Origin of the sequence: Pleomorphomonas sp. JP5 (assembly GCF_023721815.1) — a bacterium.
In the GTDB taxonomy this organism is placed as follows: domain Bacteria; phylum Pseudomonadota; class Alphaproteobacteria; order Rhizobiales; family Pleomorphomonadaceae; genus Pleomorphomonas.
This window is the reverse complement of record NZ_JAMDLI010000007.1, coordinates 828,522-885,235: the sequence shown is the minus strand read 5'-3', so window position 1 is coordinate 885,235 and position 56,714 is coordinate 828,522. Positions and strand designations below refer to the sequence as shown.

Here is a 56,714-nt window from a genome sequence, read left to right as displayed (position 1 = left end):
ATGCACGACTTCGAAGAAAAAGGAACTGTTCCAGATCAAATTCAAACGCAAATGACCGTAAAAAATCACTAAACGCCAGCGACGGCCTCTCGGCGCGTCGCGAGCCAGGCCGAAAGGCGAGCCAGCGCGATGGTGATGTCTTGCGGATCGCCGGCAAAGCAGAGACGCATGAATCGCTCTCCCCCACGACCGAACGCGGTGCCGGGCGCGATGCCCACACCCGCCTCGCGCACCATGTCGAGGCAGAGCCGGCGCGTATCGCTCTCGCCCTCGAGCGAGAAGAACAGGTAGAAGGCTCCCTCGGGCGGCGACACCGCCACCCCGTCCGCCGCGGCGAGCGCGGCGAGGACGGCCGCCCTGTTGTCGCGCGCCCGGGCAATCTGGAAAGCCAGGAAGTCCTCGCCATTGTCGAGAGCCTCGACGGCGGCGCGCTGCATGAAGACCGCCGTGCCCGAACTCGTGTATTGCACGAGGTTCTGGACGGTGGCGTTGAGGGCGGCCGGCACTTCGATCCAGCCGATCCGCCAGCCGGTCATTGCCCAGTTCTTCGAGAAAGTGTTGACGAAGATAAGCCGGTCTTCCGGCTGGGCCAGAGTGTGAAAGGAGGGGGCAACCCCCATTCCATCCAGGTAGCAGAAGCGACCGTAAACTTCGTCGGCAACAATCCAGATCCCGTGGTGTCGGGCGACGGCCAAAATGGACGCAAGCCGATCGCGGCTGGCGACCCAGCCAGTAGGGTTGCCGGGCGAGTTGATGAAGATGGCGCGCGTCTGCGGCGTAATGGCCGCCTTGAGGTCATCAGGGTCGAGATCCCAGCCCGTCGGACCGAAGCGCATCGGCACTTCACGCACTGTGGCACCGCACAGCGCGGCGGCCGCCGGAGCGTTCGGCCAGGCCGGCGTCGGCACGATCACCTCGTCACCGGCACCGGCGACCAGCGACGCCGCGATCTGGATGGCATGCATGCCGGACGCCGTGACGACGAATCGATCGATGTCGGCCGGCCGGCCGCCGAACGGCCCATAGATCCGATCGTGATACCGACAAAGCGCTTCCCTCAGCTCCGGCAAGCCGGCCTGATGGGTATAGAAGGTCTCTCCGGCCAGCAGCGAGTGAACCGCTGCGTCACGAATGTTGGCCGGGGTTGGCAGGCTGCCCTCGCCAACCCAGAGCTTTGCCGTTCCCGGCCGCCGCAATCCCTCGAGATGAACCTCGACGATACCGCTCGGTGGCGCGTTTCGGGCCGTCGGTCGGATGTCGTCGAGAAAGCTTGCGGCAACGTCGGATATCATTGATATGCCTTGCTCGGATGGCCGGCGGGAATCGCCACCACCCGGGAATATCAGGCCCGCAAAAACGAATCAAAAGGCAAGATACGGAAAAAGCTGCCACGAGCCGCCTGGCCATGGCAGCGTTTCCATCATTCCTTCTTCAGCAGGTCGCGAATTTCGGCGAGCAGGGCGACATCGGCCGGCACTTCCGGCGGCGCTTCCACCACCGGTTCGGAGGCGGTCCTCATGCGATTCATCACCTTCACCACCAGGAACAGAACAAAGGCGATGATCAGGAAGTTGATGGCCAAGGTTACGAAGTTGCCATAGGCAATCGTCGCGCCGGCCTTGCGGGCAGCTTCAAGATCATTTGCCACCGGTGCTCCGGAAAGCTGGACATACAGGTTGGTAAAATCGATGCCGCCTGTGATGAGCCCGATGACTGGCATCAGCAAGTCCGCAACGATCGAGTTGACCAAACCACCGAAGGCGCCGCCGATAATCACACCGATGGCGAGGTCGACCATGTTGCCACGCAACGCGAATTCCTTGAATTCCTTGAGCATGTCCCATTCTCCCCGATGACGCTGAGGGTCAGTGTGATCATGCAGCAGTGCGTGACGGGCGGCCATTCCCCGGAGCGCCATCCAGTGGATTTGCAGTTACAAAGCTGTGGATTTCGCCTCGAAAACGAGGAACCGCTAGATCGGGGCCTCTTCCCGCTCGCGCAGCCGTTCGACGAGATCGAAGAAATGGCGGAACATGCGATCTCCAAGGTTCAAGAACTCCTGGAATCGCCGTTCCTCCTCCGCGTCGAGAAGCGGCGCCCGCGCATGTTTCGCCTCAAGGGCCTCGATCCGCTTTTCGAGCTTCTCGTTCTCCGCCTCGAGTTCGACGATGCGCTCCTCGTAGGCCTTCCGGTCTTCGGCAATCAGCTCGCAGGACCACGCGCCACCGCGCGACGCACAAAGGGCGACATCGCCGGTGCGGCGATCGATCTTGAGATAGTCGCCGACGGCGGGCTGCAGACTATAGCCTTCCTCGGAGGGTGGATTCTGAGCCAGGGCGGCCAAAGGCATGCCTATGGCACTGAACGCAACAAGAGCTGCCAGGATCGCGCGCATGGTGGGACTCCCGGTTGGTCGTTCGCCCCACAGAATACCCCATCGCGCCCTCTCGGGCTGCATTTATTCTCTGCCTCGAGGACACAAGAGCAGGCTTGGCGATCTCAACTACGCCGCGCGCCCGCTTCCTTTTCCTTCAGCAGACCGCTCACCACCGACGTCGTACGGCGCAGCTCCATCAATGCCTGCTCGATTTCCTTTTTTTGCTTTTCGAGGATGGCGATCCGATCGTTGAAGCGGTCAAGCGCGACCTTGAGCTGGGCGACCTGACCGTCGCGCAAGTCGTAGAGGTCGAGCATGCCCTTGATCTCGGTCAGCGAAAAGCCGACACGCTTTCCCATCAACACCAGCTTGAGACGAGCCCGATCACGGCGGGAGTAGAGCCGGTTGAGCCCCTCGCGACGCGGATTGATCAGCCCCTTGTCCTCGTAGAAGCGCAGGGTGCGAAGGGTGACGTCAAACTCGCGGGCCAAATCTCCGATCGAAAACAACGATCCACGGGGATGAAGTCCATCGTCATCCTCGAGCTTGTCGGCAATGACGGCGCCGATCTGCGCTTCGGCGGCCGGCTCGTCGCTTTCGCTCACCGCTATTCCCTCCATACCGATCCGCGACGGAACGGCTTCGCTACCCATCGGTCAAACTGCGCACAAGCTTCCCTTTACGTCAAGGTAGAGGTGGAAATGACTTCCCCATCGTCAGTTTTCGGAGCGTTTTGGTAAGGTTCCGTTCAGAGCGCTTAAAAAGCAGCAAAGAACGACCGTGCGGTTAACCGGGTGTTTACCCTGTTTTTGCAAATTGCCCAATGAATGCATCCTGGCGGCGATCCGTCCCGGCGGCTCGTGCCGCGAGAACGGCGTTGCGAACGGGGAGAACAATCATGGCGTCGCGGGCTACGTCTCGTTTGAACAGCGGAATGGGCGGAGCGAGCCAGTACGATCGGGAGCCGAGCGACTTCGGCTACGGATCGGAACGCGACCGACAGGACGGTGATCCTGTAGATCGTATCCTGACATCGCTAGACCGGCTCGGGGAGCGCATTCGCACGCTCTCCCCAGTCGACGACCGGCGTGCATCGAGACCGATGCCTCGCGCCTCCGAACCCGACGACCTGCAACGGGCCATCGAGCAGATCTCGCGTAAGCGTGACGCCTTCGATCCCGCCCGCGTCAGCCGCCGCGAGGGTGCAGATGTCGCCGAACTCGGCGCCCGGGTCCGCGCCCTCAGCCAGGAAATGAACGCCGAGCGGCGGCGGAAGCCCGCTTTGAACGATGGTCTCGCCACCGAAGTGGCCGACCTTCGAGCCGAGGTCGAAAGGCTGATCGAAACGAATTCGGGAAGATCCCTGGAGGGCGCTTTCGATACGCTGGTAGCGCGTCTCGACGACATTCGCACATCTGTGGACAATCCTCGCCTTGTCGGCGATCTCGTGCAGCGTCTTGCCGAGATTCGTCGATTGATCGCCACGCTGCCGTCAGGCGATCAGGTCGGCGTCATCACATCGCGCCTCGACCGCCTCGCCGAACGCCTCGACCAGGGCCTTGGAGATCAGCGCGTGCTCGGCGATTTCGGCCGCAGCCTGTCCGATCTCGCCGCCGCAGTGGCCCAGCTCGACAAACGTGAAGTGATCGCCGCCATCGAGCGCCGCCTGGACGATGTCGCCGGCAGCATCCGCGCCATCGAGCGTGACGTCGGAGACTTTTCGCTCTGGAAGGACGGCCTCGACCGGCAGAACGCCACGCTGTCGCAGGTTGCCCAGCGCTCCGAGCAGTTGCCTCGCTTCGCACATGAGTTGGAGCGGCAGTCGGCGTCCATCGAGCGCATTGCCCGCTCGACCGAGGGGCTACCGCGCCTTGCCGAGGAGATCGACGGCCTGCGCCTGTCCCTTGACCGCGCTGGCGTAGCGCTCGATGCCGACGCCATCCGGGCGCTTGACGAGAGGTTCGCCGAACTCGGTCGATCACTGGAAGCGCAGCTCCGGCCCGCAAGCAGTGGCCTGCCGGACGACCTTTCGGCGGCCTTGTCTCGCATCGAAGCCAAACTCTCAGCCCCGGTGCCGACAGGACGCATTTCGGAGATTGAGGACAGAATCGCCGTCCTGACACGGTCGATGGCCGATATCGACTTCGCGACCAGCAAGGACGTATCCGCGCTCGAGAGAGCGGTGGAGCACCTCAGGGACGACGTGCTGGCCGCGGCCGGGCGCCCCGATGCCGGCCTTGCTTCCGATGTGCGGACGCTGGTCGAGCGACTTGATCGGCTGGATGCTCCGGCGATCGGCGCCGATGCCTTCGAGCGGCTGGAAAACCGCATAGCCGACATTGCGAGCCGGCTCGAAACCCGGCCGAACGAAATCTCCGCCCTGGCCGAAGCGCTTGAGCGGCTTGACGCCACCATGTCGAGCTCGCTGTCGGTGGAGGCCATCGCCGATCGCGTCGCCGCGGCCGCCGGCCGGAACGGTGAAGACGGCCCGGTTCGCCTTGCCAACGTCGAGGCCGGCATCAACCGGCTGGGCGAAGACCTGAGAGCCGACGCCGAACGCGACCGTGGCTTGCTGCTTGCCATCGGACAGACGGTGGAGCGACTGGCACTTCGGGAAGTCGGCGAGGATGGAGCTCGGACCGAAGCCTCCGAGACGAACTCGTCGCACGGCAAGAAGGACAACTGGGAAGAGATAGAGCAGGCGCTCACCCGGCGGGTGCCGCCGGTCGCGGAGAGTGAAGAGAGCGAAGACCTGCCGCGCATTTTCGGTCGCAAGCCGTCGCCCGCGCCACGCGTCGAGCCTCAGTTGGGCAAGCCCCCGTTGGCGGACGGCGACGAGCCGGTACTGCCGCCCGGCTTCGACGTCAACAAGCCGCTCGAGCCCGGGTCGGGCAAGCCACGTTTGCCAAAGTCGGCTCCAGCGGCCGAACGACCGGCCGTTTCCGATGCGACACGCGCGCCGACCAAGGCGGACTTCATCGCCGCTGCGCGGCGGGCCGCCCAAGCGGCCGGCAGCGGTGCGCAGGAGGACGCCGGCAAGCAAGATGCTCCTGCGAGCGGGAAATCGCGCTTCGCCCTGCCAAAGGTTGGCTTCAACCTGCGCAAGATGGCGATGGCCGCCGCCGCGATTCTGATCGTGCTCGGCCTTGCCAAGATCGCCACCGACACGCTGAACCGCTTCTCGACGTCCGACGCGGCACCGGCGGCGGTTCCCGCCGCACCGGAGCCGACGGCGTCCACCTCGACGGCTCCGGAAGCGCTTGCCCCGGCTCCGGTCGTTCAGTCGCCTGCTCCCGAACCGCAAGCGACAGAACCGTCGTCCGAGACCGCACCGGCAATCATGCCTCCCGCCAGCTCCGAAATGGCGCCGCCGCAGGCAACGACACCGCCCGTCGGCTTCTCGCAAATGCCGTCGACGCTGCCGACCGATGGGTTTGTCCCGACCTCCGAGTCCCCGCAGGCTTCGGCGGAGACGTCGACGGCTCCGGTCGCCACGCCACCTCCCAGCTTGCCGGAGGCCATGGGGTCGAAGGCACTGCGCGACGCCGCCGCCAGTGGCGATCCACAGGCCGCCTTCGAGGTCGCCTCCCGCTTCGCTGATGGTCGCGGTGTGCCGCAGGATCTGTCCGCTGCCATCGACTGGTATCGCCGTTCGGCCGAGGCAGGTCTTGCGCCGGCTCAATACCGGCTCGGCAGCATGTACGAGAAGGGCGTCGGCACGGCGCGCGACGCCAAGACGGCCGCCGAATGGTACACGAAGGCAGCCGCTCTCGGGAACGCCAAGGCCATGCACAACCTCGCGGTGATCAACGCGGAAGGTGGCCTCGGCAAGCCCGATTATGCGCAAGCCGCCAAGTGGTTCCAGGATGCCGCCGAGCATGGCATTCGCGACAGCCAGTTCAACCTCGGCATTCTCTATGCCCGTGGGCTCGGCGTGCCACGTGACCTTGCTACCTCCTACAAGTGGTTCGCCCTGGCGGCCACCGGCGGCGACGCCGACAGTGCCAAGAAGCGCGACGACATCGCCCAGGTGCTTTCCAAGGACGACCTTGCCCGCGCCCGCCTCGCCGTCGAAACATGGGTCCCCAAGCCTCTCGACCCCAAGGCTGAGGATGTGCCACCGACCGATCCGGCCTGGGCTGCACCAGCCGAACACACCGCGTCGGTGGACACGTCGAGGACAATTGCCCGGACTCAGGCCATCCTTGCGAGCCTCGGCTTCGATGCCGGCCCCGCCGACGGCAAGATGGGCCGCAAGACGCGCGACGCCATCGCCGCCTTCCAGACGTCGAAAGGGATGCCCGCTACCGGCGAGATCGACAGGGCGCTGATCGAGGCGCTCGGCATGCCGACCATCTAGCCAAGATTGGCGACGGACTTCAGCCCCCGGGAAATGCTTCGGCATCCCGGGGGGTTTCTTTTTACCACATCGAAGCGTTTTTTCGCCGGAAAGACGTGGCACAAGCGGTTCCGTTGCACTTTCGCAAGGGGTTAGGAGCTAATACTGGCCGCCAACCGCCTTTGAACGGATGACGGGCCGTGGATCTTTACCTGCCGATCGCCGAAATGCCGATGAACCTTTTCCTGTTACTGGGGATGGGCGCGGCGGTCGGGTTCCTGTCCGGCATGTTCGGCGTGGGGGGCGGCTTCCTGCTGACCCCGCTCCTTATCTTCTCCGGCATCTCTCCAGCCGTCGCCGTCGCGTCGGTGTCGTCGCAGATCGTCGCCAACTCGACCTCGGGCGTTCTCGCCTACTTGCGCAAGAAGACGGTCGACCTGAAGCTCGGCCTCTTCCTCACGCTTTCCGGCATCATCGGATCGGCGATCGGCGTCTGGGTCTACGGAGCCCTGCGCGGCATCGGCCAGCTCGACGTGGTCATCGCTCTCTCCTATGTCGCCTTCCTCGGCACCATCGGCATGCTGATGGTCGTGGAGGCCGTTCGGGCCATTCTCGCCAAGCAACGCGGTACGCCTCTGCCGGTTCGCCGCCCCGGCCAGCACAGCTGGATCGCCGGTCTGCCGCTGCGCGTTCGTTTCCATCGGTCGCGCCTCTACATCTCGGCGCTGCCGGTCATTGCACTGGGAGCGTCCATCGGCTTTCTGGGTGCGCTGCTAGGTATCGGCGGCGGCTTCATCATGGTGCCCGCGCTCATCTATCTTTTGAAGGTGCCCACCACCATCGTCATCGGCACGACGCTGTTGCAGACGCTCGGCACCATGGCTTTCACGACCTTCATGCAATCGGCCACGAACCAGACCGTGGACGTCATCCTCGGTCTGGCCCTGATGGTCGGCGGCGTTGTCGGCGCTCAGTTCGGCGCCCGGGTCGGTCAGTCGCTGCGTGGCGAGACGCTGCGTCTGCTGCTCGGCCTTCTCGTGCTGTCGGTAGGGCTCAGATTTGCCGTCGACCTGGTGGCGAGACCGGATGAGCTCTATTCGATCAGTCGGCTGGGAGGGGGCTGAGATGACCGTCCGCGCCCTTCTCGTCGCCATTGTATTCTCCGTCATCCCGTTGCGCCTGCACGCCGAGACGCTGGTGACGGCGCTCTCCACCGAACGCGTTTCCATCGAGTCCAACTTCACCGGCTCGGGTGTCGTCATCTTCGGCACCGTGGAACGCGACCGGCAGACCGTTGCCCGTGCCGAGCCCTACGAAATCGTCGTGACGCTGACCGGCCCGCTTCGCTCCATGGTCGCCCGCCGCAAGGAGAGGGTGGCCGGCATCTGGATCAATCGCGCATCCAGCGAGTTGCCACGCGTGCCGTCCTTTCTGGCCATCGCCACCACCGCGCCAATGGTCGACGTGGCCGGCAACCGCGTGCGTGCCGGCCAGGGTCTGGGCTTCGACATGCTGCCGACGCGCGGCCTGCCGGACGCGCTGCCGCCTATCCGGACCGAATACGATGCCGCCTTCCTGCGGCTGATGCAGAAGCAAGGCCTGTTCAAGCTCAACGAAGGCAGCGTCGAGTTCCTGTCGTCACAGCTGTTCCGCGCGCCGATCGAGCTGCCGGCCAACGTGCCGATCGGCTGGTATACGGCTACCGTCTACCTGTTCTCGGGTGGAGTGCTGCTTGCCAAGACGACGCAGGATTTCTCGATCCTGAAGGGCGGCTTCGAACAGACGATCACGAACCTTGCCCACCGGGAGCCTGCTCTCTACGGTCTAGCCACCGTGATCGTCGCCTGCCTTACCGGATGGCTGGCGGGCGTGGCCTTCAGAAAAGACTGAGCGCCGTCAGTCGGGAAGAAACTCGGCCGAGCGCACCGGATAGACGCGGCCATCCGACAGCATCCAGGCAATGAGACGCGACCGTTCGAACAACCCCTTGAATGCCGCATCCATGACGTTGAGTCCGCCCGTGTAGGCGCCGAAGGCGGGCAACAGGCAGCGGCTGCCATCGCAGACGAAGGCCCTGCGGCGAACCGAACGGGTTCGGCCTACCTTGGCCGCCGGGTGCAAGTGACCGGCCACCTCGCCCAACGCCCGACCGGGACGCGGTTCATGCCGGAAGACGAGGGGTCCGATGACGATCTCGGCGACCGGCCGTCCGCCGAGCCCGGCGGGAGGCGACGGATCGTGGTTGCCTGCCACCCATGTCCAGTCGACCGATCCGACCAACGCCGAAAGCGCCTCAAGATCGGCGGGGGCGAGACGCGCCTCGGCATCGCCGTCGTGGAAGCTGTCGCCAAGCGCGATGACCCTCTCCGGACGAAGTCGACCGATGACTTCCGCCAACGCGCGCAGTGTCGCTCGCGTATCATAGGGCGGCACGAAGCGGCCACGCACGCCATGCGACGAGCCCTTTTCGAAGTGCAGATCGGCGACGACCAGCAACCGCTCTTCCGGCCAGTGGAGCACGCCCGAAGCATCGAAGCGCACAGCGGCGCCGTTGAGGTTCACCAGTCCGCCGGCAGTCAGCACGTCGTCGTCTCCCTGTTTCTCCCTCAGCGCCGTCACGCCATGGCCTCCCGAATGATCTCGTCGGCCGCCTGACGCAAGACGTCCTCGTCGGCCTCGCCGGCAACCCGCTCGCCGCCGATCTCCAGCATGATCGGCACGGCGAGAGGCGAAATGCGGTCGAGCCGCTTATGGACGATGCGGCCATTGATTCGGGAGAGCATATCGGAGAGGCGGCCGAGGTCCAGAAGGCCTGACGATGCGTCGGCCCAGGCAGCCTCCAGCAGAACATGGTCGGGCTGATGCTCGCGAAGCACGTCGTAGATCAGGTCGGTGGACACCGTCACCTGTCGTCCGGTCTTCTGGGCGCCGATGGCGTTTTTCTCGACGAGGCCGGCGATCATGGCGCAGGACTTGAACATGCGCTTCAGAAGATAGCTCTCGGCCATCCAGGCTTCCAGATCGTCGCCCAGCATATCCGGCTCAAGAAGACGCGACAGTGTCGGCTCGCCACGGACGAACGCAGCGCCGACATCGGCCGCGCACCAGACGCCGATCACATAATCGGTGGCGATGAAGCCGAGCGGCTTCTGGCCGAAACGTTCGAGCCGGCGGGTCAGCAGCATTCCGAGTGTCTGGTGGGCGAGCCGCCCTTCGAACGGATAGAGCGCCAGGAAATAACGTCCGCGATGAGGAAAAGTCTCGACCAGGAGCTCGTCTGGCCTGGGAAGGAGGGAATGATCCCGCTGCAGCTCAAGCCAGTCTCGCACCGGCGTCGGCAGCTTGTGCCAGGACGAAGGGTCGGACAGCATTTTCCGGACACTGGCTGCGAGAAAGGTGGAAAGCGGGAACTTGCCCCCGGCATAGACGGGAATGCGAGGGTCGCTCGACCGCGCCCGAGAGACGATCACCTCGGTCTCGCGCATTCCCTCGAAGCGAAGCACTTCGCCGGCAAACAAAAAGGTATCACCGACTTTCATCTGCTCGCAGAAGTATTCTTCCACCTCTCCGAGCAGCCGGCCGCCCATCACCGGTCCACGCCCGCGCGCCTTGCCGCCGAGCCTCACCTTCAGCATCGGGCTCTCTATGATGGTGCCGACATTGAGGCGATAGGCCTGGGCGAAGCGTGGGTGAGTGAGACGCCATGTGCCATCGGCGGTCAGCTTGATCTTGGCGTAGCGCTCGTAGGCGCGCAGGGCGTAGCCACCGGTGGCGACGAGATCGACCACTCGATCGAACCGCTCGCGATCAAGATGACGATAGGAGTAGGCGGAAGCGACCTCGGCATAGAAATCATCGGCGCGAAACGGGCCGGCCACAGCCCGGCCAAGCACATGCTGGGCGAGTACGTCGAGCGCACCATCGCGGATCGGCGGCGTATCCTGAGCGCCGATATAGTTGGCGTCGAGCGCCGCCTGGCATTCCAGCACCTCGAAGCGATTGGCCGGCACGAGAAGCGCCGTCGACGGCTCGTCCATGCGATGGTTGGCGCGACCGACGCGCTGGGCGAGGCGGCTGGCTCCCTTCGGAGCTCCAATGTGGATCACGAGGTCCACATCGCCCCAGTCGATGCCGAGATCGAGCGTCGAGGTGGCGACGACCGCCCGAAGCCGGCCGTCGGCCATCGCCGCCTCCACCTTGCGCCGCTGGCCAACGTCGAGCGAACCGTGATGGAGGGCGATGGGCAGGTTGGCGTCATTGAGCCGCCAAAGCTCGGAAAAGACCATCTCCGCCTGGCTGCGCGTGTTGACGAAGATCAGCGTCATGCGCCGACGATCGATTTCCGCCAGCAGCCCCTCATAGGCATAGCGGGCCGAGTGCCCAGCCCAGGGGATCGACTCGTCCGCCTCGAAAATGCGGATATCCGGTTGGGCGCCGCCGGCGACGGTGACGACCTCTGAGAGAGAGAGCGGCTCACCGGATGTCTGAGGTACCAGCCAGGCCCGCAGCTCGTCCGGTTCGGCAACCGTTGCCGACAGGCCGACGGTGCGTATGCCCGGCGCTATGGCCCTGAGCCGGGAGAGACCGAGCGCCAGAAGGTCGCCACGCTTGCTGGTGACCAACGCATGCAACTCGTCGAGAACGACCGTCTTGAGGTCCTCGAAGAAGGTTTCGGCATCGCGCGCAGCGAGCAGCAACGCCAGTTGCTCGGGCGTGGTAAGCAGGATGTCGGGCGGGATCAGTTTTTGACGCTGGCGACGCGAAGCGGATGTGTCGCCTGTGCGCGTTTCGATGGCGATGTCGAGCCCGATTCCCCCGACGGGCGTCTCAAGGTTGCGCTCGATATCGACGGCCAGCGCCTTGAGCGGTGATATGTAGAGCGTGTGAACGCCTCGCCGCCGCGTACCTGGCTTCCACTTCGGCCGTGCGGCGAGATCGACAAGCGACGGTAGAAAGCCGGCCAGCGTCTTGCCGGCGCCGGTCGGCGCGATCAGAAGCACCGAGCGGCCGGCAAGGCCGTGCTCGAGCAGTGCAAGCTGATGGGCACGCGGGCTCCAGCCACGCGATGCAAACCAGGCCTCGAACTTGGGCGGCAGAAGATTCGTCTCGTTCACAGCGGGAGTAAGCCCGATTCACGCGAACAAGTGAAGAACATTCGTGCCCGGAACTCATCGTCGCCAACGGAACGCCCCCCCTCCGGACGGCTCGGAGCGACGTCAAACGGCAGCTGTCAGCACCACCAGCCCCTCGATCGGCGCACCGCGGTCGTAACGGAGGGTCGCACGTCGGAGATCGAGGACGGCGAGCCCGGCCTCCGCCGAGACAGACCGGATATAGGCTTCGCTGTGCGCATAGCGCAGGCTGTCGCGCAGGACGAGGTCATCGCCAGTCGACTCCTCGACCGAGAAGGCGAACAGGCAGCCAGAGGCGAGGTGAGCGGAGATTTCACCGAAGAGATCGCCGAGCGCCCCGACGTAGACAAGCACATCGGCGGCGGTCACGAGGTCGAAGCTGCCTTCGCACCGACGAAGGTAAGCCACCACGTCGGCGACTGCCAGCGCTTGATAACGGCGTTCGGCGTCTGCGCGGGCGATCATTTCCGGCGACAGGTCGCAGCCCGTGAAATGATCGACGCGCCCCATCAGCGCCTCGGCCATCAGCCCGGTGCCGCAGCCGAGATCTAGTCCCCGCGAAAAACGCCCGCCGGGTCGAGCTTTGTCGATCAGGTCTGCGATCAGCCAGGGCGCCCGATAGCCCAGGTCCTCCACCAGAGCCGTTTCGAAGCGATCGGCGTAATCGTCGAAGAGACCGCGAACGTAGGCGGCAGGCGGAGCGTCGGGAACCTCTGCAAAGCCCAGGGCGGCAAGCCTCAGCGACGCGCCGAACAGCCCATCATGGTCGCGTTTTGCCGCCTCGCGAAGAAGCGGTTCGGCCTCATCCCGGCGGCCATTGGCGGCCAGGGCATCTGCCGCGCCAATCAGGGCTGGCAACCAACCAGGCGAGCGTTCGAGAGTTTGCAGAAACAGATCGGCTGCCGCCGCGGCATCGTCGGCCTCGAGGTAGGCTCGGGCATACTCGTAGCGGCGGTCGGCGAGAAGGTCCCCGGAAGAGGATACATGCAAGATGGCGGCACTCGGCGGAAATGGCGCCGGGTCATCTCGCTAAAGCGAACCGCCGTCAAGATGGAATCCACCGAGGACTTCGCGATTTACGCCAGCTTGCGATAGCGAACGCGGGCCGAGTGCTCGATGGCGGCAACGGCCAGCTTGTCGAGGGCGAAACGGTCCTCCAGCATCTGGAGGAAAACCAGCTCCTCCTGCTTGACGTCGACATCGGACGCGGCGACCTCGACGGCGAGCGCGTAGGCCGTCTCGTAGAGGCGCTCGGGCAGCGACATGGCCACCCGGTCGAGGATGTGGTCGATGCCGTTCACCGACTTCAGGTTGGCCGAGCAGGCGTCGGCGATTTCGCCGACCGAACCGTCGAACCCCTGGAACACCGGCAGGAAGCCGATCAACCGCTCGAACTGATTGAGCTCGCGTTCGGTCATGTTGCGGTCGGCGATGGCGGTGGTGACCATCACCCAGATCAGCGCCTCCTGGGCGGACAACGGCTTGTGCATGGATTCCTCGACCAAGAGTCAAACGAGCCCCTATTTGGGACGCCACCTGAAAAAGCGCAAGCATCCTCTCGGCGGAATCGACCTAAAACTTGCCCTCGTCCTTGACGTTTCAGGGCCTCCTCCCTACTGTCCCGCGCGCCCGGAAACTCCGGGTTTTCTCGAATAGAGGCAACCGATGGCAACCGTTTCTTCAACCCTGCTCTCCGATCCCGCGCTTCTCGCTGCGGCCGGCCGTTCCAAGGCCTGGCCCTTCGAGGAAGCCAAGAAGATCGTGGCGCGGATCGAGAAACGGAAAGATAGCTCGAAGCCGGTGATCTTCGAGACCGGGTATGGGCCATCGGGCCTGCCGCATATCGGCACCTTCGGCGAGGTGGCGCGCACCACCATGGTTCGTCATGCCTTCCGCGTCCTGACCGGCGACAGCGTGCCGACGCGCCTGCTCTGCTTCTCGGACGACATGGACGGCATGCGCAAGGTGCCGGACAACGTCCCGAACCCCGAGCTGCTCAGGGCCAATCTCGGCAAGGCGCTGACCAACGTGCCGAACCCGTTCGACAACGGCTACCCGAGCTTCGGCCACAACAACAATGCCAAGCTCCGGCAGTTTCTCGACGCCTTCGGCTTCGACTACGAGTTCATGTCGGCCACCGAGGAGTACAAGAAGGGCACCTTCGACGACATGCTGCTGCGCATGCTGGCGAAGTACGACTCGGTGATGGAGATCATGCTGCCCGTTCTTCGCGAAGAACGGCGCAAGACCTATTCGCCGTTCCTGCCGGTGCATCCGAAGACAGAAGTCGTCATGCAAGTGCCGGTCGAGGAACGCAACCTCGAGAAGGGCACCATCGTCTGGACCGATCCGGCGACCGGCGAGCGCTTCGAGACCCTGGTGACGGGGGGGCACGCCAAGTGCCAGTGGAAGCCGGACTGGGCGCTCCGCTGGGCGGCGCTCGGCGTCGACTACGAAATGAGCGGCAAGGACCACATCGACAACGTCAAGACGTCGTCGCGGATCTGCAAGGTGCTGGGCGGCATGCCGCCGGAAGGCTTCAACTTCGAGCTGTTCCTCGATGAGAACGGCGAGAAGATCTCCAAGTCGAAAGGCAACGGTCTCACCATCGACGAGTGGCTGACCTACGCTTCGCCCGACAGCCTGGCGCTCTACATGTTCCAGAAGCCGAAGACGGCCAAGCGGCTGTTCTTCGACGTGATCCCGCGCGCCGTCGACGAGTATTTCGCTTTCCTCGAGAAATACCCGGCGATGGACGCCGACCAAAAGCTGACCAACCCGGTCTGGCACATCCATTCCGGGGAGCCGCCGGTGACGCCGGTGCCGGTCAGCTTCTCGATGCTGCTCAACCTCGTGTCGGCCAGCCATGCCCACGACAAGGCCGCTCTCTGGGCCTACATCGGCCGGCATTCGCCGGGGGTGACGCCGGAGACGCATCCGAAGCTCGACGAGCTCTGCGGCTATGCGCTGGCTTACTACCAGGACCGGGTGAAGCCGTTTGTCACCTTCCGCGCACCGGATGACGAAGAGAGGCAAGCGCTTGCCAAGCTTCGCGAGGCGCTCGACGCGCTGCCGGTCACGACAGCCGGGGAAGCGATCCAGGACGTGGTGCTTTCGGTGGGGCGGTCGTTCCCGCGCTTCCAGGATCCGTCCAAAAAGAGCCCGGACGGCGGACCGGGCGTCAGCCTGGAATGGTTCGCGACGCTCTATCAGGTGCTGCTCGGCCAGGAGAAGGGCCCGCGCTTTGGCTCCTTCGTCGAACTCTACGGCCTGAAGGAGACCGTGGCGATGATCGACGCAGCTCTTGCGGGCACCCTCGGGCGGACCTGAGGACCGAAACAGAACAGGATCGAGGGCCGGCGTTCGCGCCGGCCTTTCTCACTCGTCCGATGGCGACAAGCTGCCGTCGCCGTAGCGGCCGAGCTTTTCACGCTTCGCCTTGGCCGCATAGGGGGCCAGCAGAGGGTCGGTGGGGTCGACCGGCTCGGCCCAGCCCCGGCTCACCATGAACAGCGAGAGATTACGGCTGCCGGCCCAGCAATCCGCAGCGCTCTCACCATCTTCACCCTGGGGAACGATGCCGACGCAGCCGACCGATCGGGGCCCGATCAGCCGGGCGAGATCGGCACGAGCCCGCGCGCCGCAGCTCCAGCGGCCGGCCGCCCCATCGCAGGTCTCGGAAAAGGCAAGGCCGGTGATGCCGGCCAGATGGACGACCAGCGCCTGCCGCTCGCGCACGGCTCGGAAGCGAGCGGTGTCGAGCACGGTGATACGGGAGAACAGCGCTTCGAAACTCTCCGGAGGCAAAGGCGCCGACGGCAGGTCGGGAGCTCGCGCATCGGACGCCGAGCCCAGGGCAACCTCGACAGGCGGCGGCGCCTTGGCGGCAAGCGGCTGCCTCAGGACAGGCGGCGATGGCAGACGGCCGAAATCGAGTATGGTCGGCCGGACTTTCGCCAGATCCTCCCGCTCGGCATCCGCCGACAGCCAGAGCAGCGCTGCGGCGGTCAGCGCAGAGCCGGCCACCAAAGGCGCCATGCAACCCATGAGAAAGCCGTGCCGTTTCTGTCGAGCCATCGCCTGAGACGTTTCCTTTGCCGGAGCGTGTGCCGCGGAAAATGCTGGATTCTCGCTATACGAGCAAGCTGTCGCCGAGCTTGGCTGTTCTGCATCGGCATCAGAGGCCTATAGTCGCCTTTACTCTCGCGTACATCGGAATGGATTCCCATGCGCAAAGCGATTCTCGTTCTGATGCTTCTCTTTCCCGTGGCGGCCCAGGCATTGCCGCTTTATCCGTCGATGCCTCAAAGCGAGCGCTACGTGGCCCTTGATTCGTTCTGGACCGAATGGAAGCGACTCTACCTGCGCGAGGGCTGCGGCGGCGCCTATGTCGCGACCTCCGGTGACGGCAAGACGACCTGGGGCGGAAGCGCCTCCAACACGCTGACGGTATCCGAAGCGCACGGATACGGCATGCTGGCGCTGGTTCAGATGGAGGACCGCGATCCGGACGCGCATCGACTCTTCGACCTGATGCAAGATTTCTTTCTGGCGCACCCCGCAGTTTCCGATCCCGGTCTCATGGCATGGAATCAGACGCGCGATTGCCGCGATGCGCCGGACGGCGGTAACCGTTCTGCATCGGATGGCGACCTCGACATAGCGCTGGCGCTCCTGAAGGCCGATCAGCGCTGGGGGGAATATGGCGCGCTAGCCGCCTCCGTCCGGACGGCCGTACTTGTTCGCGAAGTTACCCCCGACGGCATGATCATGCTCGGCGACTGGGCACGGAGCGATGAAGACGGCACCTATGCCGGCTCTTCACGATCCTCGGACTTCATGCCGGCGAGTTTCGCCGCTTTCGCAGCCGTTGGGGATCGGGATGCCAAACGGTGGAGTGAGCTTCGCGATCGGGGCTATCTCGTCTGGGGGAGACTTTCCCGGCAATACGCCCGAAAGACAGGCCTTGTTCCCGATTTTCTGACCGGTCTGCCGGACGAACCACATCCCGTTCCGACCAACTTCCTCGAGGGTCGTTTCGACGGCGCTTTCTCCTGGAACGCTCTGCGCTTTCCCTGGCGGCTGGCCCTCGACTTCCTAATGACAGGCGACGAGCGCGCGGCCTCCCATCTGGTCACGATCAATCGATGGATCCAAACGGTGAGCGGTGGCGATCCTATGCGGATCGCTACGACCTATCGCCTTGACGGACGGGTTCCTCCGGACCAGGACAGGGGATCGGCGGCTTTCATCGCCATGTTCGCGGCCGGCGCCATGGCGGGAAGCAACAACGCTTCCGCAGACCAGGCATGGCTCGATGCCCTGTGGGCCGCGTTGCTGGCAAGGCCCGCGGCCAAGGAGGACTATTACGGCAACACCTTGAAACTGCTGGCAATGATTGCGCTTTGCGGAGAGACACCGCCCCCCTGACGCTGCCGTCGGTTCCATGCGGGGCGTTTCCTGCCAAGGAGACTGCACCCGTCATTCCGGTCCTTTGCACCGCTCTCGTCAAATTGCTCTTGCCAGACACGGCCGCATGCCTTTACTCCGGCCCGTGCTCATAGCCCGTCGGCTCGGCCAAGAAGCCCTCCCTTAACCGGTGAACTTCATTCCGTCCGAGTGAACTGGCAACGCCGATTGAACCTACGAAAAAGCCACGGCCTTTCGGAGCCCCGCCCATGGATCGTCTCGTCTACAAGATCGCCCCGCGCGCACTTTGGGAAGCAGCCGAGGCAACCGGCGTGTTCGCCGGAGCCTCCGTAGACTTCGAGGACGGCTTCATCCATCTGTCATCGGCCGCGCAGGTGAAGGAGACGGCACGACTCTACTTTGCCGGCCAGAACGATCTCCTGCTCGTCGGCGTCGAGACGAGCACTCTTGGTGAAGCGCTGAAGTGGGAAGCCTCGCGCGGCGGCGACCTCTTCCCTCATCTCTATGCGCCTCTTGAGTTCTCGGCGGTGGAATTTGTCGTCCCCCTTCCGCTCGGACCTGACGGCGCCCATCAGTTTCCCGACCTGGAGACCGGCCGATGAACCTTTCCGAACTGATCGGCTCGTTCAGTGCTTCCATGCTCCGGCGTTGCGATCCGGAAGTCGCCCACACGCTTGCCATCTCCGCCATGCGTCTCAACCTGGCCCCCGGCTTGCCGAAGGTGGTGGACGACCGCCTGGCCACCAGTTTCTTCGACATGAGGCTCGATCATCCGATCGGGCTGGCCGCCGGCTTCGACAAGAACGCCGAGATCGCCGATGCGCTGTTGAACCAGGGCTTCTCCCACGTCGAGGTCGGCACCCTGACGCCGCGGCCGCAGCCGGGCAATCCGAAGCCGCGCATCTTTCGTCTGCCCGAGGCGAACGCGGTGATCAACCGCTGCGGTTTCAACGGCAAAGGGCACGCCCATGCCCTGAAGCGGCTGGAACGGCGAGGTGGGCGGCCCGGCGTCATCGGCGTCAATGTTGGCGCCAACAAGGACAGCACCGATCGCGCCGCCGACTATGTGGCGGGGATCAAGGCATTCGCCGGACTTGCCTCCTACTTTACCGTCAACATCTCGTCGCCCAATACGCCCGGCCTGCGCGATCTGCAGGCAAGCGCCGCCCTGTCGGATCTCGTCGCCCAGATCATCGAGGCGCGCGATGAAACAACTGCCGCCGTCGGCCGGAAAACGCCCGTGCTGGTCAAGATCGCGCCCGATCTCGACGAGGCAGCGCTCGACGATATCGCCGCCGTCATCGGGGCACGCGGTGCCGATGGTCTCGTCATCTCGAACACGACGCTGTCGCGAAGCGGCGTGTTCGGGCCGACGGCGACCGAGCCGGGCGGCCTGTCCGGCAAGCCGCTGTTCGAGCGTTCGACGATCGTACTGGCCAAGATGCGCGAACGTGTCGGCCGGGCGATGCCGATCATCGGCGTCGGCGGCGTGATGACCGGCGAGGACGCCTACCTGAAGATCGCCGCCGGCGCCAACCTGGTGCAGGTCTACACCGCGTTCATCTATGGCGGCGGCAACGCCATCAACGCCATCACCACGGACCTGCTCGGCCGCATCGAACGAAGCGGCATCGGCTCGGCGCGCGCACTGTCGGGCTCGGACAGCCGGGCCTGGGCCTGCCGTCCGATCCCGATCTGAGTTCCGGCAGTGTTCAGCACACCGCCGTTGACTCACAAGACGGTGCCGATGGTGGCTGGCGTTTGAGGTAAGCAGGCACAAACGACCACTTTCGTTACCTCGTCGACGCGGGCCTCGCGCTGGATAGTCGACGAGGAAAGGTGGCTCATGGCGATTTCGGCGGCGACTTGCTCGACCGCTCGGGCGCGAGGCTCCACCTCCCTGACCAGCATGTCGGCAAACCCCTAGGACAACGTCGACCCGGGCAGTGCTGAACTGACGGTGACGCCGGTGTCGGCCATCCGCCGCGTCGAGATCGCCGGCATTGCATGCAATCCTGGCCAGCTCCGATCCTGTCACAGGACACGCCGTGTCAGGTCGTCATTGCTTCAAAGGCATCATGCACCAAACCCTAGCCACTCGATAGATCCGCAGACAAGCGGCGAACGTCATCAAACGTCCGCTCTGTGGTCTGAAAGCTGCGGCAAGATCGATGAAGGGCTTCCTCCCCTGCGGCCATTCGCGTGGCTTCCGAACGCTTGGCTTCCTATTGACACCCTCCACCAAGCGGGCGTAACACATATGTGTTTTTTGAAGCACATATGTGCGGAGGGAGGAGCCAAGATGATCACGAGAAGATCCGTCCTCGTTGGTGGAGCGGGCATGCTGGCCTTAGGGTCGATGGGACGGGCGGCTTTCGGCGCCGAATCCGGCAAGAAGTATGAAATCGTCATGTGCGCCAAGCAGGAGGGCATCTCCTGGTTCGACGACATGCGGAAAGGCGTCGAACAGTTTGCCGCCGACTTCGGGGCCAACGCCTACCAGATCGCTCCGGAAAGCGGTGATCCGGCCAAGCAGGCGCAGATGGTCGAAAGCCTGATCGCCAAGCACGTCGACGCCATCCTGGTGGTGCCCAACGATCCTCAGTCGATCAAGCCCATCCTCGAAAAGGCGCGCAAGGCCGGTATCATCGTCATCAGCCACGAGGCCCAGAGCCTGGCCGGCGTCTCCAACTACGACGTTGAAGCCTTCAAGAACGAAGACTTCGGGGCACTGATGTTCGAGAACCTGGCCAAGGCCATGGGTGGCGAAGGCAAATATGCCGGTATCGTCGGCGCGCTGACGATGGAAACGCATATGCAATGGTTCAAGGCCGGCCTCGAATACGCCAAGAAGAACTATCCCAAGCTCGAGTTCGTCCTGTCCGAGCCGCTTGAAGACAACAACGACGAAAAGACGGCGCTCGACAAGGTGAACGAGACGCTCAAGAAGTACCCGGACCTCAAGGGCTTCTTCGGCTGCTCGGTCTCCGGCTCGTCGATGGCCGCCCTTGCCGTCGAGAAGCTGCGCCGCAAGGATATCAAGGTCGTGGGCCTCGGTCTCCCGAGCATCAATGGCGTTTATCTCGAAGAGGGCTATCAGGCCGAAGCCCAGTGCTGGCGCCCCGCCGACGCCGGCTATGCCGCTGCCTATGTTGCGTACAAGGCGCTGAAGGGCGAGCCGATCGAAGCCGGCATCGACCTCAAGCGGCCCGGCTACGAGAAGGTGACCATCGAGAACGGGGTCGTCTACGGCAATGCGACACTGGTGCTGACCAAGGACAACTACGGGGACTATGGCTTCTAGCCACCGGACCCTGGTTCAGCGCATCAAGATCGGTCAACTGGGCTACTTCTTCATACTATAAACAATGAGCCAGTGACGTCGCCACAGTGACAGTCGCGTCTCGCCCCGATGAGGGGCGAGACCTGTCATGCAGGCCAAGCCAAAACGGACTGACGGGAGGCAGATTGCGACGCCCTCCCTGAACCGGCCTTTGGCGAGTTTGCAAGTTGCAGACCTACGATGTGCTCGACCCGACGCCGGATGTCCGGGTCGGTGAGGTTTCTTGTGAGGCCCGATCATGCGGACGTCCGAAAACATCGGCACCCATGTCGCGCCTGCCGGCGTGCGGCCGGCCATCGGATTCGTTGGAGAAAACCACATAATGGAACTGCTGCGTCTTGAGGGACTGAGCAAGCGCTATATCGGCACCCAGGCTCTCGATGCCGTGGATATGACCATCGAGGCCGGACAGGTCCTCTGTCTCGCCGGTGCCAACGGATCGGGCAAGTCGACGCTGATTAAGTGCGTCGCCGGTGGGGAGACCCCCGACAGCGGCAAAATCATTTGGCAGGGGCAGGCCTATGACAGCTTGACGCCGTCCCAGTCCATGGCGCTCGGCATCGAGATCATCTACCAGGACCTGTCAATTTTCCCCGACCTGACCGTTGCGGAGAACATTGCTTTCCATGTGGTGCAATCCCGACATCGCAGCTGGGTCGACTTGCGCGAGGTGGACAGGATTGCGACAAAAGCATTGCACGAACTCGGCGCCGACTTGCCGTTGCACGCAAGGTTGGGTGATCTGCCGATCGGCGCGCGACAGACGGCTGCCATCGCTCGCGCCTTGACGCAGGACTGCCGACTTCTGGTCATGGACGAGCCGACCACTGCCCTGCCGAGCCGGGACGTCGCCCAGTTGCTGAGCATGGTTCACCGACTCAAGAGCAAGGGCATGGCGATCGTCTTCATCAGCCACAAACTCGACGAGCTGTTCGAAATCGCCGATCGCTTCTATGTGCTGCGAGATGGGCGGAAAGTCGGCGACTATGCCCCCGCCGAGCTGACCACCACGCGGCTCAGCTATCTGATGACCGGTGTCGAGTTCAAAGGCGAGAAGACGCAGCAGGAGTTCGAGCAGATCGCCACTCCCCTGCTGGTCGTCGAAGACCTACGCCGTCGCGACCAGTATCACGACGTCTCGTTCTCGCTGCGGCCCGGGGAGATCATCGGCTTCGCCGGTCTGACCGGATCGGGGCGCACCGAACTCGCCCTCACCCTCTTTGGCCTCAACCCGGCCGATGCCGGCAAGATCACCCTCGCCGGACGACCGCACAGCCCCCGTTCTCCTCGCGAGGCGATCACCAACGGCATCGCCCTGGTATCGGAGGACCGGCACGGTCAGGGGCTGTTCGCTCGCAAGGCCATCATGACGAACATCGCATCCTCGGTGTTCGAGCGCAGTGCAGGGCGGTTCGGCTTGCTTTCGCAGGCAAGCGAGCGAACCATCGGCGACACCTGGATCGACAAGGTTCGGGTGAAGACCCCATCGGGTGAGGAGCCTGTTCAGAGTCTGTCGGGGGGAAACCAGCAGAAGGTGGTGCTGGCCAAGTGGCTCGCCACCGATCCCAAGATCCTGATCCTCGACAACCCGACCGTCGGTATCGATGTCGGCTCCAAGATGGAAATCCACGACATCGTCCGCCAACTGGCTCGCCAAGGGCGCGGCGTCATCATGATTTCCGACGACCTCGAGGAGCTGGTGATGAGTTGCAACAGGGTTTTCCTGATGCAGACCGGCACGCTGGCCGCCGAGTTCCACGGCGAGACGCTCACCGTCGAGAACCTGTCCAGCGGGCTTCGTCAGACGAGCTAGAGCAACTTCGGCAAGGCAGGACCGATTTGCCGAGAGTGCTCCAGGCGATGCGCCGGACGGCAGGGTTCCTTGGGCAGTCGATGTCCATACGCAAAAAAGCCAAGAGAACAACCAAGGTGTGAACATGAAGCCGCAGGATACCGGTAAGAAAGTCGAGGCAGGCGGGGCGACACAGACCAGGCTGCTGGCCCGGCTCCTGGGCCGAGGTGTCGGCAGTCAGGGTGGCTTGTCGCTCCTGGCCTTCCTCATCGTCGTCTATGTCGTCATGGTCGCCTTGCGTTCTCCCGACTTCTTGTCGCTGGCTTCCCTGTTCGACCTGATCCGCAGCGGCGCGGCCTGGACGGTGGTCGCGCTCGGCGTGCTGGTGGTAATGGTGTCCGGCGGTATCGACGTATCGTTCCTGGCCAACGCCATCCTTTCGGCCTACGTCGCCACCGTGATCACCAAATGGACGGGCCTCGACAGTTTGGCCTTCGCTCTGATTGTGGCGATGACGATCGGGGCGTTGGTCGGCGCCATCAACGGCCTGATCATCTCCCTGTTTTCCCTGCCGACGCTGATTACCACTCTGGCCATGCAGGGCGTCATCCAGGGCGTCCTGATGGTCTTCCTTGGTGCCGGCCCCATCACCGCCGGCCACATGCCGAAATCCTTGCGCTACTTCGGCACCGACGTTCTCTTCGAGTTTCCGGACGGGCCAGGATTCGTCGGGCTGTCGGTGTTCGTCGTGCCGCTGGTGTTCGCCGTCGTCGCGACCTGGTACCTGCTCAATAGGACGGCCATAGGCCGCGCCACTTATGCGATCGGCTCCAACCGGCTCGCCGCGATACGCTGCGGCGTCAACCTTCTCAAAATCAACCTCGTCATTTACGCCTATGCCGGGGCACTTGCCGGGCTGATGGGCGTGATGATGGTCTCGGACATCCGTCTGGTCGATCCAGTGACTCTTGTCGGCAACGAGCTGCTCGTCCTCGCCGCCGTGGTGATCGGAGGCGCCAAGCTCAGTGGCGGCGCCGGTTCGGTCTCCGGCGTGTTGCTGGGCATGACCCTCGTTACCCTTCTGAACAACACGTTGGTCACCATTGGCCTTTCCGCATCGTGGAACAAGTTCTTCATCGGCTGCGCGCTGGTGCTCATCGCATCCATCTCGCACTACCGGGCAAAGATGCGCAATCTTCGCCAACTCAACTTCGATAACATTTAAAGGGAGCGCCGCGATGAATGACGGATACAACAAGTCATCGACCCACGGCGTCAGCTGGCGCTGGCTTCTTCCAGCCCGACTGGACGAGGAGGGTCTCGGCCAGAGCGTCCTCTACGCGATGATCGCCGGCGTGCTCGCTCTCATCTTCCTCAGTCTTGGAACCGCTTTTTTCAACCCGACCAACCTGGTTTCGGTTCTTCAGCAGACGCCGGAGTTTGCGCTGTTGTCGTTGGCCATGGGGTTGTCGATGGTGTCGGGCGGCATCGATCTGTCGATCATCGCCGTCGCCAATCTAGCCGGCATTTTCGCTGCCCGCCTGATGACCTCGGAGGCAGTACTGGCCGCCCTCGGGCAGGACGTCGCGATCGGGCTTGCCTGTCTGGTAGCGCTCGCCGTCGGCGTCTGCGCCGGTCTGTTGAACGGCATCGTTATCGTCCGCTTCGGTATTCCGCCGCTGCTCACGACCCTCGGCTCGATGATGGTGTTTGCCGGCCTTGGCACCGGTCTGACCGGCGGCGCCGGCATCACCGGCATGCCCGCCGCCTATGTCGATGCCGTGTCATCCAACGTCTTCGGCCTCATTCCAGCTTCGTTCTGCCTAGTGCTCGTCATCTTCGTCGGCGTGTCCTTCTTCGTGAACAACTCCGTCTTCGGAAAGAGCCTTTTCCTCTATGGCGAGAACAAGGTGGCAGCCCTGTTCGGGGGGCTCAGGCTAGAGAGCACTATCCTGATTTCCTACACCATATGCGGCGCCCTGGCCTCGCTGGCGGGATTGGTCATGCTGGCGCGCTTCAACTCCATGAAGGTGGGCTTCGGCGACTCCTTTCAGTTGGAAGCCATTCTGGTGGCGGTGCTCGCCGGCATGGATCCGGACGGCGGTCGCGGTCGATTGCTGAACATACTGCCGACGGTCCTACTGCTGCAGTGCGTCGAGAATGCCTTCACCATCGCCAGCCTGTCGCCCTTCGCCAAGAAAATGATCTGGGGAGCGCTGCTCCTGGCATTCATGGCCCTGAACTTCTTCTTCCGCCGCATGGTCGTCCGCCATCTGACGGCACTGGCCGTCAAGCGCCAGAAAGCCCCCCTCGGCGCGGAAGGCTCCCCTCTCGGTGGATGACTCCCGGCTCGGAACTTCAAGCCTCCAATCATGCGTCCAACTGCGGAACTCACAAATGACGACTCTCTATCGTGACGCAATTACCGATCTCGAACGGGTTTTCGAGCGACTGGATGACGAAGACGTGGAGCGCGCGATCCGCAAGATCGCCGCGGCGGAGCGGATAGCTCTCTATGGTGTTGGACGCGAGGGCCTGCAGATCAAAGGGTTCTGCATGCGCCTCTACCATCTGGGGTGTCGCGCCTCCATGGTCGGCGACGTGACCACCCCCCCCATCGGGAAGGGCGATCTCCTGATCGTCTCGGCCGGGCCGGGGTTCTTCTCCACAGTGGAAGCCCTGATGGGGGTCGCCAAAGCGGCCGGCGCCGAGACCCTGCTCATCACCGCCCAGCCGGACGGTCGATGCGCCAAGGCAGCCGATCTCGTGCTGACGCTTCCCGCCCAGACCATGGCCAACGATCGTGGCGCCACCGCCTCCGTACTGCCGATGGGCTCGCTCTATGAAGGCGCTCAGTTCGTCCTGTTCGAAGTGATGATCCTCAAGCTGCGCGCGCTTCTCGACGTATCGCCAGAGGCGATGCGTGCCAACCACACCAATCTGGAGTAAGCTGGCGATACTGGGCCTGTCGTCGGCCGTGAGTGCCTCATGGTGTCGGCAGACCGGCCCGGAAGATCTCGTTCCTCACCTCGTAGAGGCGCAGATACACGTCGTAGTCGGCCTCGAGCTGCGCGACGCGGTCGGCATCCCTCTCCACCAGTCTGGTTTTTGTCGACATTCTGGCGGCGGCGGCACGCAAGGTCGGATAATGACCGGCCGCCACCGCAGCCATCATGGCCGTTCCGGCCAGTACCGGTTCGGGCGCTTCGCAAAGATGTAGCGCCCCCTCGAAACAGTCCGCGTACAGCCGAACCAGCAGCGGGTTGTGCCGATGGCCGCCCGACAAATGCACCTTGTCGATCGCATATCCGTGGGCGTTCAGGTGCTCGATGACCTGCCGCATCTGCAGCGCCAGCCCGCGGGCAGTTGCGTAGTAGCTCTCCAAAAATGATCGATAGTCGAGCTCCTGACCGAGGCCGGTCATGATCGTTCGCACCCGGCTGTCGTTGAGCGGCGCGCGGTTGCCCAGCCAGTCGGGAACCAGATGCTTTTGCGCCGCGAACGATCGCCCCTCCTCGGCGAGGAGAGCCAGAACGTCGGCGGCGGCCCGGCGGTGGTTGTCGGCGGTCGGTTCGCCGGGGCTTGCCGGATGCTGCTTCAGCACAGCGTCAAGCGCTCCGCCGGAAAAGCTTTGTCCGCCTTCGTGCATCCAGTAGCCGGGGAAAACGGCGTCGCGAAATGGTCCCCAGACGCCGTCAATGAAGCGCGAGTCGGTCGAGAACGCCATGAAGTTCGTCGAGGTTCCCCCGGTCATCAGGAGCGTCCGACCGACGACGGCATCGAGATCCGCTCCGACATTGCCGAGCACGCCGGCTTCGGCATCGATCGCACCCGTTCCCACAACGACCCCCTCGGGCAGGCCGAGCTGACGGGAGGCCTCTTTCGAAACGCCCCCCAGAGCGCTGGCGAGCCCGCGCGCGATATCCGCGGGGGAACCCAGGCCGGCGCGCCCGCCCAATCCCAGGGTGTCGAGCAGATCGGCGCACCACGTGTCATCTTGTGACGGCACGAAGGGCCACTTGCAGACGAGCGCCGACTTCGACCGGGCGTCGACCGCCGTGGCCCGTCTGGCAAGCTCGTCGCACACATCGCGAAACTGGACGTGATCGTCCAGATCACCGGATCGGTGACGCTCGTACCAGACAATCTTCGGCAAGTGGATTTCCGGCGAGATCGTTCCACCGAAGTACTGAAGATAGGGATGGCCCGTGGCATTGATCTCGGCCGCTTCCCGTTGCGCCCGATGATCCATCCAACCGAAGACGTCCCCTTGTCCCTCGGCGATCGGCTTGCCATCGTTGTCGACGTAAAGAGACGATGTCGCATCGAAGGCAAGGCCTGTGACGGTCAGGTCATGGGCGCGAGCCTGCGCGCCGCAGTGGGCCACCGTACAACAGACTGCAGCCCAGATTTCCTCCATCTGGTAGGTTGCCATGGCGTTGCTGTGCTGGCCGAGCGAGATGTCGCGTCGGGCGTGCTCCACAAGTGTTCCGGCGAGATCGAAAAGCCCGGCCCGGACCTGATGCGACCCGACATCAACGGCGATCACTCCATATGCCATGGTTTCCCTCAGACTGAACGCAACAACAGGTCCGCGCAGCGCTCATCCGTCACCAAGTGCTTCACATAACCGGCGCGCAACACGGCTCGTATGATCGGCATCTTGTGAACGCCACCGGACGCGAGAATGGATTGATGGACGCCCCTCAGATCTTCAAGGTCCAGCGCCATGAGCCTTTCGTTGAGGGGATGATTCACCGGCTTTCCGTTCTCGTCGATGAACAGGCCGAGCAAATCACCAACCGCGCCCGCCTCCAGGAGGGAAGAGAGGTGTTCTGAGACCACCCGCGTGCCCACAAGCTGGGAGCGCAAGGACATGTCGCCGCAGGATACGAAGGCGATGTCCATGTGCTGCTTGATGCGGGTCAAGACATCGGCGATGCCATAGTGACTTGCGAGCAGAAGCCGACTGTCGGCGGTCGGCAAGTAGATGGGAACGGCCAGATAGAAGCACTCCGCTCCGAGGACCTTGGCGAACGCGGTGGCCAACTCGAACGTCGTTGTGCCAAGTCCCTGGGTCATGCCGCCCATCAAGGTCGCCACCCAGCCATTGGTTTGATTGCGAGGGGATACACGCGGCAAGGCGGAAGCGAGCGTCCGCCCCCAGCCGACGCCAAGCGTGGATCCGTCTTCCAGAAGCGAATCCAGAAGTTCGCCGGCGGTCTCGCCAATCACCCGTTGCTGCTCGCGGTCATCCTCCAAATGGGGCACGACGCGGGCCGACTGCAGTCCAAATTGGCTTTCAAGCTTGCTCTCGAGCTCTATACAGCCGACGAGAGGCAGCTTGATCTCCGTCCGAACCGAGCCCTCTGCACGGAGTTGACCGACGATGCGGTTGACGCGTGTGCGCGTGATCTCGAATTTGCGCGCGATTTCCTGTTGCGTCAGCCCCCCGACAAAATAATACCAGGCGACGCGTGCCCGCATGGCGTCGGTTTCCTGGATATCGCGATCACCATCCCCCGGCCCTTCGTTGATACGCCCCACGATCAACCTCGTTCACTTGAGCTCTGCGCAAGTGTCAGTGATCCAGCAAGGGAGCGGCTGTTTCAAGCCCGAAAAGATGGCCGTCGCAAATAGCCGGGCAAACCGGGAGGGGGTCAGAAGCTGTGGACGTGCTGCCCTAGCTCCCGATACCCATAGAACCGCAAGGCACCGGCAACGCCGGCCTTGCCATCAAGGCCGAGGTACGGGGCAAAGCCGGTGTCCGGCTTCGCCCGATGTCAGTTGCCAGCGGCCCGGCGCAGCGCGTCGAGATTGTCGGCGATGCTGGCGCCTGCCTTGAAGACGGCGCTGCCGGAGACGATCACGTCCGGACCGAAGCTGGCAGCGATGCCAATGGTCGCCTCGGTAATGCCGCCGTCGATGGCGATCAGCGGATCGGCGCCGGCTTCCTTGGCAAGCCACCTCAGCCGTTCGACCTTGCGGCCGAGCGCCGCGTCGGGGGCGCCACCGCTCCAGCCAGGATCGACGGCAAGCAACGTCACCATGTCGATCTCGTGCAGAACCGATTCGAGAATGTCCACCGGCGTTGCCGGATTGAGCGCCACGGCGCGCAACACGCGCCGCCCCGGTCGGCCGGATACATCGACGTCCAGCATGGCAAGAGCCCGATGCAGATGCGAGAGCCCCTCGGGGTGGACATGCACGATGTCGGCCCCGCCCTTCAGCACCGCCGGGATGATCGCGATCGGATCGGCCACCATGAGGTGAACGTCCTTCAGCATCTTCGTGCGCGAAGCCGCGACAAGCGGCGGGCCCGCAGTGAAGCCGGGGCAGAAGACGCCATCCATGACGTCGAAGTGCAGGAGGGCGTTGTCCGCCGCCTCCAGTTCGGCAATGGCCATGCCATAGGCCATGGCGTCGGCAGCCAGAAGGCCGACGCTGAGGGAGGGCGCGGCGCGGCGCAGGAAGGCCTTCAGCGCGTCGCGCGTCGCAAGATCATCCGGAGTGGGAAACATCGGGACCTCGTCAGTCGCGCGGCATGACGCCGACATACACCTTGTGGCTGCGAGGGCCGGTCATGATGTCCTCGAGCTCGGCCTTCACCTTCAGATAGTGCGGCGTCGTCTTGTGGAACTTCACGGCCGCCTCGTCGACGAAGGCCTCGTAAATGGTGAAGCGGGTGGGCTCCGCCGGATCCTGCAAGACATCGAAGCGACGGCAGCCGGGCTCGGCAATGGTGCCTTCGCGGTTGGCGCCGAAGACGCGCAGGAAATCGTCGATGCGGTCGGGCTTGACGTTGATCTCGACGAGCGTGACGTGCATGGCGTGGCCTCCATATTGATTGCAAGAAAAGGATGGCCGGCCGCCGGTGGATGGCGGCCGGCTCTCCGGAATCCCGCGCGGCCTCATGGGGGGATGGCCGACGGGGGAGGAGCGGACGGCAGACGGGAGGGACCGCCGTCTCGCGAAGCGATGATCCGATTGATCAGAAGTCGAAGTTGTCGATGTTGTCCTTGGTGAACACCTGACGCTCCGGCAGCAGGATGATGCCGTTGTCGTCGGCTTCGTAGCTGTAGCCCTGGACGCTGTTCGGGCTGACTTCGACAGTGCCAATCTCGGGAATGTCGAGCTTGTCGCCAACCTTCATGGCGCCGTTCTTGATGAGGTGATCGGCGACGTAGATGGAGATGGCGCCCTGCTTGGTGACATCCCAGAGGCCGAAGGCCTTGACGGTGTCACGCTTGACATAGGGGCGCATCACGTTCGGCGTCGAGAAGCCGACGATGGTCACCTGACCGGCGCGACCGACGTTCTCGGCGGCCTGGGCGGCGGCCGGAAGCGCGTTGGCGTCGGGGGCGATGATGATGTCGACGTCCTTGTAGGCCTTCAGGATGCTCTCACCCGTCTGCAGCGACTTCTGGGCATCGTTGTAGCCATACTGGGTGGTGACGACTTCCCAACCTGGCTTGTCCTTGGCGATGAGCGCCTTGGCCTGCTCGACCCACTGGTTCTGGTCGGTCACCGTCGGGCTCGAATAGAAGAAGGCAACCTTGGCCTTGTCGGCCGGGTGCTGTTCGGAAGCCATGTCCACCAGAAGCTTGCCGAGCTGGGCCGGTGTGCCCTGGTTGATGTAGTAGCTGCGGCACTCGGGGTTGACGTCGCTGTCCCAGGTCAGAACCTTGACGCCGCGCTGCATGGCGCGCTTCAGCGCCGGGCAGAGACCGTCGGGCGACACGGCGGAGACGACGATGGCATTGAAGCCCTGGTTGGCGAAGGTGTTGATATACTGCACCTGACCGGACACCGACGGCTCGGTCGGGCCGTCATAGGTCACTTCGACGCCCAGCTTCTTGCCGGCTTCGACGGCCCCCTTGCCGCCGGAGGTGAAGAAGCCGACGCCCACCAGCTTCGGAATGAAGGCGATGCGGGTGCTGTCGGCGGCGACCGACGGACCGGCGAAGGTCGCGGCGGCGGTGACGGCAAGCGCGAGGGAAACGGTACCAAACTTCATTGTGCTCTCCTTCCAAGACATGGCCCCCGAGGCTGAACACCCCGCTTTTCCGGGCCCTCCTCCTCAAACGTCAGACCGTCATTCGGCCGCAACGTTTCTCAAGACGCGACGATGCTGGAACCAGACGCGTCCCATTTCCGAGAGGCTGCGCAAGGCAACCACGATGACCAACAGGCCACCCGACAGGGCGCTCGAGACGTGGCTCGACACGCCGACCAGCTGAAGACCGGTTTGCAGATAGCCGACCAGAAGAGCGGCCAGCGCCGTACCAAGGATGGTGCCCGAACCGCCGTAGATCGACGTGCCGCCGAGCACGACGGCGGTGATCGCCGGCATCAGGGCGGTCGTGCCGAAGTCCGAACGGGCGGAGCCGAAATAGGATGCCAGGATCAGGCCGGACAGCGCCGCCATCAGACTGGTCAGGGCATAGGCGACCACCAGCGTGCGGAACACCGGCGTGCCGGCATAGGCGGCGGCACGCGGGTTCTGTCCGATCAGGTAGACATAGCGGCCAAAGCGGGTGCGATGCAGCAGTGCCATGAAGCCGACGGTCAGCGCCAGGAACAGGGCGAAAGGCAGCGGCAGACCGAGGACCTCAAGATTGGCGAGGTTGACGAAGGCTGGATCGAAGTTGCTGATGCCTTCGTAGCCCGTCGCGCCGGCGAGACCGGACAGGACCAGTGCCGCTCCACCGAACAGGAAGCCCGTGCCGAGCGTGATCACCAGCGGGTTGACCTTGGAGAGATGGATGGCGACGGCATTGAAGATACCGCCCATCGTTCCGACGGCGAGCGCGGCCACGGCCGCCACCCAGATGTCGAAGCCACCGACCCAGAGGATGCCGAGGGTGATGGCCGAGAGCCCCATCACCGAGCCGAGCGAGAGATCGATGCCGCCCGTGATGATGACCAGCGTCAGCGCCAGCGCCGTGATGCCGACGTGGATGAAGTCGGACGTGGCGTAGAGCAGCATGGACGGCTGCAGGAACACGGGGTTGATGGCGCCGAACAGCAGGATCTCGGCGATCAGGAGCAGCGCGAGCACGCTCTCCCAGCGCTTGAGGGCGGGATGCAGTTTCATTTGTGCGCCTCCGAGGTCTCAAGCGCCGTCTTGAGCGGCCGCGTCGCGGCCTTGGCGGCGTCGCCGTGCTGGCCGGCCGCCTGCGGATCGATGAACTTGCGGTATTTCTGGTAGCGGAGGAGACGATCGACGGCCTCGCGGATCTTGCCGTCGGTGATCAGCACCACCAGCAGGATGGCGCCGGCGATGATGTCGTTCCAGTAGGCCTCGAGACGCAGCAGCACGAGAACGCTGTCGATCGAGGTCATGAAGTAGGCTCCGAGCGCCGCGCCAATCACGGTCCCCGTGCCCCCCAGGAGACTGACGCCACCGAGCACGCTCGATGCAATGGCCCGCATCTCCATGCCGGTACCGGCGGTGTTGGGAATGAAGCCGATCTGAGAGGCGAAGATGACGCCAGCCAGCGCGGCCAGCAGACCATTGAGGCCATAAGCGACGATCTGCACCTCGTTGACGCGGATACCGATGAGGCGAGCGCCCTCTCGGTTGTCGCCGACGGCGAACATGGAGCGGCCAAAGGCGGTGTAGCGCAGGCCGAGGTGGGCGACGATCAACAGGACCAGCACCAGCCAGGCGACCGGCGACAGGCCGAGCGAACCGGTCTTGGTCAGCGCCTTGAAATTCTCCGGCAGGCCTTCGATCCAGCTGCCGCCGGACAGGAGATACACAAAGCCGCGATAAAGGCCCAGTGTGCCGAGCGTGGCGACGATCGCCGACACCTTCAACAACGACACCAGTACGCCATTGAACAGGCCGCAGAGAAGACCGACCAGAAGCGCTGCGCCGATGGAGGCGGGGAGCCCCCAGCCGGCATTCATCAGGAGGCCGGCGACCACCGCCGCGAGCCCCATGATCGAGCCGACGGACACGTCGAGGCCGTGCGTCGCCATCACCATGGTGGCGCCGATCGCCAGGACGAACAGGATGAGGCTGTTGCCGTAAACGAGAAGCAAAGTGTCCAGGGACAGGTAGCTGTGATCGACGAGGCCGAGGACCGCGAACAGGAAGACGATGATCAGCGCGACCGAAGCTTCGCGGTGGCGCTGCAGGAAGCGGATGATCATTGCGCAGCGTCCATTTTGGCGCCGACCCCGAAGGAGAGGCGGGCAATGGCATTGATGGTGATGTCGGAGCCTTCGAGCAGGCCGCCCGGATAACCGTGGTTCATCACCAGCACGCGGTGACTGAGGCGCTCGACTTCCTCGTGGTCGGAGGAAATCAAGAGGATGGCGAGCCCTTCGCCGGCCAGCCGATCGATCAGCCGGTAGATGTCGGCGCGCACGGCCACGTCGACGCCACGCGTCGGCTCGTCGAGGATCAGGACGCGCGGCCCGGCGGCGAGGCACTTGGCGAGCAGCACCTTTTGCTGATTGCCGCCCGACAAGGTGCGGACCGGCTGGTCGGCGTTGGCGCAGACGATGCCCAGGAGCTTGACCTGCTCGGAGAAGTCGGCCCGTTCCCTGGCGAGTGGCAGCCACTCCCGGCCACGGTGCAACACCAGCGCCGACGCATTCCAGACGAGGGGAGCGTTGACGAACAAGCCGGAAACCTGACGGTCCTCGGGCAGGTAGACGACGCCGGCGTCAAGACTCTGGCGCGGACCATGAGCGGCCAACGGCTTGCCGTCGACAAAGATACGGCCACGAGCGGCGGGGCGAATGCCATAGATGGTTTCGGCAAGCTCGGTACGGCCCGAACCGACCACGCCGGCGAGACCGAGAATTTCTCCGGAATGCAACGAGAAGGTCACGTCGGCGAAGCCCTCGCCGGCGAGCCCTTCGACGCGCAACCGTTCGCCCCCCCGCTCAACCGGAGCGCCGACGCGGCCGAGCGTAAAGCCGTCCTTGCCCTCGACATGCGTCATGGCAGCGACGATCTCGGCGTCGGTGAAGGACTTCGGCGGACCGGCCAGCACGACCTGGCCGTCGCGCAGAATAGAGACGATGTCGGCGATCTCGCGGATCTCACCGAGCTTGTGGGAGATGAAGAAGATTCCGACGCCCTGGGCCGTGAGCGCACGGATGCGCTCGAACAGCTTGCCCACCTCGCGCGGCGTCAAGGCGGAGGTCGGCTCGTCGAGAATGAGGATGCGGGCGTCGCGGATGAGGCCTCGCAGGATCTCGACCATCTGCTGGTCGGCAACCTCGAGCTGGCCGGCCTGGGTGGACAGCGTCATGCCGGCGCCGATCTCGGCGATCATCGTCTCGAGGCGGGCGCGCAGTTCTTTGCGATTGCCCGGAACGTGCATCAGGACGTTCTCTTCGACCGAGAGACTCGGGAAGAGCATCGGCTCCTGCGGAACCAGATGGATGCCGGCCTGGCGGGCTGTGACCGGCGTCATGGCCGAAGCGTCTTCGCCACAGACCAGGAGCTCGCCTCGATCGAGGCGATGCAGACCGGCGATCATTTTCATCAGCGTGGATTTGCCGGCGCCGTTGCCGCCGAGCAGTGCGTGCACCTCACCCGGCCGCAACGTCAGATCGACGCCGCGCAACACGGCGATGGAGCCGAAGAATTTCCAGACTTGCCTGGCTTCGACCAACGGCGTTCGCTGGTCGGTCGGCGAGGTTCCCGCCATGTCGACAGTCTCCCAACTTACTTGGAAACGCCGGGCTTTACCCGCGTTTCGGCACCCCTCCTCCGGGGCGACCCTCCGGGGCCGCCATTAGGGGCCCCGGAGGTGCGGTTCGCGGTCCTTGTGGCTGCTCAGGCCGCCTTGGCCTTGCCGGCCTTGTAGATGTCGTAGGCCTTGTCGACACTCTCGCCGTCATGCACCACGGCGCGCACGGCGGAGATCATCGCCACGGGACAATCGGACTGGAAGATATTGCGGCCCATGTCGACGCCCGCAGCACCCTGGTCGATGGCACGCCAGGCCATTTCAAGCGCGTCGCGCTCGGGGAGCTTCTTGCCGCCGGCGATGACGATCGGAACCGGGCAGCCGGCCACGACCTTCTCGAAGCCATTGTCGATATAGTAGGACTTGACGATATGGGCGCCGAGTTCGGCGCAAATGCGGGTGGCGAGACCGAAGTAGCGGGCGTCGCGCGCCATGTCCTTGCCAACACCGGTCACGGCCATGGTCGGGATGCCGTAGCGGTTGCCCGTGTCGATCAGCTTGACGAGGTTGGCGAGCGACTGATGCTCGTACTCGGCACCAACATAAACGTTGGTCGTGATCGCCGATGCGTTGAGGCGGATGGCGTCCTCGATGTCGACCGCCACCAGTTCACGCGACAGTTCGGTCAGAACGCTCATGCCACCGGAGCAGCGCAACACGACGGGTTTGCGGCTGTCGGCCGGCATGGTCTGGCGAAGACCGCCGCGCGTACACATCAGCACATCCGTGTAGGGGACGAGCGGACGGATTGTCAGATCCAGCCGCTCCAGGCCGGTGGCCGGTCCCTGAAAGTAGCCGTGATCGAAAGCCAGCATAACGGTATGGCCGCTCTTGGGCTGGAAGATGCGCGCCAGGCGGTCCTGCATGCCCCAATCGAGCGCGGCGGAGCCACGCACGGGGAATGCCTTGACCTCCACCGGCTGGTCCAATCCGAAATCCTTGCCTTCTCTCACGTCGTCCAAATCGGCCATGGGGTCCTCCAAGGGGGTGCGGGGTCTGCAATCAGCAGTACCAGTCGTTCAAATGAACACCGCCTTATCAATTGCACACCCGATTATTCGCTGCAGGGCCCACATCGTCAACCCAGATTCTGCACATAAGTGATAGTGACAGCCATTGGAACCGACCTGCAAATCCGACGCAATATGACAGATAAGCCTCAACTCATTGATTTGTATTTATTTTTCAAAAGTCGACATTTTGCCGCATGCGACTTAATGATGATCGAGAACATCACATCTTGCGCTTATGTGCGCATCGTGATCATATGATCGTCGATAACGACGTTCGAGCTCTCCATTGGGAGTGCCCGTGCAAATGTCATGAAGGTGAGTGACGTGAACGAAGCCTATGACGAGTTGGCTTTTGAGCCGCACGAGGAAGAGCTGCTGAGCCGCGTTGCCTGGCACTATTACCACGATGGTCTGACGCAGAGCGAAATCGGCGAGCGGCTCAACCTGTCTCGCATCAAGGTGTCGCGCATGCTGGATCGCGGCCGAAAGATGGGGCTCATTCATGTCCACATCAATTCGAGCTATGGCGGCTGCTTCGCCCTGGAAGCCCGCCTGCAGGAGCTATACGGCCTTGATGAAGCGCGCGTCATCCCGGCTCAGGAGACCGGCAACGTCAACGATCGGCTGGCGGAGGCCGCGAGCCAGTATCTGATGGGCCGCCTCAAGGACCAGGAAATGCTGGCCGTGGGCTGGGGCGCCACGGTGATGGGCACGCTTCAGCGGCTCTCCCGCACGCTCTCCTATAAAGACATCTCGCTGGTCAGCCTCACCGGCGGTGTATCCGCCTACATCGAAGGCGTCGCCTCCGGTCGCTCCTCGCAGAACGTCCACCTCATTCCCGCCCCGCTCGTCGTGTCGCAGGAGAGCATCGCCGAGGCGATCCGGGCCGAGCGGCACGTCGTCGAAGTGATGAGCATGGCCCGTACCGCCAACTATGCGCTGGTCGGCATCGGAGCCGTAGCCGACGAGGCCACGCTGATCGCGTCCGGTTACGCCAGCCGTTCGCAGTTCGAGATCTTCCGCCGCCAGGGCGCCGTCGGCGACATCATCGGCATCTTCTACGACCAGACCGGCGAGCCGCTCGACCTGCCGTTCCACAAGATGCTGGTCGGCCTCGACTTCGAGGCTCTATCGGCCATCCCGCAGGTCATCGCCGCGGCCGGTGGTCCCAAGAAGGTCGATGCCATTCGGGCCGCCGCCCGCGGTGGCCGCATCGACGTGCTGATTACCGACGAGCCGACCGCCCAGGCCATTATCGAGAAAGATCAAGCATGACCAGTCCTCACGTTCTCGCCATCGATGCCGGTACAGGTAGCGGCCGCGCGGTCATCTTCGACAAGGGCGGTCGTCAGGTCGCCGTCGCGCAGGAGGAGTGGACGCACCTCAGCGACCCTCGCTACCCCGGATCCATGGAGTTCGACTGCTCCGCCAACTGGGCGCTTCTCGCCGGCTGCGTACGCCGTGCACTGGCCTCGGCCAACTTGCCGGCTTCGGCCATCCGCGCCGTCAGCGCCACGTCGATGCGCGAAGGCATCGTGCTGTGGGACAAGGACGGGCGCGAGCTTTGGGCCTGCGCCAACGTCGACTCGCGCGCCTCCGACGAGACCAAGGCTCTCAAGGCGGCCATGCCGGACTTCGAGCGTGAGGCCTATGCCGTGACCGGCCAGACGTTCGCGCTGGGCGCCATTCCGCGCCTCAAGTGGATCGAACGTCACCTGCCGGACGTCCATGCCCGCACGGCGCGCATGTGCATGCTGTCCGACTGGATCGTCGCCCGCCTCAGCGGCGAAATCGCCTGCGATCCCTCGAACGGCGGCACCAGTGGCCTTCTTGCGCTCGACACCCGAACCTGGGATGCCGACATCGCCCGCCGCGCCGGCATCGACCCCGCCATTCTGCCGCCCGTTCACGAGACGGGCACCGCCATTGGCCGCGTGACGGCCGCCGCCGCGGCCGACACGGGCCTCGCCGTGGGAACGCCGGTTGTGGTCGGCGGCGGCGACGTGCAGTTCGGCGCACTCGGCCTCGGCGTCGGTCGTGCCGGCGAAGCGGCCGTGCTTGGTGGCACATTCTGGCAGGAAGTGGTCAACATGCCCCGCCCGATCGCCGATCCGGCCATGCGGGTGCGCGTCAATCCGCATGTCGTACCGGGCCTCAGCCAGGCCGAAGGCATCGCCTTCATGGTTGGCATGACCACCCGCTGGTTCCGGGACGCCTTCTGTGACGAGGAAAAGCGGATCGCCGGCGAGCGGGGCATCGACGTCTATGCGCTTCTCGAGGAAAAGTCGGCCACCGTGGCGCCCGGCGCCAATGGCATCCTTCCGATCTTCTCTGACGTGATGAACTGCGGCGCCTGGTATCATGCCGCGCCGTCGCTCCTCAACCTGTCGCTCGATGCCACCGTCTGCGGCAAGCCCCAGATCTTCCGCGCCATCCAGGAGAATGCCGCGATCGTCGCGTCGGAGAATCTCCAGCTGGCGGCCAATCTCGCCGGCGTAACGCTGACCGATCTCGTCTTCGCCGGCGGCGCCTCCAAGGGCGCCCTATGGGGGCAGATCCTCTCCGACGTCACCGGTTTGCCTGTGAAGGTGCCGGAAGTGACCGAAGCGACGGCGCTGGCCGCCGGTCTCGCCGCGTGGGTCGGCATCGGCGAATACGCATCGCTGCCGGAAGCGGCCGACGCCGTCGTCCGCTGGCGTCGGCGCTATGAGCCGAATATCAGCCGCCATTCTCTCTATGGGGAGGTTACCGAGCGCTGGCGCGAGGCCTACGCCGCCCAGCGCCGTCTCGTCGACGCCGGCATCACCCGCTCGATGTGGAAGGCCCCCGGTCTCTGACGCCGATCAAGGTAGAGCGGCAGCGCCGATTTTCAGATTCAAGCAAGGACCGCCGTCCGGACGGGGACGGCGACGGAGAAGCAATGTTCAAAACCAAAGAAGACGAGCACACCTATCGCTTCGGCGATCATGGCCCCAAATATCTGCTGCGCGGCCCTCGCGTCGACATCGGCGTCGTCACGTTGCTGCCGGGGCAGCACTTCAACACGCACAAGCACCAGCACATCGAGGAGAACTTCCTGACGATCGCCGGCGAGGTTCACATGTACGTCGACGGCGAACTGCATGTGCTCGGGGTCGGCGACTTCCTGCGCTGCGAACCCGGCGAAGGCCACCATGTCGTCAACCGTGGCGACACGCCGTGGAAAGCAGTGTTCGTCAAGGCGCCCTACGACCCCAAGGACAGCGTGCCGATCGCCTGGTCGCCTGAGGAGTAGGTGGATCGCCGGGCCCAGCTTCGGTGTGAAGCCGCGTTCGTATGGAAGCGGCAAGAAATGGAAAAGCCCGGCGGCAACCAACTCCGCAGGGCCCGGAACTTTCCTGCAAGCGAGTGGTTTTGTGGAAACCCGCCCGTTGCAAGGAGACATTCCATGCCCCGTGGAGACAAATCCGCCTACACCGACAAGCAGAAGCGCAAGGCCCAACACATCGAGGAGAACTACGAGTCGCGCGGAGTGCCCGAGGATGAGGCGGAACGACGCGCTTGGGCGACCGTGAACAAGGAAAGCGGTGGCGGCAACAAGTCCGGATCCGGACGTGGCCATCCCGATACCCACGAGTCCTCCGAGAAGGGTGGACGGAGAGGCGGTGCGGCCTCGGCTTCCCGGTCAAAGGAGGAACGCTCGGCGTCCGCCAAGAAGGCCGCCGCGACGCGCAAGCGCAACCGGGAACGGACAGCCTGACCATCGGCGCCGAAACGGATAAAGAGATCGAACCCTCTCCGAGTGCCGGGGGACATCAACGATTGCGCTTTTCTGCCCCTTCACAAGGAGCCACGCAAGGTCGTCTCCGGCAGGCCAGCATGGTTCATCGGCGCTCCCAGGCGCTCAAGCATACGTACCATTCCGTACCGAGTTTCATTGCCGAGGGGCTAAATCGATTTCTAATCCTTTATATTCCACTTTACCGCGACCAAGACCGCGAGTTCAATTTCCTTAGTCTTTACATAGGTATAATCCGATATTGCCCGCTGCCGAATAAAATCTAGAGTCTTTCTGTCAAGTTTGATGGAAGGAAAGAGAAATGCGTGGCTTCGCAATGTTGGGGATTGGCCGGACCGGGTGGATCGAGAAAGAGGCGCCCAAGTGTGGACCGATGGACGCAATCTGCCGCCCAATTGCGCTAGCCCCTTGCACGTCAGATACGCACACCGTTTGGGAAGGGGCATTGGGAGATCGCCACAATCTCATTCTTGGCCACGAGGCGGTCGGTGAAGTGGTCGAGGTCGGATCGCTGGTGAGGAGCTTCAAGCCAGGGGACAAGGTGCTTGTGCCGGCGATTACCCCGGACTGGAACTCGCTCGAGGCACAGGCGGGCTACTCGATGCACTCCGGCGGAATGCTGGGCGGATGGAAGTTCTCGAACAGCAAGGATGGCGTCTTCGCCGAGTTCTTCCACGTCAATGACCCGGACGGCAACCTTGCCCATCTCCCCGAGGGCATCGATCCGGCGGTCGGGACGTTACTCGCCGATATGATGCCGACAGGCTTCCATGGCGTTGAACTGGCGGACGTGAAGTTCGGCGACAGCGTCGCAGTGATCGGCATCGGACCTGTCGGCCTGATGAGCGTGGCAGCGGCGGCTATCGGTGGCGCCTCGCGTATTTTCGCAGTCGGCTCCCGCCAAAGAACCATGGACATCGCCATTGAATATGGCGCCACCGACTGCATCAACTACCGGAATGGTGACATCGGCGAGCAGATTCTTGAGAAAACCGCCGGAAAAGGCGTCGACAAGGTGATCGTGGCCGGTGGCGACGTCGACTCGTTCATTCCGGCCACCAACATGATGAAGCCGGGCGGCACGATCGGCAACGTCAACTACCTTGGCTCAGGCGACTACATCAAGCTCCCGCGTTCCGGCTGCGGTTGCGGCATGGGTCACAAGAGCTTCCGAGGCGGATTGATGCCCGGCGGACGGCTCAGAATGGAAAAGCTCGCTGCGCTGATCACGTCGGGCCGCATCGATCCAAGCAAGCTCATCACCCACCGTTATGAGGGGTTGGAGCACGCCGAAACGGCATTGATGCTGATGAAGGACAAGCCGGCCGACCTGATCAAGCCTGTCGTCACCATCAACTGGTAGCGCACGCGTAACCTTAGGTACTGGAAGCCATCCGCTACACTGCGGATGGCTGCTCGCGGCGGACAATACTCTCGGGCGGGGGCCTTTTCACCTTCACCTTGCCGGCACTTGGCAACGGTGAGCGCACGAGCTCTATCCGCTCCACCAGAGGGCGACAAAAATCAGAGAAGCAGTCGGGGTACCTTCCAGAGTCGCGGCAAGATCGTCAAAGGGCGAGTGACACGAGTGACACGACAGCAAAAACTAAAACTTTAAAATATTGATTTTATTGAAGAAATTGGAGCGGGTGAAGGGAATCGAACCCTCGTATTCAGCTTGGGAAGCTGCTGCTCTACCATTGAGCTACACCCGCGACGAGCCTTAGATCGCAGTCTCGCTCGGCGCTGTCAAGAGGCCGCTTTGGGGCGAAAATGCTTGGAGAGCTTCAAGCCCTGCGCCTGGTAGTTCGACCCCATGCCCTGCCCGTAGAGCGTCGCTGGCACTTCCACCATGTGCTCGTAGACAAGACGGCCGATGGTCTGGCCGTGATCGAGGATGAAGGGCACGTCATGGCTCCGCACCTCGAGCACGGCGCGGGCTCCCTTGCCGCCGGCCGGGGCGTGCCCGAAACCGGGGTCGAAGAAGCCCGCATAATGGACGCGGAACTCGCCGACCAGCGGGTCGATGGCGACCATTTCAGCCGCCGTCTCGGGTGGTACCTGCACCGCCTCACGCGACACGAGGATATAGAATTCATCCGGATCGAGAATCAGCGACGTCCGGCCGCGCGCCTTGATCGGCTCCCAGAAATCATCGACATCCTGCGACGCCTTGGCATCGACATCGAGCACGCTGGTGTGCCGTCGGGCGCGATAGCCAATCAAAGCCCCCTCCCCTGCACCGGCAAGGTCGATCGACAGCGTCAGGCCGTGTTCGAAACGCGGTTCCAGATCGACCAGCGGATACCGGGCATGGAGCAGGGCCAGCGCCGCGTCGTCGAGGCGCGCATCGCCCCGGCGGAAGCGGACCTGGCTGAGCCGTGAGCCCGAACGAACCTTGATCGGAAAGGTACGCGGCGACACTTCAACCCATAGTTGGCCATGATAGCCGGCGGCGATCTGGTCGAATGCGACGCCATGGTCGGTGATAAGGCGGGTGAAGACGTCGATCCGGCCGGTCGAGCTCTTGGGGTTGGCCGAGGCGGACACCTCGTCGGGAAGCGCAAGAGATTCCAGAACCGGTACGAGATAGACGCCGCCGGTTTCCAGCACCGCCCCAACGCTGAGATCGAGTTCGTGCAGCGCGAGATAGTCGAGCTTGTCCTCGACGGTGGAGCCGCCGCCAGGCAGGAAGCTCGCCCTCAGCCGATAGGCGACCGGACCCAGGCGAAGGTCGAGGCTGGCCGGCTGGATCTGGTCCGCATCGAGTGGCCGCGTCGACGCGATCGCGCCGGCATCGAACAGTTCGCGAATGCGGTGAGCGGGAAGAATGCCGGCGATATCGGTCATGAGAGTACAGAGCGTCCGAAAAGCAAGATACGAGGCCGACACCGAAAGGCGCGGCCGGACTTTTCAAAGCTCTAGCCTGTTTTGTTGCCCTTGGAAACTCGAAGAGGCGTCGGACTCGAAGAATGAGGGGACTCAGATGCCAGCAGAGGAAAGCATCATCAACCCTTCAGGCGGCATCTCGCTGCGCATGCTCTTGCGATAGAACCGAACCCGACCCTTGCCGTCCTGCTTGGCGGCGTAGAGAGCGGCATCGGCCTTGTGCAGCAAGGCTGCGACATCAAGGCCGTGCTCGGGCGCCAATGCAATGCCAATGCTGACACCGATGACCAGCGGCCGGCCGTTGTAGTGATAGGGGTTGCTCAGCGCGGCCAGCACCGTCTCGGCCCGCGCCTCGGCCAACAGCCGATCGTCGGTCGGGATAACCATGACGAACTCGTCGCCACCGAGCCTGGCCACCGTGTCCTCCGTCCGGCAGAACTCGCGCAGACGGCGCGCCACCCCAACCAGCACGGCGTCGCCCGCGGCGTGGCCGGCACTGTCGTTGACATCCTTGAAACCGTCGAGATCGAGGTAGAACACCGCAGCCCTTGCGTCCTCGCCGCGCTTCGGCTCGAGCAGCCTTTTCATGCGGTCGAGCAGCAGCAACCGGTTCGGCAAGCCGGTGAGCGGGTCGTGCAGCGCCTTTTCCTCGTTGACGCTGATCAGCCGGACGGCGCGACGGGCGAAGACCAGCACCACGGCCGTCAGCACCAGATAGGCCGCAAAGACCAAAGCCAATCCCGGTCCAATGGCCTTGATGATCTCATCGCCAGGCAGAATGGGATCCCACACCAGAGAGTCGCCCATGGTGCCGTCCTGACTCATCAGGCGGAGGCGGCCAGGACCTGTCGTGGTCTGACCGAAGGCCGGCTCGTAACTGAGATTCGGCAAGAGGAAGGTCTCGGCAATCCTCCTGAGGCTGGACCGATCCACCCGGCGGCCGATCACCAGAGCATAGCCGTCGTCGGCCGGCTTTCTTCTATCGGCGACGGCATGAACGCCGCTGATCGCGAACAGCACGGGCGCTCCGTCGACTGCGATGAGCTGGGTCGTCGTGTCGGCAAGGCGGCCAGCGCGCCAACGGGCGATCAACTGACCAAAGGCCGGCGGTAGGATGCCGCGGGCCTCCACCGACACGACGCGACCGTCCACGCGCGAGAACAATGTGCGATCATCCGGCCCGACAACAAAGAAAAAGGCCTCGGCGTCGACTGCGAGCAAGTGGCTGGAGATCCACTCAACGTCGAGCGCATCCACGACATGCGCGGCCGTTTCGTCACGGCCTGCCATACCGCCAGCCAGACTGGCGAGCTCATCGGCGAAATGGCGGAGCGCCTGTCTCGCCGTTCGCTGCTGGAACTCGTTCGAAAGGTTGTTCTGCTTGGACGACAGCATGAGTACGCCTGCCATGGCGCCGGCGAGCAAAACGGCGATCAAGCCGAACATCGGCAGGATCACTCGCAAGAAAAATCGGCGATCAAGGCTGGTCGTCGGGCTCATAGGGTCTCCGCAAGAGGGGCGCGCATGACGGTTATTTTGCCTGCCATCAACCAACAATCAGTGGAGGTTCGCGATTAATCTCGGTATGGCGAAAAATATCTTACGCGAGTGAGCAGTTTCGCCGTTGTCCTTTGCCTCTTGCGGCGGCACTGCTCCGATCATGCAACGGAGAGCAATGATCGGCCGCTTGACGTTTGTCGGCGCTTCCCCTAGCGTAACGTCACTCGTGGTTCTTTGAGCCGACCGGCTTGCCGCCACGCTAAAAAATGCTGCTAAAAGGTCGGGACGGACATGTCGATTGTTGACACCCGGCTCGCCTATGCGCAGCCGGGTTCGCTTTTTTCGGACCTCGACGATGAAGGACGAAGACATGACCAAGGCCAACTGGCATCCCGATACCGCTCTCGTGCATGGCGGCAGCCTGCGTTCGCAGTGGGGCGAAACGTCCGAGTCGATGTTCGTGACGCAAGGCTTCGTCTACAACAGTGCCGAGCAGGCGGAAGCGCGCTTCCTCAATCTCGATCCGGGCTTCCAATACAGCCGGTTCTCCAACCCGACGGTGACCATGTTCGAGGAGCGCATGGCGCTGCTTGAGGGCGCCCCGGTGGCACGGGCGACGGCTACCGGCATGGCGGCGGTCACGGCGGCCATTCTGTCGCAGGCGTCGGCCGGCGACCATATCGTGGCGGCGCGTGCGCTGTTCGGCTCCTGTCGCTACATCGTCGAAGAACTGGCGCCGCGCTTCGGCATCACCTGTACGCTGGTCGATGGCAGAGACCTCGACCAGTGGCGGGCGGCGGTCCAGCCCAATACGCGCGTCTTCTTCTTCGAAAGCCCGACGAACCCGACGCTGGAAGTGGTCGATATCGCCGCCGTGGCCGAGATCGCCCACGCGGCCGGCGCGCGCCTCGTGGTCGACAATGTCTTCGCCACCGCACTCTATCAGAAGCCGCTCGAACTCGGCGCCGACGTGGTGGCCTATTCGGCCACCAAGCATATCGACGGCCAGGGCCGTTGCATGGGCGGCGTCGTCCTTTGCAATGAGGAGTTCCTGGAGAAGTATCTGCAGGTGTTCCTGCGCCAAACCGGCCCGACCATGAGCCCGTTCAATGCCTGGGTGATGTTGAAGGCATTGGAGACCTTCTCGCTCCGGGTGAGCAGGCAGGCCGAGAACGCGGCGAAGATCGCCGCTTTCCTCGAGGGGCATCCCAAGATTGAGAAGGTGATCTATCCGGGTTCGGCGAGCCACCCTCAGGCCGATATCTGCCGCAAGCAGATGACCGGAGGATCGACCATGATCGCCCTGGAGGTGAAGGGCGGCCGCGAGGGCGCCTTCGCCGCCGTGAACAAGCTCGGCATCATCAAGATTTCCAACAACCTCGGCGATGCCAAGAGCCTCGTCACCCATCCATCGACAACGACGCACCAGCGCTTCACAGAGGAAGTCCGTCAGGAACTCGGCATTCGTCAGGGCCTGCTGCGCCTCTCGGTCGGCCTCGAACATGCCGACGACCTGATCGCCGATCTCGATCAGGCGCTCGGCGGCTGAGGCCCAATAATAACGCCTCCGAAACGAATTCGGTGTAGAAGGGGCGCATGCCGATCGACATGCGCCCCGCTCAGGCCCTCAGACTCTGGCACGACGTCTCTCTCGCGATCGTGCGTGAGAACGGCGCAGACCTGTCGCCGCGCCAGATTACCGTGCTGCTCACGGTCTATCTCGAACCGCCACCGCATACTGTGCGCGGGCTTGCCGAGAAGCTCGGCGTCACCAAGCCGGCGATCACCCGCGCCCTCGACACCATGGGCGAGTTGAAACTCCTGGGGCGTAGGCGCGACGAAGCCGACAGACGGAACGTCATTGTGCATCGCACCGTGGAAGGGGCACTGTTTCTCGAACGCCTCGCCGACACCATCGTGGACAAAGCCAGGGAACTGCCGCGTTGACGACCGATCGCCGTACCACTTTAGCTCGCCCTGACCTCGCCGATACCGCGCTCGCCGGCCTCGTGACGGCCGAGCGCTACATCGAGCCGCGACCGGCCAGGATCGTCGCCCCTCTCGCCGGCCTCCGGCGCGAGCCACGCTTCGACTGCCCGCTCGAGAGCGAGGCAATCCATGGCGAAGCCGTCCGGGTGCTCGATACCGATGACGAGGGCTGGGCCTTCGTCCAGATGGAGCGCGACGGCTACGTCGGCTACATGCCGGCCGAGGCGCTGTCCTTCTCGGCGCCGGAGCCGACGCATGCCGTGTCGCAACTGCGCTCCTTTGCCTTCTCAGGGGCCGATCTCAAGCTGCCCGTCGCCTACCCGCTGGTCCAGGGGGCACTCGTTGCGGTCACCGGCGAAGTGGAGCGACGCAATCTCGTCTATGCGCTGCTCCCAGACGGCACGGCCACGGTGATGAAACATCTTCGGCCGATTGGATCGCCACTAACCGGCAATTATGTCGCCATCGCCGCTACTTATGTCGGCACGCCCTATCTGTGGGGCGGTTCGTCGAGCCTGGGCATCGACTGCTCGGGGCTCGTCCAGAGAGCCCTTGCCGAAGTCGGCGTCGCTGCCCCCCGCGATACCGACCAGCAAGAGACAAGCGTCGGCGAAACGATCGACTGGAACGGCGACCCCGATGCTCTCCAGCGTGGCGATCTCGTGTTCTGGAAGGGACACGTCGGCATCGTCGCGGGGCCGGATCGACTGTTGCACGCCAACGGCTTTCACATGGCGACGGTAATAGAGCCGCTCGGCAGCGCCATTGCCCGCATCGCCTCGGGTGGTGAGCCGGTCACGAGCGTCCGCCGGCTTTCCGGCTATCCCACAAAGGGATGATCGAACGATCGGGCGGCGAGAAGCAGAGGCTTCCGCCTGCACCGAAGTTCGGCTAGCCTCGTGGGAGCTTCATTTCCGCGGTCGCCGAGTGTACCGAAGATGCGCTTCTCCAAAGCCTTGATTGCCGCAAGTCTGGGCATCGTCCTCTGCCTCTTCGGTCCATCCGTCTCATCTGGCAGCGCCGCCGATTCCGGCTATCCTCGACTTGTCCCTCCCGGTAGCGGGACGGCTGCGGGCGCGAGCCCGCCGTCCATTCGCTTCGTAACCGCCGACGATTTCCCGCCCTTCAACTTCATCGACGGTTCGGGCCTGATCACCGGCTTCAACGTCGAGGTCGCCAGGGCGATCTGCACTCGTCTTGCCATTCCCTGTACGGTCCAGATACGGCCGTTTCCGCTCCTGCTTGACGCGGTGCGCGAGAACAAGGCCGACGCCATCGCCGCAGGCGTCGCCGATACGCCGGCCCTGCGTCGGCATCTTGCCTACTCTGTTCCCTATTTCAGAGAGCCGGCACGCTTCGTCCGCCGATGGCCGGCTTTGGTGGAGCCATCGCCACATTCGCTTTCGGGAAAAACGGTGGGCGTCATCGCCGGCAGCCGTTATGCCGATTTCATCGGCGACTTTTTCCCGGCCGCCAAGCTTCACCCATCGAGCAGCGAGGCGGAGCTGTTCGCTTCTCTCAAGAGTGGAGAGGTGGACGCCGTTTTCACCGGCGCCGTCGGGGCTTCCTTCTGGCTGGCCGGACCGGTCGCCAAGGGCTGTTGCGCCTTTTCCGGAGGCGCCTATACCGAGCCGGCCTATTTCGGCGACGGCATGAAGATCGCTGTCGCCGCAGACAACACAGCGCTCAAAGGCAGCATCGACAGCGCCTTGCGGGCGCTCGATGCCGACGGCACGTTGGCCGATCTCGCCTTGCGCTTCTTCCCCGAAAGCCTTTACTGACGCCGAGCAGCAACTCGGGATGCACCCGCCATGTTCACAGCCGTCAGCCATGAGATCGCCGTAACGGTGGAGCCGAGCTACCTCCCAGCAGAGTCCGAGCCCGAAGAGCACCGCTACGTCTGGTCTTACCGGGTGGTCATCGCCAACCACGGCCGGCGCGCCGTACAACTGATGACCCGCTTCTGGGAGATCACCGACGCCAACGGCCTCCGTCGCACGGTGACCGGTCCGGGCGTGGTGGGGCAGCAGCCGATCATCGAACCGGGCGAAGCCTTCGAGTATACCAGCGGCTGCCCGCTATCGACGCCGAGCGGCATCATGTCAGGCAGCTACCGAATGGTCGACGATCGCGGTACGACGCTCGATGTCACGGTTCCCGCCTTCTCGCTGGACAGCCCCATGGCCGAACGTACCTTGAACTAGCTGATGCCCGAAACGGCTTCGGTGTCACCCCTGCCGATCGCCACTGACCGCTGGACAAGGCCGGTTGCCGCGCCTATCTGTCGGCGACCTCCCTAACCGGAAAGCCGGAGCGTTTCCATGTCCGACCGTTTCGTGCGCCTGTTCGGCGACAGCCCGGCGCGTCTCCTTCTCAGGCTCGTCATTCTCTCTCTTGTCGTCGGCGTCGTTCTCGCCGCACTCGGCATAGAGCCCTACGATATCGTGACGTCGGCACTGCGCTTCGTCGACCGCATCTGGTCGATGGGCTTCGACGCCGTCGATCGCGTCTGGCGCTACTTCCTGCTCGGAGCCGTGGTGGTGATCCCGGTCTGGCTGGTGCTGAGACTTCTCAATATCGGTCGCAACCGTTTCTGACGGACGGCCTCAAGCACCCGGCCGGCGGTGAGAGCCGGTCCACTGAAAGCGAACGACACGATGATCTTGCCTTCCGAACCTCCCTTCGGCTTCGACTGGTCCAGCCACAACACCTACTCGATCAATCAGCTTCATCGACACTCCGAACAGCGTACCGACGAAGCGCTCGTGCAGCGCCACCTCGTCGACCCGCGCCGACGGTTGATGATGCTGTTCGGCGACCGTGTGCTGGTGAAGTCGGGCCGTCTCGACTTCGAGGGAACCGCCGCCGATGCGCTGTTTCAGGAGACCGAGACGAAGATTTTTCTCGGCCTGGACCCCGAGGAGCGCCCGTGGTTCGCTGGCGAGTTCAAGAACGAGCCCGAGCTTGAGCCCGGCGAGAGTCTTGTCGACCTTCGCAGCCTTGCCCGCGACGCCCTGGTTGGCGCCGATGGTCTCGGTCCGGTTGCCCAGGCGCGCGCGACGCTGTTCTGGCACCAGCGCCACCGCTTCTGCGGCGTCTGCGGTGCGCCGACGGTCAGTATCGCCGCCGGCTACCAGCGGACCTGCACCGGCTGCGGCACCCAGCACTTTCCGCGCACCGACCCGGTGGTGATCATGCTGATCCAGGATGGCGAGGACCGGGTGCTGCTCGGCCGCACGCCGCGCTTCGAGGCGGGCATGTATACCTGCCTTGCCGGGTTCATGGAGCCGGGCGAGACGGTGGAGGACGCCGTGCGCCGCGAGGTGAAGGAAGAATCCGGCATCGACGTTGGCGCCGTCCGATATCATGCCAGCCAGCCGTGGCCGTTTCCGGCCAACCTGATGCTGGGCTGTTATGGCGAGGCGATCTCCACCGACATCGTGGTGGACAAGGACGAAATGGACGATTGCCGCTGGTTCACGCGAGACGAGGTCAAGGCGATGCTGGCAACCACCGAGGTCGGCAAGCTTCATTGCCCGCCGAGGCTCGCAGTCGCCCGCCACCTCATCGAGGTGTGGGCCGACCTCAAGTAGGGATCACTCTCCGGGCCGGAGTCCGAGATGGGCGGCCGGCTCGCGGATCTTGTCGCGGAACGGGCTGGCGGGATAGCTGCCGAACACCTTGACCTCGCGGCTGAAGAACTCGAGTTCCTCCATGGCGAACTTCACGGCCGGATCGTCGGGGTGTCCCTCGACGTCGGCGTAGAACTGCGTCGCGAAGAACTGGCCTTCGAGCTGGTAGCTCTCCAGCTTCGTCATGTTGATGCCGTTGGTGGCAAAACCACCCAGGGCCTTGTAGAGCGCGGCCGGAATGTTGCGGACACGGAAGATGAAGGTGGTCACCGTCGGCGTTCCGTAAGGCGGGGCAGCGCGCGGGCGCGGCGACAGGATGATGAAGCGAGTCGTGTTGTGAAGCGTATCCTCGCAGTCGGCCTTCAGCACGTCGAGGCCATAGATATCGGCGGCGAGAGATGAGGCGATGGCGGCACGCGTCGGATCGCCGGCCTCGGCGATCTCGCGGGCCGAGCCGGCCGTATCGGCGCCGACGATTGGCGTGATGCCGAGCGAGCGAAGGGTCTGCCGGCACTGCCCGAGCGCCTGCACGTGGCTTTGCGCCGTCTTGACGTTCTCGAGACGCGCGCCCTTGACGCCGAGAAGCTGGTGATGAACCGGCAGGAAATGCTCGCCAATGATATGGACGTCGGCATGCGGCAGAATGTGGTGGATGTCCGCGACCCGCCCGGCGGTCGAGTTCTCGATCGGAATCATGCCGAGGTGACCGCCCCCCGAAGCAAGCGCAGCAAAGCAGTCCTCGAAGGTCGGACAGGCGATGGCCTCGCAATCGGGATAGACTTCGAGGGCAGCAAGATGGGAGTTGGCGCCCGGCTCGCCCTGAAACACGACCTTCAGCTTTTCCGACATCGTTCTCTTCCGCTTTTTCAAAAGGCGGAAAGCGGCATAGCAGCCGCGCCGGGGCAATTCCAGCAAAAGCGGATATCGGACCGGCCTTCGAAGCCGCGTCTTGAGGGGCGACGTGCCTTCGGGCCGGCCATCATCCCTTGAGCGAGGCGCCGATGATCTCCCTGGCGCGATCCAGATCGTGCTGCGTGTCGACACCGAGCGGCACATCGTCGACGATGGCCGCGTCGATGCGCATGCCCGCTTCGAGAAGGCGAAGCTGCTCCAGCCTCTCGCGCCTCTCGAGCGTCGATGGAGGCAGCGTCACGAAGCGGGCGAGCGCCGAGCGGCGATAGGCGTAAAGGCCGATATGATGGTAAAGCGGCCCATCGCCGTAAGGCGCGGTGGCGCGGCTGAAGTAGAGCGCCCTGAGGCGACGCTCGGCCACCGGCGAGCCGATGACCTTGACCACGTTGGGGTCGACCTTTTCCTCGTCACGAACAATCTCGGCCGTGAGCGTGGCAACGTCGACCGCAGAATCGAGAAGCGGGTCAAAACAGGCACGAACGGCGGACGGAGCGATGGTCGGCAGATCGCCCTGCACGTTGACGATCACCTCGACCCGGCCATCGGGATCGGCCTTGGAAAGAGCTTCGAAGATGCGATCCGAACCGCTCGGATGGTCGGGGCGCGTCAACACCGCGCGACCGCCCGCCGCTTCGATGACCACCTTGATGGAGGGATGGTCGCAGGCGACGACCACCTCGCCGATCCCGGCCTCGACGGCCCGCCGCCAGACGTGGACGATCATCGCTTCGCCATGGATATCAGCAAGCGGTTTGTCCGGCAGGCGCGTCGAACCGAGGCGCGAGGGAATGATCACCAAGGTGTTCGGCTTCACTTCGGACACGTTCAATCCTCCGGTAGGGCGGCAAAAGGCATCGACCGACGCACTTTCGGGCCGCGCTTTATACGGCGCGGCGCGACCTGAGGATAGTTTGCAGGAGGGAGCAAAATCCCGTATATGCTGCCGAGTGTGGCCAGAAATTTCTGGCGAGGTCCATTCCTAAACCGACAAACGTCACGCGCGCCAGGGCGAGCGCCGCGCGACCTCAAGGAGCCGGTGTCCCCGATGTCACTGCAACCCAACAAGATTCTCGGCGCCGTACTGGCGGTCGCCGTCGTCGTTTTTGCCGTCGATTTCGTCTCCAACCAGATTTTCGCCAAGCAGGACCTCAAGACACCCGGCTATGTCATCGACATGAATGCCGCCCCCGCCGTTGTTGCAACAGAGGCTCCCGCGGCCGGATCGAATGCGTCGGCCGCCACGCAGCAGGCCGCCGCCCCCGCGGCATCGCCCGCTTCGGACGTGGCGCCAATCGCCGAACGCCTCAAGACGGCCGACGTCGCCGCCGGCGAGAAGACCTCCAAGGTATGCGCGGCCTGCCATTCCTTTGCTGATTCGGGTGCCAACAAGGTCGGTCCCGGCCTTTGGGAAGTGGTCAACCGCAAGCCCGGCACGCATGAAGGCTTCAAATACTCGCCCGCCATGGCGACCTTCGGCGAAACCCACACCTGGGACTACGCGACGCTTGACATCTACCTCACCAATCCCAAGGCCGAGGTTCCCGGCAACAAGATGGCCTTCGCCGGCATCAAGAAGCCGCAGGACCGCGCCAATCTGATCGCCTATCTCAGGTCGCTTTCGACCAATCCGGCGCCCTTGCCGTAAGCAAGGCAGTTGGAGCGGGGCAGAATGAGCATTGGGCGGCCTTCAGGCCGCCCTTCGTTTTTTGGCGAAGGCCGGCAGTGGCAAGGCGATGGTGGCAAGACCGAGAAGGATGAGCCCCATGCCGGCGACGCGCAGCGGCGAGAAGGTCTCTCCCAGCACCAGCCAGGACGACAGCGTGCCGAACAGCGGCACCAGAAGCGAAAAAGGGGCCACCGTCGAGGCCGGGTGGTTCTTGAGAAGGAAGCCCCAGAGGCCAAAGCCGACCAGTGTGGCAAGCAAGGCGAGATAGAGCACCGAGCCAGCGCCGACCAGCCCCATGCCGGCGACGCCCGAGACGATGGCCGGCCAGCCCTCGAAGGCGAGCGATAGTGCAAACAGCGGGATTGGTGGCACGAGGCTCAGCCAGACCATCATCGGAAGCATGTCGGCCTTGCCTGCGCCCCGCATCAGCACATTGCCCAGAGCCCAGCTCGCGGCGGAGGCGATGGTCAGACCGAGACCGACCACCGTAAAGTCGCCGCCCACCGTCGTGGCGATGGTCATGAGTCCGAGAGCGGCGACCCCGGCGCCGGCGAGCTGGCGCGGCTTCGGCCGCTCCCCCAGGGCGATAGCCGCGAACAGGATGGTCAGAAAGGCCTGACTTTGCAGCGTCACCGAGGCAAGTCCCGGAGGCATCCCGAGCTTCATTGCCGGAAAGAGAAAGGCGAACTGACCGACGAACAGCGTCATGCCCACCGCGATCATCCGCGCCAGCGGCACGTTCGGCCGTGCGAGAAAGACGACTGGCAGGGCGGCGACAACGAAGCGGAGGGCCGCGAGGAGAAGTGGCGGCACCGAACCCAGCCCAAGGCGAATCACGACGAAGTTGAAGCCCCAGATCGCCGTGACGAGGACGGCGAGGGCAATGTGGCGTGCGGGCATGGGCGAAAAGCTCCGGAGGGACGGTGGAGCCTAACGGTGCGTCGCGCCGGACGCAAATGGGGAAGTCGTCACGCTCCGGCGACGGCGAGGCGCCCATCGAGATAGTCGCGAAGGATTCCGAGCGCCTCGCCGGGGGAGCGATGAAGCGTCGGCAAGGCCGCATGCAGCCAAAGCCCATCGATCATCGCCGCGATGCCTCGGGCCAGGGCAGGCGCCCCCTCGCCCACAAGCGGCCGCAGATCATGCCGAAGATTGGCTTCGAGGCGCTTCAGGTAAATGGCGAGCAGACGCGCGGCCCCCTTGTCGTGGATCGATTGCATGTAGAAGGCGAGCCAAGCGGAGATGACGGCCGGCGAGAACTGCTCGGGCGCAAAGCTCGCTTCGAGAATGGCGTCGACCCGCGCTCGCGGGTCCTTCGCATCGACAAGGCGTCGGCGGGTAGCGAGCGCGAACTCGCCGAGAAGGTGCCGCATGGTGGCCGACAGAAGTTCGTCCTTGGAACCGAAATAATGATGCGCAAGCGCGGGCGAGACGCCTGCCCGCTTTGCGATGTCCCCCATGGTCACGCCATTCAGTCCGCGCTCGTGAATGGCCTCGACGGCCGCGACCACCAACTCCAACCGGCGGATCGGCTGCATGCCAAGCTTCGGCATCACGTTCTCCCTCGCTGTCCGCTACAGCATATTTTTAATTGACTGTTCAATCAATAAAAAACAGAAAGCGTAATTCCGACCATCTTGAAACGGACAGGCATCCCGGCAGTCGACAAATACGCTGAGAATGGCCAATCTCGGCGCCGTGCCGGAAGTAATCCACTATGATCGGCCAAAAAACCATTGGCATTCACTGGAAAATGCGTATTCATTTCGCTCCGCATGGTCATAAAACTTTCATGGCTCGAAGGGGCTACGCCTCCGAAGGGCTTGAGGAGCAATACAACCGATGAGATCCGCCTTTGCCGCCCTGCCGATCGCTCTTGCCCTCGCCGGTCCGGCGCTCGCCGCCGACGGCGACGCCTGCACGACCGTGCGCTTCGCCGATGTCGGCTGGACCGACATCACGGCGACCACGGGCGTTGCGTCCACGGTGCTGGAAGGGCTTGGCTATCAGCCGGAGGTTCAGCTTCTGGCGTTGCCGGTCACGTTCGCCTCGCTGGCCAACGGCGATATCGACGTCTTTCTCGGCGACTGGATGCCGACCATGGAGGCCGATCTCAAGCCTTACCTGGACAAGGGTGCGATCGAGGTGACGGGCGTCAACCTCGAGGGCGCCAAGTACACGCTGGCGGTGCCGAAATACACCTTCGACGCCGGTCTCAAGACCTTCGGCGACATCGCCAAGTTCAAGGACGAGCTCGACGGCAAGATCTACGGCATCGAGCCGGGCAACGACGGCAACCGGCTGATCCTCGGCATGATCGAAGACAACAAGTTCGATCTCTCCGGTTTCGAGCTGGTTGAAAGCTCCGAGCAGGGCATGCTGGCCGAGGTCAGCCGTGCGGTAAAAGACAAGAAGCCCGTCGTTTTCCTGGGCTGGGAGCCGCATCCGATGAATGCTCGCTTCGAGATGGCCTATCTCGAAGGCGGCGACGATGTCTTCGGACCGAATCTGGGCGGCGCCACGATCTACACCAACACGCGAAAGAATTTCTCGGCCGACTGTCCCAACCTGGGCCGCTTCCTGGGCAATCTGAAGTTCTCGCTGGCTCTCGAGAACGAGATCATGGGCGACATCCTCGAGAACGGCGCCGAAGCAAAAGATGCCGCCAAGACCTGGCTGACGGCGCATCCCGACGTGCTTGCGCCCTGGCTTGACGGCGTGACGACACGCGACGGCAAGGATGGCCTGTCGGCGGTGAAGGCCTCGCTGGGGCTTTGAGTATGACGCAGCGAAAGGGAGGCTGAGGCGATCATGGACTTCCTCACGGCCTACAAGATCCCGGTTGGCCCCTGGGCCAAGACACTGGTCGACTGGCTGACGGCCAACGGTGGTGGTGTTTTTGACGCCATTGCCGCCGTGCTGGGTGGCGCCGTGGGTTGGATCGTGCTGGCACTGCAAGCACCGCCACCGCCGGTTACCGTGGCGCTCATCGCGACGCTTGCCTTCGTGCTGAAGCGCTCGATTCCGCTTGCGCTGTTCGTCGCCGCAGCCCTCCTTTTCATCGTCAACCAAGGCTTCTGGAAGGAAACGACGCAGACGCTGGCGCTGGTTGTGGCGTCATCTGCGGTCTGCATGGGACTTGGCGTGCCGATCGGCATCCTGGCAGCCCGCCGGGCCTGGGCCATGGCCGCATTGCGTCCGGTGCTGGACCTGATGCAGACCATCCCCACCTTCGTCTATCTCATCCCAGCTCTGGTGCTATTCGGCCTTGGCATGGTTCCAGGGCTGATCGCCACGGTGATCTTCGCCCTGCCTGCCTCAATCCGCCTGACGGCTCTTGGCGTTTCCTCGACGCCGAAGCCGCTGGTAGAAGCGGCGGACAGCTTCGGCGCGACGCCGTTGCAGCGTCTCGTCAAGGTCGAGCTACCCTATGCCATGCCGCAGATTCTCGCCGGCCTCACCCAGACCATCATGCTGTCGCTGTCCATGGTCGTGATTTCCGCCATGGTCGGCGCCAACGGTCTCGGGGTGCCCGTGGTGAGAGCGCTCAATACCGTCAACATCGGCATGGGCTTCACCGCCGGCCTTGCCATCGTGCTGATCGCCATCATGCTGGACCGCATGTGCCGAATCCGCGGCTGAGGAGTTTTTTGTGTCACCCTCCCGCGTTCGCGACGCGCTGCGCTTCGAGCGCGTCGACATCGTCTTCGGCAAGAAGCCGGAAGCCGCCTTTCCTCTGATCGACTCCGGTCTGAGTCCCGCCGAAATCACGGTGGAGACCGGCCTGACGGTCGGCGCCATGCAGGCATCCTTTTCGGTGCGCGAAGGCGAGTGTCTGGTGCTGATGGGGCTTTCCGGCTCAGGCAAGTCGACGCTGATCCGTGCCGTCAACGGCCTCAATCGGGTAAGCCGGGGTCACCTTTTCGTCCGCGACGGCGAGGGAGAGGTGGACGTGGCTTGCTGCGACGCCGCGGCGCTGCGCCGCATCCGTCGCCAGCGCGTCGCCATGGTCTTCCAACAGTTTGGCCTCCTGCCCTGGCGGACTGTTGCCGACAACGTGGCGCTCGGGCTTGAGCTCTCCGGTGTCGCAAAGACGGACATCGCCCGACGCGTTGAGACCGAGCTGGCACGCGTCCATCTCGCCGACTGGGCCGACCGGCGGGTTCAGGAGCTTTCCGGCGGCATGCAGCAGCGGGTGGGCCTTGCCCGGGCCTTTGCGACCGAGGCGCCAATCCTGCTGATGGACGAGCCCTTCTCCGCTCTCGATCCGCTGATCCGCGACAAGCTACAGGACGAGCTGATCGATTTGCGTGCCGAACTGAAGCGCACCATCCTGTTCGTCAGCCACGACCTCGACGAAGCCATGAAGCTCGGCGATCGCATCGCCATCATGGCCGGCGGACGCGTGGTGCAGGTAGGCACGGCGCAGGAGATCATGCTCGCGCCGGCGACGCCTTATGTCGCCGAGTTCGTCGCCCACATGAACCCGCTGACCGTGCTACGCGCGTCCGACGTCATGGCGTTGGCGGACGATCTTCCTCACGAGGAGGGAAGCGCGGTGGTCGCCCCCGCAACGCCGATCCGCGAAGTAATGGCCGCCTCCGTCGCCACCGGCAAGCCGGTTCTTGTGGAAGACGATGGCAAGATCGTGGGCTCCATCAGCTCGGAGGCGATCGTGAAGGCCATCCTCAGGAAGTAGCCCTCATCGCGCCGATCCGACGAGACCGAGATAGTCCCAGATCACCGTGGCGGCGGCAAGCGCGGTAATCTCCGACACGTCATAGGCCGGCGCCACTTCGACGACGTCCATGCCGACGAAGTCGATACCGGTGAGGCCGCGAAGAATGGCCTGGCTTTGCCAGGGAAGAATGCCGGCAAACTCCGGCGTGCCGGTGCCGGGCGCGAAGGCCGGATCGAGACAATCGACGTCGTAGCTGAAATAGGTCGGCCCGGTTCCTGCAACCTGCCGGACCCGCTCGGCGACGGCAGCCGGCCCCATCGCATGAACGTCCTGGGCCGAGAGGATGGTAACGCCCTTTCCGATCGTCCAGTCCCACACCTCCCGCTGCACCGGCGAGCGAATGCCGATCTGGATCATCCGCCTGGGGTCGACGAGATCTTCCTCGATGGCGTGATAGAAGGGCGAGCCGTGGCCATAAACCTGGCCGAAGTTGTCCGGCCAAGTATCGACATGGGCGTCGAAGT

Annotated in this window: 54 protein-coding genes, 1 tRNA gene and 1 riboswitch (1 of these 56 only partly in view); of the genes, 28 read left to right on the top strand and 27 right to left on the bottom strand. The window is 63.9% G+C overall.

Annotation, left to right across the window (positions count from 1 at the left end; all coding sequences use genetic code 11):
- Positions 1-68: 68 nt before the first annotated feature.
- From M4J40_RS11010 to M4J40_RS10995, 4 genes are all read right to left on the bottom strand, one after another.
- A complete protein-coding gene (locus M4J40_RS11010; protein ID WP_251754177.1) occupies positions 69-1,292 on the bottom strand; it encodes a pyridoxal phosphate-dependent aminotransferase in 1,224 nt (407 codons plus the stop codon).
- A 128-nt stretch (positions 1,293-1,420) separates the two neighbouring features.
- Positions 1,421-1,837, bottom strand: a complete 417-nt coding sequence (gene mscL / locus M4J40_RS11005; RefSeq protein ID WP_251754273.1) for a large conductance mechanosensitive channel protein MscL — start codon at positions 1,835-1,837, stop codon at positions 1,421-1,423.
- Positions 1,838-1,972: 135 nt separating this feature from the next.
- The gene (locus M4J40_RS11000; protein ID WP_251754176.1) at positions 1,973-2,395 is read right to left on the bottom strand and encodes a hypothetical protein; all 423 of its coding nucleotides are present in this window, start codon (positions 2,393-2,395) and stop codon (positions 1,973-1,975) included.
- A gap of 104 nt (positions 2,396-2,499) precedes the next feature.
- Positions 2,500-2,934 carry a MerR family transcriptional regulator gene (locus M4J40_RS10995; RefSeq protein WP_251754272.1) on the bottom strand — a complete coding sequence of 145 codons (435 nt, stop codon included), beginning with the start codon at positions 2,932-2,934 and terminating at the stop codon, positions 2,500-2,502.
- A 341-nt stretch (positions 2,935-3,275) separates the two neighbouring features.
- On the opposite strand from M4J40_RS10995, the gene M4J40_RS10990 reads away from it, so the two are divergent.
- The 3 genes from M4J40_RS10990 (at position 3,276) to M4J40_RS10980 (ending at position 8,606) form a co-directional block, all read left to right on the top strand.
- Complete coding sequence (locus M4J40_RS10990; RefSeq protein ID WP_251754175.1) at positions 3,276-6,737, top strand: peptidoglycan-binding protein; 3,462 nt, start codon at positions 3,276-3,278, stop codon at positions 6,735-6,737.
- Positions 6,738-6,916: 179 nt separating this feature from the next.
- Positions 6,917-7,840 carry a TSUP family transporter gene (locus M4J40_RS10985; protein ID WP_251754174.1) on the top strand — a complete coding sequence of 308 codons (924 nt, stop codon included), beginning with the start codon at positions 6,917-6,919 and terminating at the stop codon, positions 7,838-7,840.
- Between the two features lies 1 nt (position 7,841).
- Positions 7,842-8,606 (top strand): TIGR02186 family protein, encoded by a 765-nt coding sequence (locus M4J40_RS10980; protein ID WP_251754173.1) that lies wholly within the window; start codon positions 7,842-7,844, stop codon positions 8,604-8,606.
- Between the two features lie 6 nt (positions 8,607-8,612).
- Here M4J40_RS10980 and pdeM read toward each other — a convergent pair whose 3' ends face one another.
- From pdeM to M4J40_RS10960, 4 genes are all read right to left on the bottom strand, one after another.
- Entirely contained in the window at positions 8,613-9,335 is a 723-nt protein-coding gene (gene pdeM, locus M4J40_RS10975) for a ligase-associated DNA damage response endonuclease PdeM (protein ID WP_251754172.1), read from the bottom strand.
- Positions 9,332-11,830 (bottom strand): ligase-associated DNA damage response DEXH box helicase, encoded by a 2,499-nt coding sequence (locus M4J40_RS10970; RefSeq protein ID WP_251754171.1) that lies wholly within the window; start codon positions 11,828-11,830, stop codon positions 9,332-9,334. Before M4J40_RS10970 ends, pdeM begins: the two co-directional genes overlap by 4 nt.
- 102 nt (positions 11,831-11,932) lie before the next feature.
- Complete coding sequence (locus tag M4J40_RS10965; RefSeq protein WP_251754170.1) at positions 11,933-12,838, bottom strand: class I SAM-dependent methyltransferase; 906 nt, start codon at positions 12,836-12,838, stop codon at positions 11,933-11,935.
- Positions 12,839-12,924: 86 nt separating this feature from the next.
- Positions 12,925-13,338 (bottom strand): tellurite resistance TerB family protein, encoded by a 414-nt coding sequence (locus M4J40_RS10960; protein ID WP_251754169.1) that lies wholly within the window; start codon positions 13,336-13,338, stop codon positions 12,925-12,927.
- A 175-nt stretch (positions 13,339-13,513) separates the two neighbouring features.
- Between M4J40_RS10960 and M4J40_RS10955 the strand changes: the two genes are divergently transcribed.
- Positions 13,514-15,178 (top strand): lysine--tRNA ligase, encoded by a 1,665-nt coding sequence (locus M4J40_RS10955; RefSeq protein ID WP_251754168.1) that lies wholly within the window; start codon positions 13,514-13,516, stop codon positions 15,176-15,178.
- Positions 15,179-15,226: 48 nt separating this feature from the next.
- Here M4J40_RS10955 and M4J40_RS10950 read toward each other — a convergent pair whose 3' ends face one another.
- On the bottom strand, positions 15,227-15,925 hold the full coding sequence (locus M4J40_RS10950; RefSeq protein WP_251754167.1) for a thermonuclease family protein: 699 nt from the start codon (positions 15,923-15,925) through the stop codon (positions 15,227-15,229).
- Positions 15,926-16,075: 150 nt separating this feature from the next.
- Here M4J40_RS10950 and M4J40_RS10945 point away from each other — a divergent pair, with 150 nt between their 5' ends.
- The 3 genes from M4J40_RS10945 (at position 16,076) to M4J40_RS10935 (ending at position 18,977) form a co-directional block, all read left to right on the top strand.
- The gene (locus M4J40_RS10945; protein WP_251754166.1) at positions 16,076-17,278 is read left to right on the top strand and encodes a glycosyl hydrolase family 8; all 1,203 of its coding nucleotides are present in this window, start codon (positions 16,076-16,078) and stop codon (positions 17,276-17,278) included.
- 248 nt (positions 17,279-17,526) lie between these two features.
- Positions 17,527-17,880 carry a DUF952 domain-containing protein gene (locus M4J40_RS10940; RefSeq protein ID WP_251754165.1) on the top strand — a complete coding sequence of 118 codons (354 nt, stop codon included), beginning with the start codon at positions 17,527-17,529 and terminating at the stop codon, positions 17,878-17,880.
- An 11-nt stretch (positions 17,881-17,891) separates the two neighbouring features.
- The gene (locus M4J40_RS10935; protein WP_405030744.1) at positions 17,892-18,977 is read left to right on the top strand and encodes a quinone-dependent dihydroorotate dehydrogenase; all 1,086 of its coding nucleotides are present in this window, start codon (positions 17,892-17,894) and stop codon (positions 18,975-18,977) included.
- 32 nt (positions 18,978-19,009) lie between these two features.
- On the opposite strand, the gene M4J40_RS10930 is transcribed toward M4J40_RS10935, so the two are convergent.
- Entirely contained in the window at positions 19,010-19,189 is a 180-nt protein-coding gene (locus M4J40_RS10930) for a hypothetical protein (RefSeq protein ID WP_251754163.1), read from the bottom strand.
- Between the two features lie 391 nt (positions 19,190-19,580).
- Here M4J40_RS10930 and M4J40_RS10925 point away from each other — a divergent pair, with 391 nt between their 5' ends.
- The 5 genes from M4J40_RS10925 to M4J40_RS10905 all read left to right on the top strand — a co-directional run bounded on the left by M4J40_RS10925 (position 19,581) and on the right by M4J40_RS10905 (position 25,362).
- Entirely contained in the window at positions 19,581-20,582 is a 1,002-nt protein-coding gene (locus M4J40_RS10925) for an autoinducer 2 ABC transporter substrate-binding protein (protein WP_251754162.1), read from the top strand.
- A gap of 277 nt (positions 20,583-20,859) precedes the next feature.
- Complete coding sequence (locus M4J40_RS10920; protein ID WP_251754161.1) at positions 20,860-22,434, top strand: sugar ABC transporter ATP-binding protein; 1,575 nt, start codon at positions 20,860-20,862, stop codon at positions 22,432-22,434.
- Positions 22,435-22,558: 124 nt separating this feature from the next.
- Positions 22,559-23,638, top strand: a complete 1,080-nt coding sequence (locus M4J40_RS10915; RefSeq protein ID WP_251754160.1) for an ABC transporter permease — start codon at positions 22,559-22,561, stop codon at positions 23,636-23,638.
- Positions 23,639-23,651: 13 nt separating this feature from the next.
- Entirely contained in the window at positions 23,652-24,755 is a 1,104-nt protein-coding gene (locus M4J40_RS10910; RefSeq protein WP_251754159.1) for an ABC transporter permease, read from the top strand.
- 55 nt (positions 24,756-24,810) lie between these two features.
- Positions 24,811-25,362 carry an SIS domain-containing protein gene (locus M4J40_RS10905; RefSeq protein ID WP_251754158.1) on the top strand — a complete coding sequence of 184 codons (552 nt, stop codon included), beginning with the start codon at positions 24,811-24,813 and terminating at the stop codon, positions 25,360-25,362.
- Between the two features lie 37 nt (positions 25,363-25,399).
- Here M4J40_RS10905 and M4J40_RS10900 read toward each other — a convergent pair whose 3' ends face one another.
- From M4J40_RS10900 to lsrF, 9 genes are all read right to left on the bottom strand, one after another.
- On the bottom strand, positions 25,400-26,974 hold the full coding sequence (locus tag M4J40_RS10900; protein ID WP_251754157.1) for an FGGY-family carbohydrate kinase: 1,575 nt from the start codon (positions 26,972-26,974) through the stop codon (positions 25,400-25,402).
- A gap of 8 nt (positions 26,975-26,982) precedes the next feature.
- Positions 26,983-27,960, bottom strand: coding sequence for a sugar-binding transcriptional regulator (locus tag M4J40_RS10895; RefSeq protein WP_251754156.1), 978 nt, complete (start codon positions 27,958-27,960; stop codon positions 26,983-26,985).
- Between the two features lie 236 nt (positions 27,961-28,196).
- On the bottom strand, positions 28,197-28,934 hold the full coding sequence (locus tag M4J40_RS10890; protein ID WP_251754155.1) for a ribulose-phosphate 3-epimerase: 738 nt from the start codon (positions 28,932-28,934) through the stop codon (positions 28,197-28,199).
- A 10-nt stretch (positions 28,935-28,944) separates the two neighbouring features.
- Entirely contained in the window at positions 28,945-29,241 is a 297-nt protein-coding gene (locus M4J40_RS10885; protein WP_251754154.1) for an antibiotic biosynthesis monooxygenase, read from the bottom strand.
- Positions 29,242-29,404: 163 nt separating this feature from the next.
- Positions 29,405-30,430, bottom strand: coding sequence for an autoinducer 2 ABC transporter substrate-binding protein LsrB (gene lsrB, locus M4J40_RS10880; RefSeq protein WP_251754153.1), 1,026 nt, complete (start codon positions 30,428-30,430; stop codon positions 29,405-29,407).
- A 78-nt stretch (positions 30,431-30,508) separates the two neighbouring features.
- A complete protein-coding gene (locus tag M4J40_RS10875; RefSeq protein WP_251754152.1) occupies positions 30,509-31,510 on the bottom strand; it encodes an ABC transporter permease subunit in 1,002 nt (333 codons plus the stop codon).
- Positions 31,507-32,574: an autoinducer 2 ABC transporter permease LsrC gene (gene lsrC, locus M4J40_RS10870; protein WP_251754151.1), complete on the bottom strand. Its 1,068-nt coding sequence runs from the start codon at positions 32,572-32,574 to the stop codon at positions 31,507-31,509. The genes M4J40_RS10875 and lsrC overlap by 4 nt, the downstream gene beginning before the upstream one ends.
- Positions 32,571-34,088 carry an autoinducer 2 ABC transporter ATP-binding protein LsrA gene (lsrA, locus tag M4J40_RS10865; protein WP_251754150.1) on the bottom strand — a complete coding sequence of 506 codons (1,518 nt, stop codon included), beginning with the start codon at positions 34,086-34,088 and terminating at the stop codon, positions 32,571-32,573. Before lsrA ends, lsrC begins: the two co-directional genes overlap by 4 nt.
- 128 nt (positions 34,089-34,216) lie before the next feature.
- A complete protein-coding gene (gene lsrF / locus M4J40_RS10860; protein WP_251754149.1) occupies positions 34,217-35,101 on the bottom strand; it encodes a 3-hydroxy-5-phosphonooxypentane-2,4-dione thiolase in 885 nt (294 codons plus the stop codon).
- A gap of 366 nt (positions 35,102-35,467) precedes the next feature.
- Between lsrF and M4J40_RS10855 the strand changes: the two genes are divergently transcribed.
- The 5 genes from M4J40_RS10855 (at position 35,468) to M4J40_RS10835 (ending at position 40,284) form a co-directional block, all read left to right on the top strand.
- A complete protein-coding gene (locus M4J40_RS10855; protein WP_251754148.1) occupies positions 35,468-36,418 on the top strand; it encodes a sugar-binding domain-containing protein in 951 nt (316 codons plus the stop codon).
- The gene (gene lsrK / locus M4J40_RS10850) at positions 36,415-37,980 is read left to right on the top strand and encodes an autoinducer-2 kinase (protein WP_251754147.1); all 1,566 of its coding nucleotides are present in this window, start codon (positions 36,415-36,417) and stop codon (positions 37,978-37,980) included. Before M4J40_RS10855 ends, lsrK begins: the two co-directional genes overlap by 4 nt.
- An 83-nt stretch (positions 37,981-38,063) precedes the next feature.
- Positions 38,064-38,417, top strand: coding sequence for a cupin domain-containing protein (locus M4J40_RS10845; protein ID WP_251754146.1), 354 nt, complete (start codon positions 38,064-38,066; stop codon positions 38,415-38,417).
- Positions 38,418-38,570: 153 nt separating this feature from the next.
- Positions 38,571-38,882: a plasmid stabilization protein gene (locus M4J40_RS10840; RefSeq protein ID WP_251754145.1), complete on the top strand. Its 312-nt coding sequence runs from the start codon at positions 38,571-38,573 to the stop codon at positions 38,880-38,882.
- Positions 38,883-39,222: 340 nt separating this feature from the next.
- The gene (locus M4J40_RS10835; protein WP_251754144.1) at positions 39,223-40,284 is read left to right on the top strand and encodes an NAD(P)-dependent alcohol dehydrogenase; all 1,062 of its coding nucleotides are present in this window, start codon (positions 39,223-39,225) and stop codon (positions 40,282-40,284) included.
- Between the two features lie 278 nt (positions 40,285-40,562).
- Here the strand turns inward: M4J40_RS10835 and M4J40_RS10830 are convergent.
- From M4J40_RS10830 to M4J40_RS10820, 3 genes are all read right to left on the bottom strand, one after another.
- Positions 40,563-40,636 (bottom strand) — tRNA-Gly (locus M4J40_RS10830).
- A gap of 34 nt (positions 40,637-40,670) precedes the next feature.
- A complete protein-coding gene (locus tag M4J40_RS10825) occupies positions 40,671-41,771 on the bottom strand; it encodes a 2'-deoxycytidine 5'-triphosphate deaminase (RefSeq protein ID WP_251754143.1) in 1,101 nt (366 codons plus the stop codon).
- 132 nt (positions 41,772-41,903) lie between these two features.
- The gene (locus M4J40_RS10820) at positions 41,904-43,310 is read right to left on the bottom strand and encodes a GGDEF domain-containing protein (RefSeq protein ID WP_251754142.1); all 1,407 of its coding nucleotides are present in this window, start codon (positions 43,308-43,310) and stop codon (positions 41,904-41,906) included.
- A 216-nt stretch (positions 43,311-43,526) separates the two neighbouring features.
- Positions 43,527-43,606: riboswitch (SAM riboswitch) on the top strand.
- Between the two features lie 59 nt (positions 43,607-43,665).
- Here M4J40_RS10820 and M4J40_RS10815 point away from each other — a divergent pair.
- The 7 genes from M4J40_RS10815 to nudC all read left to right on the top strand — a co-directional run bounded on the left by M4J40_RS10815 (position 43,666) and on the right by nudC (position 48,892).
- Positions 43,666-44,859, top strand: a complete 1,194-nt coding sequence (locus M4J40_RS10815; RefSeq protein WP_251754141.1) for an O-succinylhomoserine sulfhydrylase — start codon at positions 43,666-43,668, stop codon at positions 44,857-44,859.
- 47 nt (positions 44,860-44,906) lie between these two features.
- Positions 44,907-45,257: a MarR family transcriptional regulator gene (locus tag M4J40_RS10810; protein ID WP_251754140.1), complete on the top strand. Its 351-nt coding sequence runs from the start codon at positions 44,907-44,909 to the stop codon at positions 45,255-45,257.
- A complete protein-coding gene (locus tag M4J40_RS10805; RefSeq protein WP_251754139.1) occupies positions 45,254-46,138 on the top strand; it encodes an NlpC/P60 family protein in 885 nt (294 codons plus the stop codon). The genes M4J40_RS10810 and M4J40_RS10805 overlap by 4 nt, the downstream gene beginning before the upstream one ends.
- A 99-nt stretch (positions 46,139-46,237) precedes the next feature.
- A complete protein-coding gene (locus M4J40_RS10800) occupies positions 46,238-47,080 on the top strand; it encodes a transporter substrate-binding domain-containing protein (RefSeq protein WP_251754138.1) in 843 nt (280 codons plus the stop codon).
- 30 nt (positions 47,081-47,110) lie between these two features.
- Entirely contained in the window at positions 47,111-47,503 is a 393-nt protein-coding gene (gene apaG / locus M4J40_RS10795; RefSeq protein WP_251754137.1) for a Co2+/Mg2+ efflux protein ApaG, read from the top strand.
- Between the two features lie 117 nt (positions 47,504-47,620).
- A complete protein-coding gene (locus M4J40_RS10790) occupies positions 47,621-47,896 on the top strand; it encodes a DUF6460 domain-containing protein (protein ID WP_251754136.1) in 276 nt (91 codons plus the stop codon).
- 60 nt (positions 47,897-47,956) lie between these two features.
- Entirely contained in the window at positions 47,957-48,892 is a 936-nt protein-coding gene (gene nudC / locus M4J40_RS10785; protein WP_251754135.1) for an NAD(+) diphosphatase, read from the top strand.
- A gap of 3 nt (positions 48,893-48,895) precedes the next feature.
- On the opposite strand, the gene M4J40_RS10780 is transcribed toward nudC, so the two are convergent.
- Entirely contained in the window at positions 48,896-49,780 is an 885-nt protein-coding gene (locus M4J40_RS10780) for a prephenate dehydratase (protein ID WP_251754134.1), read from the bottom strand.
- A 130-nt stretch (positions 49,781-49,910) separates the two neighbouring features.
- The gene (locus tag M4J40_RS10775; protein ID WP_405030743.1) at positions 49,911-50,657 is read right to left on the bottom strand and encodes a 3-deoxy-manno-octulosonate cytidylyltransferase; all 747 of its coding nucleotides are present in this window, start codon (positions 50,655-50,657) and stop codon (positions 49,911-49,913) included.
- A 231-nt stretch (positions 50,658-50,888) separates the two neighbouring features.
- Here M4J40_RS10775 and M4J40_RS10770 point away from each other — a divergent pair, with 231 nt between their 5' ends.
- Complete coding sequence (locus M4J40_RS10770) at positions 50,889-51,488, top strand: cytochrome c family protein (RefSeq protein WP_251754132.1); 600 nt, start codon at positions 50,889-50,891, stop codon at positions 51,486-51,488.
- Positions 51,489-51,530: 42 nt separating this feature from the next.
- On the opposite strand, the gene M4J40_RS10765 is transcribed toward M4J40_RS10770, so the two are convergent.
- Positions 51,531-52,409: an EamA family transporter gene (locus tag M4J40_RS10765; protein ID WP_251754131.1), complete on the bottom strand. Its 879-nt coding sequence runs from the start codon at positions 52,407-52,409 to the stop codon at positions 51,531-51,533.
- Between the two features lie 68 nt (positions 52,410-52,477).
- Positions 52,478-53,062 carry a transcriptional regulator BetI gene (betI, locus tag M4J40_RS10760; RefSeq protein WP_251754130.1) on the bottom strand — a complete coding sequence of 195 codons (585 nt, stop codon included), beginning with the start codon at positions 53,060-53,062 and terminating at the stop codon, positions 52,478-52,480.
- Between the two features lie 289 nt (positions 53,063-53,351).
- On the opposite strand from betI, the gene M4J40_RS10755 reads away from it, so the two are divergent.
- Genes M4J40_RS10755 through M4J40_RS10745 form a run of 3 tightly spaced genes read left to right on the top strand, consistent with a single transcriptional unit; the run spans position 53,352 to position 56,208 of the window.
- Entirely contained in the window at positions 53,352-54,287 is a 936-nt protein-coding gene (locus tag M4J40_RS10755) for a choline ABC transporter substrate-binding protein (protein ID WP_251754129.1), read from the top strand.
- 33 nt (positions 54,288-54,320) lie between these two features.
- Positions 54,321-55,151 (top strand): choline ABC transporter permease subunit, encoded by an 831-nt coding sequence (gene choW, locus M4J40_RS10750; RefSeq protein ID WP_251754128.1) that lies wholly within the window; start codon positions 54,321-54,323, stop codon positions 55,149-55,151.
- 10 nt (positions 55,152-55,161) lie between these two features.
- Positions 55,162-56,208 carry a glycine betaine/L-proline ABC transporter ATP-binding protein gene (locus M4J40_RS10745; protein ID WP_251754127.1) on the top strand — a complete coding sequence of 349 codons (1,047 nt, stop codon included), beginning with the start codon at positions 55,162-55,164 and terminating at the stop codon, positions 56,206-56,208.
- Between the two features lie 3 nt (positions 56,209-56,211).
- On the opposite strand, the gene speB is transcribed toward M4J40_RS10745, so the two are convergent.
- A protein-coding gene (speB, locus tag M4J40_RS10740; RefSeq protein ID WP_251754126.1) for an agmatinase crosses the window boundary here: on the bottom strand, positions 56,212-56,714 show its 3' portion. The gene runs 394 nt beyond the window's last position; the window shows 503 of its 897 coding nt (coding positions 395-897); the start codon falls outside the window, past its right edge; the stop codon is at positions 56,212-56,214.

Coding starts and splice junctions, on each gene's coding strand:
- M4J40_RS11010 (WP_251754177.1), bottom strand. CDS start 1,292: ATGATATCCGACGTTGCCGCAAGCTTTCTCGACGACATCCGACCGACG.
- mscL (WP_251754273.1), bottom strand. CDS start 1,837: ATGCTCAAGGAATTCAAGGAATTCGCGTTGCGTGGCAACATGGTCGAC.
- M4J40_RS11000 (WP_251754176.1), bottom strand. CDS start 2,395: ATGCGCGCGATCCTGGCAGCTCTTGTTGCGTTCAGTGCCATAGGCATG.
- M4J40_RS10990 (WP_251754175.1), top strand. CDS start 3,276: ATGGCGTCGCGGGCTACGTCTCGTTTGAACAGCGGAATGGGCGGAGCG.
- M4J40_RS10980 (WP_251754173.1), top strand. CDS start 7,842: ATGACCGTCCGCGCCCTTCTCGTCGCCATTGTATTCTCCGTCATCCCG.
- M4J40_RS10960 (WP_251754169.1), bottom strand. CDS start 13,338: ATGCACAAGCCGTTGTCCGCCCAGGAGGCGCTGATCTGGGTGATGGTC.
- M4J40_RS10955 (WP_251754168.1), top strand. CDS start 13,514: ATGGCAACCGTTTCTTCAACCCTGCTCTCCGATCCCGCGCTTCTCGCT.
- M4J40_RS10950 (WP_251754167.1), bottom strand. CDS start 15,925: ATGGCTCGACAGAAACGGCACGGCTTTCTCATGGGTTGCATGGCGCCT.
- M4J40_RS10945 (WP_251754166.1), top strand. CDS start 16,076: ATGCGCAAAGCGATTCTCGTTCTGATGCTTCTCTTTCCCGTGGCGGCC.
- M4J40_RS10940 (WP_251754165.1), top strand. CDS start 17,527: ATGGATCGTCTCGTCTACAAGATCGCCCCGCGCGCACTTTGGGAAGCA.
- M4J40_RS10930 (WP_251754163.1), bottom strand. CDS start 19,189: ATGCTGGTCAGGGAGGTGGAGCCTCGCGCCCGAGCGGTCGAGCAAGTC.
- M4J40_RS10925 (WP_251754162.1), top strand. CDS start 19,581: ATGATCACGAGAAGATCCGTCCTCGTTGGTGGAGCGGGCATGCTGGCC.
- M4J40_RS10920 (WP_251754161.1), top strand. CDS start 20,860: ATGCGGACGTCCGAAAACATCGGCACCCATGTCGCGCCTGCCGGCGTG.
- M4J40_RS10915 (WP_251754160.1), top strand. CDS start 22,559: ATGAAGCCGCAGGATACCGGTAAGAAAGTCGAGGCAGGCGGGGCGACA.
- M4J40_RS10910 (WP_251754159.1), top strand. CDS start 23,652: ATGAATGACGGATACAACAAGTCATCGACCCACGGCGTCAGCTGGCGC.
- M4J40_RS10905 (WP_251754158.1), top strand. CDS start 24,811: ATGACGACTCTCTATCGTGACGCAATTACCGATCTCGAACGGGTTTTC.
- M4J40_RS10900 (WP_251754157.1), bottom strand. CDS start 26,974: ATGGCATATGGAGTGATCGCCGTTGATGTCGGGTCGCATCAGGTCCGG.
- M4J40_RS10890 (WP_251754155.1), bottom strand. CDS start 28,934: ATGTTTCCCACTCCGGATGATCTTGCGACGCGCGACGCGCTGAAGGCC.
- M4J40_RS10885 (WP_251754154.1), bottom strand. CDS start 29,241: ATGCACGTCACGCTCGTCGAGATCAACGTCAAGCCCGACCGCATCGAC.
- lsrB (WP_251754153.1), bottom strand. CDS start 30,430: ATGAAGTTTGGTACCGTTTCCCTCGCGCTTGCCGTCACCGCCGCCGCG.
- M4J40_RS10875 (WP_251754152.1), bottom strand. CDS start 31,510: ATGAAACTGCATCCCGCCCTCAAGCGCTGGGAGAGCGTGCTCGCGCTG.
- lsrC (WP_251754151.1), bottom strand. CDS start 32,574: ATGATCATCCGCTTCCTGCAGCGCCACCGCGAAGCTTCGGTCGCGCTG.
- lsrA (WP_251754150.1), bottom strand. CDS start 34,088: ATGGCGGGAACCTCGCCGACCGACCAGCGAACGCCGTTGGTCGAAGCC.
- lsrF (WP_251754149.1), bottom strand. CDS start 35,101: ATGGCCGATTTGGACGACGTGAGAGAAGGCAAGGATTTCGGATTGGAC.
- lsrK (WP_251754147.1), top strand. CDS start 36,415: ATGACCAGTCCTCACGTTCTCGCCATCGATGCCGGTACAGGTAGCGGC.
- M4J40_RS10845 (WP_251754146.1), top strand. CDS start 38,064: ATGTTCAAAACCAAAGAAGACGAGCACACCTATCGCTTCGGCGATCAT.
- M4J40_RS10840 (WP_251754145.1), top strand. CDS start 38,571: ATGCCCCGTGGAGACAAATCCGCCTACACCGACAAGCAGAAGCGCAAG.
- M4J40_RS10835 (WP_251754144.1), top strand. CDS start 39,223: ATGCGTGGCTTCGCAATGTTGGGGATTGGCCGGACCGGGTGGATCGAG.
- M4J40_RS10825 (WP_251754143.1), bottom strand. CDS start 41,771: ATGACCGATATCGCCGGCATTCTTCCCGCTCACCGCATTCGCGAACTG.
- M4J40_RS10820 (WP_251754142.1), bottom strand. CDS start 43,310: ATGAGCCCGACGACCAGCCTTGATCGCCGATTTTTCTTGCGAGTGATC.
- M4J40_RS10815 (WP_251754141.1), top strand. CDS start 43,666: ATGAAGGACGAAGACATGACCAAGGCCAACTGGCATCCCGATACCGCT.
- M4J40_RS10810 (WP_251754140.1), top strand. CDS start 44,907: ATGCCGATCGACATGCGCCCCGCTCAGGCCCTCAGACTCTGGCACGAC.
- M4J40_RS10800 (WP_251754138.1), top strand. CDS start 46,238: ATGCGCTTCTCCAAAGCCTTGATTGCCGCAAGTCTGGGCATCGTCCTC.
- apaG (WP_251754137.1), top strand. CDS start 47,111: ATGTTCACAGCCGTCAGCCATGAGATCGCCGTAACGGTGGAGCCGAGC.
- M4J40_RS10790 (WP_251754136.1), top strand. CDS start 47,621: ATGTCCGACCGTTTCGTGCGCCTGTTCGGCGACAGCCCGGCGCGTCTC.
- nudC (WP_251754135.1), top strand. CDS start 47,957: ATGATCTTGCCTTCCGAACCTCCCTTCGGCTTCGACTGGTCCAGCCAC.
- M4J40_RS10780 (WP_251754134.1), bottom strand. CDS start 49,780: ATGTCGGAAAAGCTGAAGGTCGTGTTTCAGGGCGAGCCGGGCGCCAAC.
- M4J40_RS10770 (WP_251754132.1), top strand. CDS start 50,889: ATGTCACTGCAACCCAACAAGATTCTCGGCGCCGTACTGGCGGTCGCC.
- M4J40_RS10765 (WP_251754131.1), bottom strand. CDS start 52,409: ATGCCCGCACGCCACATTGCCCTCGCCGTCCTCGTCACGGCGATCTGG.
- betI (WP_251754130.1), bottom strand. CDS start 53,062: ATGCCGAAGCTTGGCATGCAGCCGATCCGCCGGTTGGAGTTGGTGGTC.
- M4J40_RS10755 (WP_251754129.1), top strand. CDS start 53,352: ATGAGATCCGCCTTTGCCGCCCTGCCGATCGCTCTTGCCCTCGCCGGT.
- choW (WP_251754128.1), top strand. CDS start 54,321: ATGGACTTCCTCACGGCCTACAAGATCCCGGTTGGCCCCTGGGCCAAG.